General features: G+C 68.7%; 53 protein-coding genes, 2 tRNA genes and 1 other RNA gene (2 of these 56 running past the window's edge). 22 read left to right on the plus strand and 34 right to left on the minus strand.

Annotation, left to right across the window (positions count from 1 at the left end; genetic code table 11):
- Nucleotides 1–1,098, minus strand: the 5' portion of a protein-coding gene (locus FHR90_RS06510) for an NAD(P)H-hydrate dehydratase (RefSeq protein WP_183274943.1). The gene continues 381 nt to the left of window position 1, outside the view; the window shows 1,098 of its 1,479 coding nt (coding positions 1–1,098); its start codon is at nt 1,096–1,098; its stop codon lies off the left edge, out of view.
- A gap of 68 nt (nt 1,099–1,166) precedes the next feature.
- On the opposite strand from FHR90_RS06510, the gene FHR90_RS06515 reads away from it, so the two are divergent.
- Complete coding sequence (locus FHR90_RS06515) at nt 1,167–1,637, plus strand: CopD family protein (RefSeq protein WP_176626465.1); 471 nt, start codon at nt 1,167–1,169, stop codon at nt 1,635–1,637.
- 9 nt (nt 1,638–1,646) lie between these two features.
- On the opposite strand, the gene FHR90_RS06520 is transcribed toward FHR90_RS06515, so the two are convergent.
- The 5 genes from FHR90_RS06520 to FHR90_RS06540 all read right to left on the minus strand — a co-directional run bounded on the left by FHR90_RS06520 (nt 1,647) and on the right by FHR90_RS06540 (nt 7,834).
- Nucleotides 1,647–1,979, minus strand: coding sequence for a hypothetical protein (locus FHR90_RS06520; protein WP_246330076.1), 333 nt, complete (start codon nt 1,977–1,979; stop codon nt 1,647–1,649).
- A 93-nt stretch (nt 1,980–2,072) separates the two neighbouring features.
- Nucleotides 2,073–4,781 (minus strand): valine--tRNA ligase, encoded by a 2,709-nt coding sequence (locus FHR90_RS06525; protein WP_183274944.1) that lies wholly within the window; start codon nt 4,779–4,781, stop codon nt 2,073–2,075.
- Nucleotides 4,782–4,871: 90 nt separating this feature from the next.
- Entirely contained in the window at nt 4,872–5,411 is a 540-nt protein-coding gene (locus FHR90_RS06530; protein ID WP_183274945.1) for a DUF2497 domain-containing protein, read from the minus strand.
- Between the two features lie 49 nt (nt 5,412–5,460).
- Nucleotides 5,461–6,963, minus strand: coding sequence for a TolC family outer membrane protein (locus FHR90_RS06535; RefSeq protein WP_176626102.1), 1,503 nt, complete (start codon nt 6,961–6,963; stop codon nt 5,461–5,463).
- 106 nt (nt 6,964–7,069) lie between these two features.
- Nucleotides 7,070–7,834, minus strand: a complete 765-nt coding sequence (locus FHR90_RS06540) for a protein-L-isoaspartate O-methyltransferase family protein (RefSeq protein ID WP_246330077.1) — start codon at nt 7,832–7,834, stop codon at nt 7,070–7,072.
- A gap of 211 nt (nt 7,835–8,045) precedes the next feature.
- Here FHR90_RS06540 and FHR90_RS06545 point away from each other — a divergent pair.
- Nucleotides 8,046–8,119: transfer RNA gene (locus FHR90_RS06545), tRNA-Cys, on the plus strand.
- A 24-nt stretch (nt 8,120–8,143) separates the two neighbouring features.
- Here FHR90_RS06545 and FHR90_RS06550 read toward each other — a convergent pair.
- From FHR90_RS06550 to rplM, 5 genes are all read right to left on the minus strand, one after another.
- On the minus strand, nt 8,144–8,809 hold the full coding sequence (locus FHR90_RS06550) for a TetR/AcrR family transcriptional regulator (RefSeq protein WP_176626265.1): 666 nt from the start codon (nt 8,807–8,809) through the stop codon (nt 8,144–8,146).
- Nucleotides 8,810–8,895: 86 nt separating this feature from the next.
- Complete coding sequence (locus FHR90_RS06555) at nt 8,896–10,119, minus strand: hypothetical protein (protein ID WP_183274946.1); 1,224 nt, start codon at nt 10,117–10,119, stop codon at nt 8,896–8,898.
- Nucleotides 10,119–11,045 (minus strand): N-acetyl-gamma-glutamyl-phosphate reductase, encoded by a 927-nt coding sequence (argC, locus tag FHR90_RS06560; RefSeq protein WP_176624847.1) that lies wholly within the window; start codon nt 11,043–11,045, stop codon nt 10,119–10,121. Before argC ends, FHR90_RS06555 begins: the two co-directional genes overlap by 1 nt.
- 210 nt (nt 11,046–11,255) lie before the next feature.
- A complete protein-coding gene (gene rpsI / locus FHR90_RS06565; protein WP_176624845.1) occupies nt 11,256–11,753 on the minus strand; it encodes a 30S ribosomal protein S9 in 498 nt (165 codons plus the stop codon).
- 5 nt (nt 11,754–11,758) lie between these two features.
- Nucleotides 11,759–12,241 carry a 50S ribosomal protein L13 gene (gene rplM / locus FHR90_RS06570; protein WP_176624843.1) on the minus strand — a complete coding sequence of 161 codons (483 nt, stop codon included), beginning with the start codon at nt 12,239–12,241 and terminating at the stop codon, nt 11,759–11,761.
- A 164-nt stretch (nt 12,242–12,405) separates the two neighbouring features.
- Between rplM and FHR90_RS06575 the strand changes: the two genes are divergently transcribed.
- On the plus strand, nt 12,406–12,753 hold the full coding sequence (locus FHR90_RS06575) for a VOC family protein (protein ID WP_176624841.1): 348 nt from the start codon (nt 12,406–12,408) through the stop codon (nt 12,751–12,753).
- A 19-nt stretch (nt 12,754–12,772) separates the two neighbouring features.
- Here FHR90_RS06575 and FHR90_RS06580 read toward each other — a convergent pair whose 3' ends face one another.
- Complete coding sequence (locus FHR90_RS06580; RefSeq protein WP_176624839.1) at nt 12,773–13,708, minus strand: prohibitin family protein; 936 nt, start codon at nt 13,706–13,708, stop codon at nt 12,773–12,775.
- Nucleotides 13,709–13,743: 35 nt separating this feature from the next.
- Between FHR90_RS06580 and FHR90_RS06585 the strand changes: the two genes are divergently transcribed.
- A complete protein-coding gene (locus tag FHR90_RS06585) occupies nt 13,744–14,598 on the plus strand; it encodes an NAD(P)H-binding protein (protein WP_183274947.1) in 855 nt (284 codons plus the stop codon).
- On the opposite strand, the gene mobA is transcribed toward FHR90_RS06585, so the two are convergent.
- The 3 genes from mobA to FHR90_RS06600 all read right to left on the minus strand — a co-directional run bounded on the left by mobA (nt 14,549) and on the right by FHR90_RS06600 (nt 16,519).
- Entirely contained in the window at nt 14,549–15,142 is a 594-nt protein-coding gene (gene mobA, locus FHR90_RS06590; protein WP_176626379.1) for a molybdenum cofactor guanylyltransferase, read from the minus strand. The genes FHR90_RS06585 and mobA overlap by 50 nt on opposite strands.
- A 55-nt stretch (nt 15,143–15,197) precedes the next feature.
- Nucleotides 15,198–15,273 (minus strand) — tRNA-His (locus FHR90_RS06595).
- A gap of 16 nt (nt 15,274–15,289) precedes the next feature.
- Entirely contained in the window at nt 15,290–16,519 is a 1,230-nt protein-coding gene (locus FHR90_RS06600; RefSeq protein WP_183274948.1) for an aminotransferase, read from the minus strand.
- A 91-nt stretch (nt 16,520–16,610) separates the two neighbouring features.
- Between FHR90_RS06600 and FHR90_RS06605 the strand changes: the two genes are divergently transcribed.
- The 4 genes from FHR90_RS06605 to FHR90_RS06620 all read left to right on the plus strand — a co-directional run bounded on the left by FHR90_RS06605 (nt 16,611) and on the right by FHR90_RS06620 (nt 22,901).
- Nucleotides 16,611–16,949: a P-II family nitrogen regulator gene (locus FHR90_RS06605; protein ID WP_176622530.1), complete on the plus strand. Its 339-nt coding sequence runs from the start codon at nt 16,611–16,613 to the stop codon at nt 16,947–16,949.
- A gap of 200 nt (nt 16,950–17,149) precedes the next feature.
- The gene (gene glnA / locus FHR90_RS06610; RefSeq protein ID WP_176622532.1) at nt 17,150–18,622 is read left to right on the plus strand and encodes a type I glutamate--ammonia ligase; all 1,473 of its coding nucleotides are present in this window, start codon (nt 17,150–17,152) and stop codon (nt 18,620–18,622) included.
- 320 nt (nt 18,623–18,942) lie between these two features.
- Complete coding sequence (locus tag FHR90_RS06615; protein WP_176622534.1) at nt 18,943–21,441, plus strand: TonB-dependent receptor; 2,499 nt, start codon at nt 18,943–18,945, stop codon at nt 21,439–21,441.
- Nucleotides 21,442–21,668: 227 nt separating this feature from the next.
- The gene (locus tag FHR90_RS06620; protein WP_266152796.1) at nt 21,669–22,901 is read left to right on the plus strand and encodes an outer membrane beta-barrel protein; all 1,233 of its coding nucleotides are present in this window, start codon (nt 21,669–21,671) and stop codon (nt 22,899–22,901) included.
- Here FHR90_RS06620 and FHR90_RS06625 read toward each other — a convergent pair whose 3' ends face one another.
- Together FHR90_RS06625 and FHR90_RS06630 are read right to left on the minus strand one after the other, a co-directional pair.
- A complete protein-coding gene (locus tag FHR90_RS06625) occupies nt 22,902–24,857 on the minus strand; it encodes a chloride channel protein (RefSeq protein ID WP_246330079.1) in 1,956 nt (651 codons plus the stop codon). It lies immediately after the preceding gene.
- Nucleotides 24,858–24,995: 138 nt separating this feature from the next.
- Entirely contained in the window at nt 24,996–25,247 is a 252-nt protein-coding gene (locus FHR90_RS06630; RefSeq protein WP_176622538.1) for a hypothetical protein, read from the minus strand.
- 200 nt (nt 25,248–25,447) lie between these two features.
- On the opposite strand from FHR90_RS06630, the gene FHR90_RS06635 reads away from it, so the two are divergent.
- Complete coding sequence (locus FHR90_RS06635) at nt 25,448–26,233, plus strand: alpha/beta fold hydrolase (RefSeq protein WP_176622544.1); 786 nt, start codon at nt 25,448–25,450, stop codon at nt 26,231–26,233.
- On the opposite strand, the gene FHR90_RS06640 is transcribed toward FHR90_RS06635, so the two are convergent.
- On the minus strand, nt 26,230–26,826 hold the full coding sequence (locus tag FHR90_RS06640; protein ID WP_183275002.1) for a DNA-3-methyladenine glycosylase family protein: 597 nt from the start codon (nt 26,824–26,826) through the stop codon (nt 26,230–26,232). The genes FHR90_RS06635 and FHR90_RS06640 overlap by 4 nt on opposite strands.
- Nucleotides 26,827–27,048: 222 nt before the next feature.
- On the opposite strand from FHR90_RS06640, the gene FHR90_RS06645 reads away from it, so the two are divergent.
- From FHR90_RS06645 to FHR90_RS06670, 6 genes are all read left to right on the plus strand, one after another.
- Entirely contained in the window at nt 27,049–28,047 is a 999-nt protein-coding gene (locus FHR90_RS06645; protein WP_183274949.1) for a TonB family protein, read from the plus strand.
- Nucleotides 28,047–29,537 carry an AMP nucleosidase gene (locus FHR90_RS06650; protein ID WP_176622903.1) on the plus strand — a complete coding sequence of 497 codons (1,491 nt, stop codon included), beginning with the start codon at nt 28,047–28,049 and terminating at the stop codon, nt 29,535–29,537. Before FHR90_RS06645 ends, FHR90_RS06650 begins: the two co-directional genes overlap by 1 nt.
- Before the next feature lie 647 nt (nt 29,538–30,184).
- Nucleotides 30,185–31,459, plus strand: a complete 1,275-nt coding sequence (locus FHR90_RS06655; protein ID WP_183274950.1) for a glycosyltransferase — start codon at nt 30,185–30,187, stop codon at nt 31,457–31,459.
- A complete protein-coding gene (locus tag FHR90_RS17730; protein WP_176622899.1) occupies nt 31,456–32,595 on the plus strand; it encodes a glycosyltransferase in 1,140 nt (379 codons plus the stop codon). Before FHR90_RS06655 ends, FHR90_RS17730 begins: the two co-directional genes overlap by 4 nt.
- The gene (locus FHR90_RS06665; protein WP_176622897.1) at nt 32,588–33,499 is read left to right on the plus strand and encodes a glycosyltransferase family 2 protein; all 912 of its coding nucleotides are present in this window, start codon (nt 32,588–32,590) and stop codon (nt 33,497–33,499) included. Before FHR90_RS17730 ends, FHR90_RS06665 begins: the two co-directional genes overlap by 8 nt.
- Entirely contained in the window at nt 33,496–34,605 is a 1,110-nt protein-coding gene (locus FHR90_RS06670) for a glycosyltransferase (RefSeq protein ID WP_176622895.1), read from the plus strand. Before FHR90_RS06665 ends, FHR90_RS06670 begins: the two co-directional genes overlap by 4 nt.
- Here FHR90_RS06670 and FHR90_RS06675 read toward each other — a convergent pair.
- The 5 genes from FHR90_RS06675 to FHR90_RS06695 all read right to left on the minus strand — a co-directional run bounded on the left by FHR90_RS06675 (nt 34,562) and on the right by FHR90_RS06695 (nt 36,849).
- The gene (locus tag FHR90_RS06675; protein ID WP_176622893.1) at nt 34,562–35,377 is read right to left on the minus strand and encodes a TIGR00282 family metallophosphoesterase; all 816 of its coding nucleotides are present in this window, start codon (nt 35,375–35,377) and stop codon (nt 34,562–34,564) included. The genes FHR90_RS06670 and FHR90_RS06675 overlap by 44 nt on opposite strands.
- The gene (locus FHR90_RS06680; protein WP_176622891.1) at nt 35,374–35,958 is read right to left on the minus strand and encodes a 5-formyltetrahydrofolate cyclo-ligase; all 585 of its coding nucleotides are present in this window, start codon (nt 35,956–35,958) and stop codon (nt 35,374–35,376) included. Before FHR90_RS06680 ends, FHR90_RS06675 begins: the two co-directional genes overlap by 4 nt.
- Nucleotides 35,945–36,099: non-coding RNA, 6S RNA (ssrS, locus tag FHR90_RS06685), on the minus strand. The genes FHR90_RS06680 and ssrS overlap by 14 nt, the downstream gene beginning before the upstream one ends.
- A gap of 9 nt (nt 36,100–36,108) precedes the next feature.
- Entirely contained in the window at nt 36,109–36,480 is a 372-nt protein-coding gene (locus FHR90_RS06690) for a cell division protein ZapA (protein WP_176622889.1), read from the minus strand.
- A 21-nt stretch (nt 36,481–36,501) separates the two neighbouring features.
- On the minus strand, nt 36,502–36,849 hold the full coding sequence (locus FHR90_RS06695; protein WP_176622888.1) for a hypothetical protein: 348 nt from the start codon (nt 36,847–36,849) through the stop codon (nt 36,502–36,504).
- Nucleotides 36,850–36,903: 54 nt separating this feature from the next.
- Between FHR90_RS06695 and FHR90_RS06700 the strand changes: the two genes are divergently transcribed.
- Nucleotides 36,904–37,263 (plus strand): hypothetical protein, encoded by a 360-nt coding sequence (locus FHR90_RS06700; RefSeq protein WP_183275011.1) that lies wholly within the window; start codon nt 36,904–36,906, stop codon nt 37,261–37,263.
- Here FHR90_RS06700 and FHR90_RS06705 read toward each other — a convergent pair.
- The 3 genes from FHR90_RS06705 to FHR90_RS06715 form a co-directional block, all read right to left on the minus strand.
- Entirely contained in the window at nt 37,241–37,612 is a 372-nt protein-coding gene (locus FHR90_RS06705; RefSeq protein ID WP_183274952.1) for a DUF2335 domain-containing protein, read from the minus strand. The two genes, FHR90_RS06700 and FHR90_RS06705, sit on opposite strands and share 23 nt — an antisense overlap.
- Nucleotides 37,612–37,785, minus strand: coding sequence for a hypothetical protein (locus FHR90_RS06710; protein WP_183274953.1), 174 nt, complete (start codon nt 37,783–37,785; stop codon nt 37,612–37,614). The genes FHR90_RS06705 and FHR90_RS06710 overlap by 1 nt, the downstream gene beginning before the upstream one ends.
- 115 nt (nt 37,786–37,900) lie before the next feature.
- Nucleotides 37,901–39,124 (minus strand): pyridoxal-phosphate-dependent aminotransferase family protein, encoded by a 1,224-nt coding sequence (locus tag FHR90_RS06715; RefSeq protein WP_176623597.1) that lies wholly within the window; start codon nt 39,122–39,124, stop codon nt 37,901–37,903.
- 173 nt (nt 39,125–39,297) lie between these two features.
- Between FHR90_RS06715 and FHR90_RS06720 the strand changes: the two genes are divergently transcribed.
- From FHR90_RS06720 to FHR90_RS06730, 3 genes are read left to right on the plus strand one after another with little or no spacing between them, the layout of a single operon-like run.
- On the plus strand, nt 39,298–39,693 hold the full coding sequence (locus FHR90_RS06720) for a response regulator (protein WP_266152795.1): 396 nt from the start codon (nt 39,298–39,300) through the stop codon (nt 39,691–39,693).
- Between the two features lie 45 nt (nt 39,694–39,738).
- Nucleotides 39,739–40,479 carry a ribonuclease PH gene (gene rph / locus FHR90_RS06725; protein ID WP_176623595.1) on the plus strand — a complete coding sequence of 247 codons (741 nt, stop codon included), beginning with the start codon at nt 39,739–39,741 and terminating at the stop codon, nt 40,477–40,479.
- 2 nt (nt 40,480–40,481) lie between these two features.
- The gene (locus FHR90_RS06730; protein WP_176623593.1) at nt 40,482–41,102 is read left to right on the plus strand and encodes a non-canonical purine NTP pyrophosphatase; all 621 of its coding nucleotides are present in this window, start codon (nt 40,482–40,484) and stop codon (nt 41,100–41,102) included.
- An 18-nt stretch (nt 41,103–41,120) separates the two neighbouring features.
- On the opposite strand, the gene FHR90_RS06735 is transcribed toward FHR90_RS06730, so the two are convergent.
- The 3 genes from FHR90_RS06735 to FHR90_RS06745 form a co-directional block, all read right to left on the minus strand.
- The gene (locus FHR90_RS06735) at nt 41,121–42,575 is read right to left on the minus strand and encodes an NCS1 family nucleobase:cation symporter-1 (protein WP_176623591.1); all 1,455 of its coding nucleotides are present in this window, start codon (nt 42,573–42,575) and stop codon (nt 41,121–41,123) included.
- 67 nt (nt 42,576–42,642) lie between these two features.
- Entirely contained in the window at nt 42,643–43,347 is a 705-nt protein-coding gene (locus FHR90_RS06740; RefSeq protein ID WP_176623589.1) for a hypothetical protein, read from the minus strand.
- Between the two features lie 123 nt (nt 43,348–43,470).
- Nucleotides 43,471–44,439, minus strand: a complete 969-nt coding sequence (locus FHR90_RS06745; protein WP_176623587.1) for a LysR family transcriptional regulator — start codon at nt 44,437–44,439, stop codon at nt 43,471–43,473.
- A 116-nt stretch (nt 44,440–44,555) separates the two neighbouring features.
- Here FHR90_RS06745 and FHR90_RS06750 point away from each other — a divergent pair, with 116 nt between their 5' ends.
- The 3 genes from FHR90_RS06750 (at nt 44,556) to FHR90_RS06760 (ending at nt 49,697) form a co-directional block, all read left to right on the plus strand.
- The gene (locus FHR90_RS06750) at nt 44,556–46,913 is read left to right on the plus strand and encodes a TonB-dependent receptor (RefSeq protein ID WP_183274954.1); all 2,358 of its coding nucleotides are present in this window, start codon (nt 44,556–44,558) and stop codon (nt 46,911–46,913) included.
- Nucleotides 46,914–46,978: 65 nt separating this feature from the next.
- Nucleotides 46,979–48,250: an MFS transporter gene (locus FHR90_RS06755; RefSeq protein WP_176622863.1), complete on the plus strand. Its 1,272-nt coding sequence runs from the start codon at nt 46,979–46,981 to the stop codon at nt 48,248–48,250.
- 25 nt (nt 48,251–48,275) lie between these two features.
- Complete coding sequence (locus FHR90_RS06760) at nt 48,276–49,697, plus strand: amidohydrolase (RefSeq protein WP_176622865.1); 1,422 nt, start codon at nt 48,276–48,278, stop codon at nt 49,695–49,697.
- Here the strand turns inward: FHR90_RS06760 and FHR90_RS06765 are convergent.
- The 5 genes from FHR90_RS06765 to FHR90_RS06785 form a co-directional block, all read right to left on the minus strand.
- On the minus strand, nt 49,643–50,998 hold the full coding sequence (locus FHR90_RS06765) for a glycosyltransferase family protein (protein ID WP_176622867.1): 1,356 nt from the start codon (nt 50,996–50,998) through the stop codon (nt 49,643–49,645). The genes FHR90_RS06760 and FHR90_RS06765 overlap by 55 nt on opposite strands.
- Nucleotides 50,983–52,023, minus strand: coding sequence for a glycosyltransferase family 4 protein (locus tag FHR90_RS06770; RefSeq protein WP_176622869.1), 1,041 nt, complete (start codon nt 52,021–52,023; stop codon nt 50,983–50,985). Before FHR90_RS06770 ends, FHR90_RS06765 begins: the two co-directional genes overlap by 16 nt.
- A gap of 1 nt (nt 52,024) precedes the next feature.
- Nucleotides 52,025–53,323: a methyltransferase domain-containing protein gene (locus tag FHR90_RS06775; protein ID WP_176622871.1), complete on the minus strand. Its 1,299-nt coding sequence runs from the start codon at nt 53,321–53,323 to the stop codon at nt 52,025–52,027.
- Nucleotides 53,324–53,441: 118 nt separating this feature from the next.
- Complete coding sequence (locus FHR90_RS06780; protein ID WP_183274955.1) at nt 53,442–55,070, minus strand: hypothetical protein; 1,629 nt, start codon at nt 55,068–55,070, stop codon at nt 53,442–53,444.
- A gap of 106 nt (nt 55,071–55,176) precedes the next feature.
- On the minus strand, nt 55,177–55,979 hold the 3' portion of the coding sequence (locus FHR90_RS06785) for a short-chain fatty acyl-CoA regulator family protein (RefSeq protein WP_183274956.1). Its footprint extends 610 nt past the window's final position; the window shows 803 of its 1,413 coding nt (coding positions 611–1,413); its start codon lies beyond the right edge, outside the window; the stop codon is at nt 55,177–55,179.

A 55,979-nucleotide genomic window follows, 5' to 3' on the forward strand; every position in this document is an offset into this window, starting at 1 on the left:
CGAACGACCGAACACCTTCGCGAACTCGCCGACATGCGGGGTGACGATGCGCACGCCGCGCAGCCGCTTCGGCCGGCCGGCGCAGGCGGCGAGCGCGCCGGCATCGGCAATGACCTGGCGCCCGGCCTTGAGCAGCAGCTTCAGCGCCTCGCCCGCCTGTGCGGGCGGCAGGCCGGGGCCGCAGACCCAGGCGAGTCGGCGCGGATCGACGACCTGCGCCGAAAGCGGGGACGCATCGACGATCAGACCGGGATCGCCGGTCCGGTAGAGATCGGCGCCGCTCTCCGCGGCGATGGTGACCAACCCGGCGCCGGCACGGCGCGCGGCACCGGCGGCGAGACGCGCCGCACCGGTCATCTCGGCCGCACCGATCACGCCGACCGCGCCGCGGCTGTATTTGTGGCTGTCGCCGCCGCCGGCCGCGGTGTCGGGGGCGAGCGGCGGCAGCGTCCACAGTCCCGGGGCGTTGCGCCAGGCGTCGAGTTCCAAGCGCTCCAGAGCCGCAGGCGGGATGCCGATATCGACGATCTCCAACGTGCCGCACAGCGCCCGGCCGGGCAGCAGATAGTGGCCCGGACGCGCCCAGGACAGCGCGATGGTCAGGTCGGCGGCGCGCACCCTGCCCTTCGCCAGTCCGGTGGCGCCATCGAGGCCGCTCGGCACGTCGATCGCGGCCAGGGCAGGTGCTGCGGCGAGCAGATCGGCGACGCGGTCGTCGATGTCGCGGCTGAGCCCCGCGCCGAACACCGCGTCGACCACCAGCCCGGCACGGGCGGCCGCCTCGGGCAGGAACAGCGCGATGGGCCCGCGCCACCGCGCGGCCATCGCCGCCGCCGGACTGCCCTCGCGCGGCGGCGAGAGTGCTGCGACGCGCACCGGCCAGCCGGCACGTTCGAGATGACGCGCGACCACATAGCCGTCGCCGCCATTCGCACCCGGCCCGCAGGCGACCAGCACCGGGCGCGGCGTCCAGTGCCGCAGGATCGCACGCGCCGCCATCCGGCCGGCATTCTCCATCCAGGCCAGCACATCGCCAGCCGAATCGATGGCAGCGGTCTGCGCGGGGGTCAGCAGGGCGAGGCGGTTCGGTGCGGTCATCTCCCGTCCCAACGCGAAATCGCGTAGAGAGTGCCGCAACCGAACGCCGATCACGGAGCAATTCTCCCATGCCTGCCGCTTCAACCCTGTGGGGCCTCGTGCTCGCCATCCATCTGCTCGGCATGGCGGTCTGGGTCGGGGGCATGGCCTATGCGCTGTTCGTGCTGCGCCCCAGCCTCGGCCTGCTGGACGCCACCCCGCGCATCTCGGTGCATCTGCAGAGCCTGCACCGGTTCTTCCGCATCGTGTGGCATGCGATGCCGATGGTGCTGATTTCCGGCTGGGCAATGCTCTATGGCGTCTACGGCGCGGCGGCCAACGCGGAGTGGCACATCCAGGCGATGCAGGGGCTCGGGATCGTGATGGCGGCGGTATTCGCCTACATCTTCTTCGGCCCCTACCGCAGCCTGCGGCGGGCCATCCGCCCGGCACCGGCGACGCTGGAGAAGGTGCGCAGGCTGGTGTCGGTCAACCTGCTGCTGGGCGTGATCGTGGTGACGATCGCCGCCCTCGGTCACGCCTTCCCGGTCGCCGGCTGAGCCGCGTCATCAGCGCCAGTAGGGCGCAACCCAGACATTGCGCCAGCCGCGCCTGACCCAATGTCCCGGCACCCAGGCGTGGCGGTAGCGGACCGCCACATAGTGGCCCGGCACCCAGCCATAACCGCCGCCATTCCACTCCCATGCACCGCGCACCCAATACATTGCCGGACCGGGCGGCGGGGGTGGCGGGGGCGGTTCGAAACGGACCGGGGGTGGCGGTGGCGGCGGCCCCCAAGGCTGGGCGGCGGCGGGTCGGACCGCCACGCCGGACGCGAGTGCGGCGACCGCGAGCCCTCCCAGCACGACACTGCGCATCCGGGCCGGCAGGTGGGTGAACATCGGCAAACCTCCTTGTTGTCCTGCCGATGAAACGGGCGGATCGTGGCGTTTGCGCGGCGGCCGCGTCACATCATGTTGCCGCCGCGCGCGACGTCAGCCGAGCCGTGAGAGCGCGGCGTCGAGGCGCTCGATATCGGCGCTCCAGCCGGCGACGCGGTCGCGGTTCTCCTCCACCACCTCGGGCTTGGCGCGGGCGACGAAATCGGGATTGTCGAGCTTGCGCTGGCTCTTCTCGCGTTCCGCCACCAGACGTGCGCGCTCCTTGCCCAGACGCGCACGCTCGGCCTCGAGATCGACGATGCCCTCGAGCGGGATCACCAGCGTCGCCTCATCGAGCACGAGCTGTGCCGCACCCTTCGGCAACGAACCGCCGAGCACGGCGATCTCGCACACCCGTCCCATGCGACGCAGCGCCTCCGACCAGCGCTCCGCGCGCGCCAGGGTGCGCGGGGCCGCGTCGCGCAGCAGCAGCGGCGCCAGCACAGAGGGTGCCACGCCCATCTCCGTGCGCAGGGCGCGCAACTCGCCGATCAGCCGGGTCAGCCAGTCGATCTCCTCACGCGCCTCCGCAGCGCCCGCGGGCGCCAGGCCGGGCTGGGGCCAGTCCGCGGCGGCCAGCGTGCCCGATCCGCCGAAGCCGAACGACTCCCACAGCGTCTCGGTCACGAACGGCATCACCGGCTGCATCAGGCGCAGCAGCGTGCCGAGCACATGCGCGATCACCGCACGCAGCTCGTCCTGCGCCGCTCCCGCCTCGCCCGCCAGCAGGGGCTTGGCGAGTTCGAGCAGCCAGTCGCAGAACACGTTCCAGGTGAAACGGTAGAGGCTGGCGGCGTACTCGTCGAAGCGGAACGCCTCCAGCGCAGCCGTCGCCTCGGCGATCACCCGGTCGGTCTCGGAGAGAATCCAGTGCGAGATCGGCTGGGTGGCGGTGGCCGGGTCGAAGCCGGGCACCGGCGCGACGGCGTTCATCTCGCAGAAGCGTGCGGCATTCCACAGCTTGGTGACGAAGCTGCGATACTCCTTCACCCGCGACGGGCCGAGCTTGATGTCGCGGCCCGGACCGGTGAGCGCGCAGATGGTGAAGCGCAGCGCATCGGCGCCGAACTCGTCGATCAGCGTGATCGGATCGAGCCCGTTGCCGAGGCTCTTCGACATCTTGCGGCCCTGCTCGTCGCGCACCAGACCGTGCATGCACACGGTGCGGAACGGAACCTCGCCGGTGATGTGCAGGCCGAACATCATCATCCGGGCCACCCAGAAGAAGATGATGTCGAAGCCGGTGACCAGCACGTCGGTCGGATAGTAGCGCTCGAACTCGGGGGTCTTGCGGGGCCAGCCGAGGGTGGAGAACGGCCATAGCCCCGAGCTGAACCAGGTATCCAGCACGTCCGGATCCTGTTCGAGCGCGGTCTCGGTGCCGTAATGCACCCGCGCCTGCGCCTGCGCCTCCGCGGCATCGAGAGCGACGAAGACATGGCCGTCGGGGCCATACCAGGCCGGGATGCGATGCCCCCACCAGAGCTGGCGACTGATGCACCACGGCTTGATGTCGCGCATCCAGGCGAAGAAGGTGTTTTCCCAACTGCGCGGCACGAACACCGTGCGCCCCTGCTCGACCGCCTCGATCGCGGGCTTCGCCAGGGTGGCCGCGTCGCAGTACCACTGCGTGGTCAGGCGCGGCTCGACGATCGCGCCGCCGCGTTCGGCATGCGGCACCTGAAGCGTGTGCGGCTCGACGCGCTCGAGCCAGCCGAGGCGCTCGAGTTCGGCGACGATCGCGCGCCGCGCGGCCTCGCGGGGCTGGCCATCGATGCCGGTGACGAAATCGCGCGACGACAGGCCATCGATCTCGACCAGATCGCTCTCAATCTCGGCGATGGTCAGCTTCGCCTGCGCATCGAGAATGGTCGGCATCGGCAGGTCGTGGCGTCGGCCGACCTCGAAATCGTTGAAATCGTGCGCTGGCGTGATCTTGACCGCGCCGGTGCCCTTCTCGGGATCGGAATAGGCGTCGGCGACGATCGGGATCAGCCGGCCGGTCAGCGGCAGCACCACATGGCGGCCGACCAGGGCGGCATAGCGGTCATCCTCGGGATGCACCGCAACCGCCGAATCGCCGAGCATGGTCTCGGGGCGGGTGGTGGCCACCGTGATGGTCTCGTCCGTCGGCCGCCCGGCCGAATCGGCGAGCGGGTAGCGCAGATACCACATCGAGCCGCGCGTCTCGCGGTTCTCGACCTCGATGTCCGACAGCGCCGAGCCGAATTCCGGATCCCAGTTGACCAGCCGGCGGTCGCGATAGATCAGCCCCTCGCGAAACAGCCGCACGAACACCGTGCGCACCGCCTCCGACAGCCCCTCGTCCATGGTGAAGCGCTCGCGCGACCAGTCGGGCGAGGCGCCGAGGCGGCGGAGCTGGCGGGTGATGGTGTCGCCAGACTGCGCCTTCCACTGCCAGACGCGCTCGATGAAGGCGTCGCGGCCGATCTGCTTGCGGTCGATGCCGTCCTTCGCGAGCTGACGCTCGACCACCATCTGGGTGGCGATGCCGGCATGGTCGGTGCCGGGCTGCCACAGCGCATCGCGCCCTTCCATGCGGCGCCAGCGGACCAGCACGTCCTGGAGCGTGTTGTCGAGCGCGTGGCCGGCATGCAGCGTGCCGGTGACGTTCGGCGGCGGCATCATGATGGAGAAGGGTCGCTTGTTCGACTCCGGATGCGCCGCGAAACGGCCATCCGCCTCCCATTGCGCGTATTGGCGCTGCTCACTGGCGGCAGCATCGAACGACTTGTCGAGCATGGGGGTCAGGACGGGCTTTCGGCGTGGATCAGGAGAGCGCGGGTGTCCGCCCGCACGGGCGGCGGTGTCAACCCGCGCGCCCGCCGGACGTCAGGATGTGCCGGAGATGCGGGCGATCTCGGCGCGCACCATCCGCTCCACCATCGGCGGCAGGTGAACGTCGAGCCAGGTCCGCAGCAGCTCGCGGACCTCGTCACGCACCACATCCTCGATGGTCAGCCCACCGGACCGATAGACGGATGCGGACGGCTCGGCGGCCGGGGGGTGCTGGGCGGCAAGGGCCGCGCGCAGCGTGGCCAGCGACGCAGCGCTCTCGCTGGCCGGCCCCTCCCTGAGCAGCGGCTCCGCCGGGAGGTCCGACGGACCGGCGGCCTGCGGCAGGACTGTCTCGGCGATCTGCGGCTGGTGAAGATCGGCCACCGGCTCGGCCGCGGCCGGATGCACGGGCGCGGGCTCGGGGTCGACCCGCATCGAGCGATGCAGGTCGATCACCTCCTCCGCGGGAAGCTCGGCCGCGTCCGATGCGGACGCCTCTGCCTCGTCGGAATGCAGGATGCGCCGGATCGACGCGAGGATATCGTCCATATCGCCCTCGGTGCCATCGCCGGGGGCCTTCGATCCAGGTTCCATCGTCCGCACTCCCGTCATGGCCGTCACCGGCGCGCTGCCCGCTGCGTGGTCATCGTCCCGGCTGGGTCAGCGCGTAGTCGCCCGTGCCCCAGAGCCGGTTCTTGACCGCATTGTAATAGGCGGTGTCGTCATACAGCGGCACGTTGAGATGCAGGTCTCGCGCCGTCAGCCTGCCGGCGGCCTGCGCGGCCTGATAGGAGGCGTAGACCATGTTGCTGAGCGCCTGCACCAGCGAGACCTGGGCGGTCAGCAGGGTCTGCTGCTGCTGGAGCACCTCGAGCGTGGTCGAGGTGCCGACGATCGCCTGCCGCTCGACGCCGTCGAGCGCCACCACGCCGGCCCGGATGGCGGCGCGGCTGCTCTCGATCGAGGCGCGATAGGCGGTGAGGTTCTGCCAGGCCGCCACCGTCTGCTGCACCGCCTCGCGACGCTGCACATCGACCTGTCGGTGCGCCTGCTCGGCGGTCTGCCGCGCCTGACGCACGGCGGCATATTCGCTGCCGCCCTGATAGATCGGCACCTGGAGCTGCACGAGGGCGGCCAGGCCGCGCGAACTGTAGCCGGCCTGACCCTGGTTCTGGGTGTCATAGGCCTGACCTTGGAGACTGAGCTTGGGCATCAGCGCCGCGAAGGCGACATCCACCTGATCCTTGGCGGCGGATTCGGCGAACAGCGCCGCGACGACGTTGGGGTTGTTCTCGCCGGCGAGCGCGATGGCGTCTTTCTGGGTACGCACGGGCAGGGTCAGCGGCTGCGGTGGCTCCAGATTGGGCGCCGGGGGGGCGCCGACATACTGGGTGTAGGTGGCGATCGCGGTCTGGAGCGTGCCCTCGGATTGCTGACGCTGCGCCCGCGCGGTCGCGAGTGCGGATTCCGCCTGCGCGACATCGGTGCGGGTGATCTCGCCGACACGGAAACGGTCGGTGGTGGCGCGGACCTGTTCCTCGAGCACCTTCTCGTTGTTGGTGTTGAGCTGCACGAGCTGCTGGTCGAGCACCACCGAGATGTAGGAATTGACCACGTTGAGCATCACCTGCTGCTCGGTGGCGAGCAGGGTGGCGCGCTCCGACATCACGCGGTTGACGGCCTGATGCGTGGTCGCGGTGGTGCGACCGCCGGAATAGAGCGGCTGGTTGATGGTGCCCGACACGCTGTGACCGAAGGCATGCAGCGGCAGCAGGGTATTCTGACTGATGGGACGGCCGGCGGCGTCGACACCCCTCGACGTATAGTGCGAGTTACCGTCGTAGTAGCTCTCGGACGCGGTGATCGACACGGTCGGCCGCCACCCGGCGAGCGCGGTCGGCACGTCCTCGTCGACACTGCGCAGGTTTGCGCGCTCGGCCTTCAGCGTCGGATTGTTGAGATAGGCATAGGCCATCGCCTGCTGGAGCGTATGCGGCACCAGGGTGGGCGGGCCGCTGCCATCGTATTTCTGGGCACAGGCGGGACCGGCGCCGCCGAACGCGGTGCCTGCGCAGAGCAGGGCCGCAAGCCCGGCCCGGCGCAGCGGGAGGGGTGCGCCCGCGGCAGAAATGTCGTGAGATCCCATCCAGCTCCACTCCTGCGCCCGGCGGCCCTGTGCCGGCCCATCCGCCGCATCCATCGATGATACGGTGCGACCCGTTAAGAAAACCCCAAACATGCGGTCCCCGCCCTCAGAACACGAAGGCGGGCGCTGCGGCGAGTTCGGCGATCGGCCGCACCGCCGCGTCGAACAGTGGCACCGGTCGCAGACCGCCGCCCACCTCCTCGGCCAGCGACGCGCAGGCCACCCGCCCGGCCCGCTGCGGCGAGATCACCGTCACCACCCGGCCGCCGGCCCGAAGCTGGGCGGCGAGGGCGGACGGGATGCAGGCGACGGCGCCGTCGATGACGATCAGGTCGTAGGGCGCACCGGCGCCCACCCCGGCAGCGAGCGGGCCAACGCTCCAGATCACCGGCTCGACCGAGCGCCGGTCGGCGAAGGTATCGCGATCGGCGGTGAGCGACGCGCCGAGCGCGGCGAGCGCCGGATCGCTCTCCAGCGCCACCACCTCAGCCCCCAGGCAGGCCAGCAGGGCCGCGACATAGCCCGTCGCTGCACCGACCAGCAGAACCTTCTCGCCGGCGCGCACGCCCGCGGCCTGGACCAGCCGGGCAATCACCCGCGGCTCGGTGAGCGCGCGCCCGGAGGTGATCTCCACCTCGCCGTCGCGATAGGCCAGCAGCCGGGCCGCCTCGGGCACGAAACGCTCACGACGGATCTGCCGCATCGCCTCGATGATTCGCGGGTCGTTGACCTGGTTCGGCCGCACCTGCCCGTCGACCATCAACCCGCGTGCCTGGGCGAACGGATCGCTCCCGGACGGGTGATGACCGGCGATTCGGGAATCGCCGGCAACCAGACCCGATGGCGCAACCATGCTGAGACTCTGGCTCATCTGCCTATCCTGTCGAGACCGCATCCTGCCGGCGCACACGCGCCAGACCGGGCAAGTCTAGCCCGAAGCGCGCGCATCGCACAGCCCGCCTGACCGTATGGTCAATGGACGTGTCGCCGCAAGCACGTCGCCCGTCGCGCCCCTCGGGCCGTTCGACACTCCCTTGACCTCGACAGGCGCGCGCGACATACAGCGCGGACCCGCGCACCGAGGTCCGGTGGCAGAGTGGTGATGCAGCGGACTGCAAATCCGCGAATGTGGGTTCGATTCCCGCCCGGACCTCCATTGCCCGACAGACGGCCCCGCTCCTCAGACCCGCGCGTGAGCCAGATTCGCCTCGATCGCCAGCCGGGCAGTCTCCAGCATCGCGCGCAGATCCCCGCAGCTCGCGCCGTCGCGCGCCTGCACCGACATGCCCTGCAACAGCGCGCCGATGAACCGGGCGAGGCTGTCGGGGCGGGTTTGCGGGCGCATCTCGCCCTCCTCGACGGCGCGGCGGATGCGTGTCTCGATGGCGCCGAGCATGTCAGCGCGCAGCCGCGCCGCCATCGCCGCAAGGGTGGCGTGTTCCTCCGCGCAGGTCAGCAGCGCCGTGGCGATCATGCAGCCCTGTGGCTTGTCGGGACAGCAATAGGCGCGAGCCGAATTCTCCAGCAGACCAAGCAGGCTGGGCTGGATGCGGCTCTCGCGCTCGAGCGAATCGACGAAGGCGGACGCGACCTTCTGGCGGTACCAGCCAAGCGCCTCCTCGTAGAGCTCGGCCTTGGAGCCGAAGGCGGCGTAGAGGCTCTGCGCGGTGATGCCCATCGCGGCGGTGAGCACACTGATCGAGGCGCCCTCGTAACCCTGCGCCCAGAACGTCTCGACCGCCCGCGCCAAGGCCGCGGCCCGATCGAAGCCGCGCGGACGCCCGCGCGAACGGGTCGGCGCGGGAAGAGCGGGAGTCGACTGGGGGGAATTGGGCAGGTGGTCCATCACAGGTCTTGCCGCGTCGCGTCCTCTGCCGTCATCGAACCTCCATGTAGCGCGACTATCGCACGATTGAAGACAAACGGCGCCGCTCAGTGCATGGTCACCGCGCAAAGCAGCCAGCAGCAGCCGAGCCCGACCCCGCCCAGCGCCACGAGCCCGCGTGGCAGCGCGATACCGCCGATCAGCAGACTGCCCAGCAGCCACGACTCGGTGAAGGCGCGGAAATACGACAGCGGCTCGATCCACGGCCCCGTCATCACCAGCGTCATTGCCGCCAGCGGCGCCCAGGCGGCCGCCACCACGCGGCAGCCCGGATCGCGGACCGCGCGCGGCAGTGCCGCCAGCACGAACAGCGTCCACGCGCCGAGCCCGGCGATGGTGGCCGCGACGACCAGATGCAGGGTGGGGCCGAGGATGTGGCCCATGCCGTGATAGGCAGGGCGGCCGTGCAGCGCGTCCGACAGGGCGCCCAGCATCCCTTCCAGCGGCCAGCCGAGATTGGCCGCGCCCTCCGCCGCCGAGGCGGTCTGACCGAAGGCGTGATGGAGCACGAGCTGCCATGCCACCGCCGGCAGTAGCGCCGCGGCCGAGGCGGCGAGAAGCCGCAGCTCGGTCGGGTCGGTGCGCCGGCGCACGAGCCCTGCAAGGCAGCGGCACCCGTACAGCAGGCCGAGACCGGCCAGGGCGAGAATCCCCGTCTCCCGGGTCAGGCAGGCCGCCGCGCCGGCCGCGAACAGCGCCAGCGGAGAACGCGCGATCGCGGCCCGCACCGCGAGCAGCACCAGGGCGGCGGAGCAGATCTCGGTGGTGTCGCGCATGAGCGAGATCACGAAGCCCGGCCAGGCCAGCATCGCCAGGCAGCACCAGCGCGGCCGGCCGAGCGTGCGCGACAGATCCGCCGCCAGCCAGGCAATCAGGCCAAGCCCGGCCAGATTGAGGCCCAGCATCGCGTCGGCGACCAGCCCGGGCCGGCCCAGCGACACCCCCCAGGCAAGCAGCGGATAGAACACGCGCATCATGCGCAGCGACGGCGCGTCCAGCGTGATGCCATGCGCGGTGGGTACGAGAGCGAACGGGTCGAGGGCGATGCGGTAGTAGAACTGCCCGTCGAAACCCGGGCTGTGCGGCCGCACCACGATCGGCGCCGGCAATGCTGCGGGATCGACGAACAGGTCGCCGGCGATGACGAAGACGGAGGCATCGCCCTGGGCGCGGATGAGCGGCGGCAGCAGGATCAGCCCGTACACCAGCACCACGATCGCGGCGAACCACGCCGCGAAACGCCCGTCGGCGCGGCCTGCCACGATCGCCATCAGAGCGAGAGCATCAGCCGGATGTTCTGGATCGCCGCACCCGAGGCCCCCTTGCCCAGATTGTCGAGCCGCGCGGTCAGCACCGCCTGGCCGAGGCGGGCATTGCCGTGCACCCGCAGCTCGAGCCGGTCGCTGCCGGCCAGTTCCTCCCCCGTCAGGCGCTCTTCCGGGCGGCCCGGCAGCACGCTCACATGCGCGCTACCGGCATAATGCGCGGCCAGCGTCTCGTGCAGGAGCTGCGGCGTGGGTCTTCCCGGCAGGGCGGCGAGATGCAGCGGGATCGACACGATCATCCCCTGCGCGAAATGCCCGACGGAGGGGACGAAGATCGGTCGTGTGGTGAGCCCGCTGCGGGCGACGATCTCGGGGATATGCTTGTGCTCGAGGCCGAGCGCGTAGAGATGGAACGCTGGGCCACCATCGGCCTCGTGATCGGCGATCATCGACTTGCCACCCCCGCTGTAGCCGCTGATCGCATTGATGGTCAGCGGTGTCGCGGGCGGGATGATGCCACTCGCCACCAGCGGGGCGAGCAGGGCGATCGCGCCGGTCGCGTAGCAGCCGGGATTGGAGACGCGCGCGGCCTCGGCGATCAGCGCCGGCTGCGCGGCGGCGAGTTCGGGGAAGCCATAGACCCAGTCGGGCGAGACGCGATGCGCGGAGCTCGCGTCGAGGAGCCGGGGCTGCTCCGCGCCTTCAATGGACGCGGCCATCGCCGACGCTTCGACCGATGCCGCATCCGGCAGGCAGAGCACGACGAGATCGGCGGCGCGCATCAGTGCGAGGCGGGCCTCGCGGTCCTTGCGGCGGTCCGGATCGATGCTGAGCACGGTGACGGGAAGGTCGCGCAGGCGCTCGCGGATGCCGAGCCCCGTGGTGCCTGCCTCGCCATCGATGAAGATCGTCGGTGCCATCGTCCCTGTCATGCTCCGTGCAGGGTGTGGAGATAGTCCGAAAGACGGCAGATGCGAAGCGCCGCATGACGCTCCCGGCAGGGTCGCCACCTTCGTGGAGCAGCGCGGGACACAGAGCCAGGACGCAAAAAGGGGGTGGGCCATTGGCCCACCCCCTTTTTCGTGTACCGATCGCGGATCGGCGACCCCGACACTCTCGCTGGTCGAGACCCCCGCGCCGGATCAGCGCTTCGAGAACTGGAAGCTGCGACGGGCCTTCATCTTGCCGTATTTCTTGCGCTCGACGACACGCGGATCGCGGGTGAGGAAGCCGGCGGCCTTGAGGATGCCGCGCAGCCCCGGCTCGTAATAGGTGAGCGCACGGCTCAGGCCATGGCGCAGCGCACCGGCCTGACCCGAGAGCCCGCCACCCTTCACCGTGCAGAACACGTCGAACTGGTTGTAGCGATCGGCGACCAGGAACGGCTGGGTGAGCAGCATGCGCAGCACCGGACGGGCGAAATAGGTGCCGACCGGCTTGCCGTTGACGATGATGTCGCCCTTCCCCGGCTTGATCCAGACACGGGCGATGGCGTTCTTGCGGCGGCCCGTCGCGTAGGAACGACCCTGCGCGTCGCGCTTCGGCTCGCGGGGCGCGTTCTCCGAGGAGGTGGCGATGTTGAGGCTGCCGAGATCAGCGAGCGAGCCGGTGCCGACGGGGCGGACTTGGGTTTCGGACATGATGTTCAGGCCCCGATCGAGCTGCTGTTGACGCTGTTCTTGCGGTTCAGCGCGGCGACGTCGAGTGCGACCGGCTGCTGACCGTCATGCGGGTGGGTGGTGCCGCCATAGACGTGCAGGTTGCGCATCTGCTGGCGCTGGAGCGGGCCGCGGGTGATCATCCGCTCGACCGCCTTCTCGATGAGGTGGCCGGGGTTCTTGCCCGACAGGCGCTGGGCGACGGTGCGCTGCTTGATGCCACCCGGATAGCCGGTGTGGTAGTGGAACAGCTTCTGGCCAGCCTTGTTGCCGGTCAGCTTCACCTTCTCGGCGTTGATGACGACGACGTGGTCGCCGCAATCGATATGCGGGGTGAACTGGGCCTTGTGCTTGCCGCGCAGGCGGTTGGCGATGATGACGGCGAGACGGCCGAGCACCAGACCTTCCGCGTCGATCAGCACCCAGTTCTTGGAAACCTCCGCAGGCTTCAGCGAGAGGGTGGATTTCATGAGACGCTATTCCATCGACAGAATCAGAGTGGCGCGGGTTATGGAGAGACGGAGGCGGCGCGTCAACGCTTTTCTGCATGAAACATGCGGCGATATCGCTGAAAATACGATGGATTTCATGTCTGGTATGATGATACCGGACAAGCTCGAGGGAGACAGACCGGATGGCGCGGATCAATTTCGTCGAGTTGCCAGCGGCAGGGTTCGTCGCCTCACGACGCTTCTATACCGAGGCGTTCGGCTGGGAGATGACCGGTTTCGGGCCGAGCTATGCCTGCACGATGACCGGCGATGTCGATCTCGGGTTGCAGGGCGATGCCGTCGAGGCCACGGCCGCGCCATTGCCGGTGATCGAGGTCGGCGATCTCGAGGCGGCGTTGGCTTCAGTGCGGGAGGCGGGCGGGCAGATCAGCAAGCCGGTATTCGGCTTCCCGGGCGGGCGGCGATTCCATTTTCGCGACCCGAGCGGCTGCGAGCTGGCGGTGATGCAGGCGGACGCGACCCAGGGATAGGCGCCGTGCCAAGCCGGGGTCAGCGCGTCGGGCTGGCGCCGATGAACGGCAGCGGCGCGCCGGCACCGAGATATTGGGGCATGGTGCCGGTCCAGCGGTCGAGCGCCTTGGCCTGGAGCAGTGACGGCGTCAGCGAGGCAGAGATCAGCGCGTTGGCCTTGGACTGCGCCTCGGAGGTGACCAGCAGCGCCTGCGCCTCGCCCTGGGCGTTGGCGATCTGCGCCTCGGCGTGGGCTTTGGCCTCCACCACCTGCTTCTGGGCGACGATCTTCGTCTGGTCCAGCGTATACTGCGCCTGGAGTGCCTGCTGCTGGGCGATCTGCTTGGCCTCGATCGCTTGGTCATATGCCTGCGAGAAGGCGAAATTGGCGATGTTCACGGCCTCCACATTGAGGTGGTAGGGCACCAGCGAGCGCACCACCAGCTCCTTGATCTGGCCGTCGACGATGTCGCGCTTGGTGACCAGTTCCTCGGCATTGTAGGCGGCGGTGACGGCCTTGACGTCGTTGGACACGGTCGGCGCGATGATGCGGCGGCCGAACGTGTCGAAATCGCGGAAATCGCGCCAGAAGCCGGGCGCATCGGCCGGGTTGAGGTGAAAGGTGACGGAGACCGAAGTGTGCACCGTCTGGAGATCGTGCGTGGCACCCAGCTCGTCGGAGGTGACGGTCTGCGGCTGGGTCGAGACCAGCTCGATGCGCTGGTAGAACGGCACCGTCACATGCAGCCCGGGGCCGAGCGCGGTGGGCTGCACCGATCCGAAATCGAGCAGCACGCCGCAATAGCCCGACGAGATCTGCCGGAAGGTACCGGCGAAAAGGAACAGCACCGCGAACAGCAGCGCCAGCCCGCCGACGATGCGCATCGGCGACGGCCAGCGGAAGGAGGGCGCGCGCGGCAGCCGGCCGCCCTGTCCGGGAAGCAGCCAGGGCGAGGGAGGATCGGGGTCGGCCATCGCGAATCACTCTACGATCATGGCAGAACGGCGCAATGACCCAGAAAATCCATGTCATCGGCGCCTCGGGCCGCTCGGGCCTGGCCGTCAGCCGCGCCCTGGCCGCTCGCGGCGCGTCGGTGGTGCCGGTGGTGCGCAACCCGGCGCGCTGGCGGCCCATCGCCGGGTCGGAGGCGCCGCGGATCGCCGACCTGACCGACCCGCGCGCGCTGGCAGAGGCGATCGGCGATGCGCAGGCGGTGATCTCGTGCGCGCATGCGCGCCATATCGGCGCGATCCTGACCGCGACGCAGGCCCGGCGGCTGGCCTTCCTCGGCAGCACGCGGCGATTCACCCGATGGCCCGATTCACACGGCGACGGGGTGATCGCCGGCGAGGCGGCGCTGCGGAGCTCCGGACGTGCGGGGGTGCTGCTGCACCCGACGATGATCTATGGCGCGGCCGGCGAGGACAATGTCCGGCGGCTGGCGGCCCTGCTGCGTCGGCTGCCGGTGGTGCCGCTGCCGGGCGGCGGCCGCGCCCTGGTGCAGCCGGTTTATCAGGATGATGTCACACAGGCGCTGTGCGCGGTGATCGAGCGGGACTGGAGCGGACCGCAGAGCTTCGTCATCGCCGGACCGGAGGCAATGCCGTATCGCGATTTCGTCGCCGCGGTCGCACGGGCGGCGGGACTGAGGCGGCCACGGTTCGTGGGCGTGCCGGCGGCTGCACTGATCGCGGCAAGCCCGCTCACATTGCTGCCCGGCCTGCCGCGCATCCGCGGTGCCGAGATCCGCCGCTTGCTGGAGGACAAGGCGTTCGACATCGCGCCCGCACGCGCAGCGTTCGGCTTCGCACCCATCAGCCTCGCGCAGGGCCTGGCGTCGACGTTCCGTCCAGACGCGCCCTGAGCCGGGCGAGGTCGTCGGGCGTGTTGACGTTGTCGAGGCTTCCGGCGGGCAGTTCCTCCGCCCGCGCCCCGATCGCGCGGGCATAGTCCGACACGCGCGGGCCGCGCGAGGCCACCGCCAGCATGTCGCGCAGCACGCGACGCGACGCGACCGGCCACATCCCGACCAGCCAATGCATCCGCCCCCCGCTGGCGGCATGGGCGGGCGCAGACCCGAGGCGTTCGACCAGATCGTGCGGGATCAGCGGCGTGTCGCCCGGCACGGTGACGAGAATCTCAGCCCCCTGCCCCGCCGCCCAGTCCAGCCCGGCCAGCACGCCGGACAGCGGCCCCATATCGGCAAATTCATCGGCCAGCACTGGCATGCCGAAGACGGAGAAACGCGCCGGATCGCCATTCGCGCTGATCGCCAGACGATCGACCTGGGCCTCAAGCCGCGCCAGCACATGCTCGAGCAGGGTGTGCCCGCCCGCCATCAGCAACGGCTTGTCGCCGCCCCCCATTCGCGAGGCCAGACCGCCCGCCAGGATCAACCCGACCTTCAAGATGTGATGGGTCGAAAGCCGGGACAGATCGCCCCGGTCCTGTTCGACAGAATGCTGGGGCGAACGACGGGGCTCGAACCCGCGACATCCAAGACCACAACCTGGCGCTCTACCAACTGAGCTACGTCCGCCACAGCGGCGCTCGCTTTACGGAAACGAGGCAGGCGCGTCAAGCGATGGACGGGCGGTTTGGGGCATAAGCCAGGCGTGCAGGCGCGAGACCGCCTCGTCGAGCACGCGCTCGCGCTTGCAGAAGGCGAAACGCACGCAGCGGCCCTCGAGTCCGCTGGTGGCACCGTCATAGAAGGCGGAGAGCGGGATCGCGGTGACGCGGGCCTCCCGGGTCATGCGCTGGCAGAAGGCGAGGTCGTCCTCTCCGGGGCGCAGATGGGCGGAAATATCGGCAATCAGGAAATAGCTGCCGTCGCAACCGAGCACGTCGAGGCCGAGCGCGCGCAGGCCGGCCGCCAGCCGGTCGCGCCGCGCCGCGAGGGTGGCGGCGAGCTGCGCGAAATAGGCATCGTCGAGACCCAGGCCGAGGGCGGTGGCGCGCTGGAGATTCGGCGCGGTGGTGAAGGTGAGATTCTGGTGCGCCTTGGCAATGGTGGGCGCGAGCGAGGCGTCGGCGGTGACGTAGCCGACCTTCCAGCCGGTGAAGGAGAAGGTCTTGCCGGCGCTGCCGATGCGGATCGCACGATGGCGCATGCCGGGCAGCGTCATCAGCGGGATGTGGCGCGCCGCGCCGAAGACGAGATGCTCGTACACCTCGTCGCAGACCGCATAGGCGTCGTGGCGTTCGAGCAGGCCGGCGAGGACGGCCAGCTCCTCGCGGGTGAACACCTTGCCGGTCGGGTTCATCGGCGAGTTGAACAGCAGCGCCTTCGTCTTCGGCCCGAATGCCGCCTCGAGGGCGGCGACCGGCAGGCGCCAGTCGGGCGGCTCCAGCCGCACCAGGCGCGGGGTGGCACCAAGCAGGCGCAGGGTCGGCAGGTAGGTGTCGTAGAGCGGTTCGATCACCACCACCTCGTCGCCGGGCGCGACCAGTGCGGCGAGCGAGGCGGCGAGCGCCTCCGTCGCACCCGAGGTGACGATCACCTCGCGGGCGGGGTCGATCTCGAGGCCGTGGAAACGACGGTTGGCGGCCGCCACCGCCTCGCGCAGCACGGGCAGGCCGGTCAGCGGCGGATACTGGTTGCGCGCCTCGCCCAGATCTGGATCGGACAGGGTCCGGGCGGCCTCGGCGACCAGCTCGGCCGGGCCCTCGGTGTCGGGGAAGCCCTGGCCGAGATTGATCGCCCCATGCTCCGCGGCGAGGGCGGACATCACCGTGAAGATGGTGGTGGGCAGGGCCGACAGACCGGGGTTGAGCGGCTTCATCTGACTGTTTCACACCTTGGACAAGGCGGGCGACGCGGATTGCCCACGTGCGGTCCGCATGCGAATTTCGCCTCCAGCGACGGAGACGGACATGAAGAAGATCGAGGCGGTCATCAAGCCCTTCAAGCTCGACGAGGTCAAAGAGGCGCTGCAGGAGATCGGCCTGCAGGGCATCACGGTGATCGAGGCGAAGGGATTCGGGCGCCAGCGTGGCCATACCGAGCTCTATCGGGGCGCGGAATACGTGGTGGATTTCCTGCCCAAGGTGAAGATCGAGCTGGTCTGCGAGGACAGCCTGGTCGAGCGCGCGGTGGAGACGATCATCGCGGCCGCCCATACGGGGCGGATCGGCGATGGCAAGATCTTCATCTCGCCCGTCGAGGAGGTGATCCGGATCCGGACCGGGGAGCGTGGCGAGGACGCCATCTGAAAAGAGCCGGCGCGATTTGTGCGCAACGACCCACATGAAACGGTTGCGTGACGTTTTTCGTGCCTGTTCCCCCTTGCGAGAGGGCGCGGTTCCGGCCCAAAAATGTGCAGCCGTTTCGAGTTCGACGGACACCGCGCAACAATCGGCAAGACGCGGCCTTCCGAGTTTCCACTTGCTGCATCAAGGAGCAGAGACAGCCTATGGCCAAGAAACCCGCGGCTTCGGCAGCGCCAGCCCCGTCGGCCGGCATCCCCAAGGCCGACCCGGCAGCGGTCGCCAAGGTGATGGCCATGCTCAACGAGCATTCGGTCGAATATGTCGATCTCCGCTTCACTGACCCGAAAGGCAAGTGGCAGCACACCACCCAGCACGTCTCGACCATCGAGCCGGACGTGTTCACCGACGGCTTCATGTTCGACGGCTCGTCGATCGGCGGCTGGAAGGCGATCAACGAGAGCGACATGATCCTGCTGCCCGACGCGAGCACGGCGGTGATGGACCCGTTCGCCGCCAAGCCGCAGTTGATCCTGATCTGCGACATCGTCGAGCCCTCGACCGGCCAGTACTACAACCGCGATCCGCGCAGCACGGCCAAGCTGGCCGAGGCCTATCTGAAGTCCACCGGGCTCGGTGACACCGCCTTCTTCGGTCCCGAGGCCGAGTTCTTCGTCTTCGACAGCGTCAAGTTCGGCGTCGGCCCGAACTTCGCCCTCTACCAGCTCGACAGCGTCGAGGGCCCCGGCGCCTCGCTGAAGGACTACCCCGAAGGCAACATGGGCCACCGTCCGGTGGTCAAGGGCGGCTACTTCCCGGTCCCGCCCGTCGACAGCGAGAACGACCTGCGCGCCGAGATGCTCTCGACGATGGGCGAGATGGGCCTGGCGATCGAGAAGCACCATCACGAGGTCGCCCAGAGCCAGCACGAGCTCGGCACCAAGTTCGGGCCGATGGTGCGCATGGCCGACGAGATGCAGATCTACAAATACTGTATCCACAACGTCGCGCACAGCTACGGCAAGACCGCGACCTTCATGCCGAAGCCGATCTATGGCGACAACGGCTCGGGCATGCATGTGCACCAGTCGATCTGGAAGGACGGCAAGCCGACCTTCGCCGGCAATGCCTATGCCGACCTCTCCGACACCGCGCTCTACTATATCGGCGGCATCATCAAGCACGCCAAGGCGCTCAATGCTTTCACCAACCCGTCGACCAACTCCTACAAGCGGCTGATCCCGGGCTTCGAGGCGCCGGTGCTGCTGGCCTATTCGGCCCGCAACCGCTCCGCGTCCTGCCGCATCCCGTATGCGACCAACCCGAAGGCCAAGCGCGTCGAGGTCCGCTTCCCCGACCCGACCGCCAACCCCTACCTCGCCTTCGCGGCGATGCTGATGGCAGGCCTCGACGGCATTCTCAACAAGATCCATCCCGGCGAGGCGATGGACAAGGATCTCTACGACCTGCCCCCCGAGGAACTGGCCGAGATCCCGACCGTCTGCGGCTCGCTCCGCGAGGCGCTCGACTCGCTCGCCGCCGATCACGACTTCCTGCTCGCCGGCGGCGTGTTCACCAAGGACCAGATCGAGAGCTACCTCGAGCTGAAGTGGAAGGATGTGTATCGCTTCGAGCACACGCCGCACCCGGTCGAGTTCGAGATGTACTACTCGGTCTGACGCCGTAAGCCGGGGCCAAGTGCCCCGACTGCCCGATGATGTTCAGAAAATCCCGGCTTCGGCCGGGATTTTTTTTGCGGTGTCGCCACCACGTCGAGAGCGATCGGATACTTGAAGTATAGCGAAAAACGTTACTTTGATTATGAAGTATAGCCAGAATTTATTGTTCATAAACGCACTATAAAAATACCGTATATTTGCATAAAGTTTGCATAAAAATCACGATCCCGTCTATTTGCCTTGCTCCCACGACCCGTCACCTCCCTGCGCACACAGCACCCGTGCTGCGGAGAGGTCCGGTTCGACACCCTGGAGCGCAGATGTACGAGACCCTTTCCCAACCGGCGGCACGGCCGCGACACGCACGATGCGGACGCCCCTCGCGCGCGTTCCTGTGCTCCAGTGTCGCGCTCATCACGCTCCTGCATCACGCGCCGGCCCGCGCCGCCGGCGATCCGGCATCCTCGGCGGCGCCCCAGCCTCGCCATGCCCAGGCGCCTGCGACGAAGGCGCATCCTCGCCACGCTGTCGCTCAGACCATCTCCGATGTGGTGGTGACCGCGGTTTCGGCCGCCGGGCGCGCACAACGCAGGCCCGAGAGCCTCTCGGTCGTCGATGGTGCGCAACTGCGCGCGCGCGGCATCCAGTCCTTTGCGACCCTTGCCCAGTCCACCCCGGGGGTGTCGCTCAAGAGCGAGGGACCCAGCCAGACCGAAATCGAGATGCGCGGCATCACCGCCAATGGCGGCAATGCGCCCACGGTCGGGTTCTACCTGGGCAACCTCGCGCTCACCGGACCGGCCGGCGCGCAGAACGGCCACGTCGTGATCGACCCGTCGCTGTATGATCTCAACCGCATCGAGATCGCACGCGGTCCCCAAGGCACCGATGGTGGCGTGATGGCGCTGGCCGGCAGTGCGCGCCTCATCCCCAACGCCCCCGACACCAGCGCCTATCACGGCGCGATGAACAGCATCCTGTCCGGCACCGATGGCGGCGGCTTCAATCACGATGACAATCTGATGCTCAATCTGCCGCTGGTCCGCGACAAGCTCGCCCTGCGGCTGGTCGGCAGCGAGCAATACACCAACGGCTGGATCGACCGGATCGTCGCGGCCCCCTTTCCCCAGGCCGGGGGCGAGCCCGTCGGAACGGTGCGCGGCGACGTGCGCGATGCGCCGGTCGTGGCGCGCCATCCCGGCTCGAATGCCGCGCAGAACTACGCCACCCGCGCCAGCCTGCTGTGGCAACCGACGGAGCGTATCACCGTCTCGCCCTCCTTCTTCTACGAGACCAGCCATCAGGACGGCATCAGCGCCTTCGACAGCGATCCCGGCACGCAGGCACACTACCAGCCCTTCGACATCGCCGAGCCGCTGACGGACCGGATCGCGATCTACGGGCTCGATGCGAGCTACCGGTTCGATGCCTTCAAGGTGTCGTCGATCTTCGGCTACTGGACGCGCCATTCGACCCAGACCGAGGAAGCCTCGGAAAGCTTCAACAATCCCTTCCAGGCGCTGACCGTCGACGCCAATCCGCCGTTCCATGGCCCGTCGGGAACCGGGCCGGAATACGGCCATGAAATCGATCCCTCGCGGCAGTACAGCGAGGAACTGCGCTTCAGTTCCCTTGGTGGCAGCCGCCTGGGCTGGACCGGCGGCTTCTATTTCAGTCGATTCTCGTCGACGTGGAATTTCGACGGCACCACGCCGAACGCGGCGCCGTATGAGGACCTCGGCACACTCGGCCCGGCCACGACACCGGACTGGTTCGACGCCGATGCCCGCACGGCCGAATCACAATATGCTGTCTACGGCAACGTGCACTACAGCCTCACCCCCAAACTGACCGCACAGCTCGGCCTGCGGCTGACGCGCTACGATTACAGCTTCGCCTCCTGCATCAGTGGCTGGGGCTCGGGCCTGGGTGCCGCGACCCCGTCCTGCACCGGCGATGTCAGGCTGCACAACAACGACGCCAGCCCGAGCTTCAACCTGTCCTACAGGCTGGATCCACGCACCCTGTTCTATGTGAACATCGCGCGCGCGATGCGCCCGGCCGGCGGCAATTCGATCTACCCGACCACCGGCGGGGTGTGGGGGCCCGTCTTCCAGCAGTTCGGGTTCAACGGCAGTCGCTGGCCGCTCACCTACAAGCCCGATACGATGTGGAGCTACGAGGCAGGCACCAAGACCCGTTTCTGGCACGATCGCATCACCCTCGATGCCGACCTCTACGCAGAGGACTGGCAGCACATCCAGCTCGAGGCCCTTCCCGCCGACTGGGCGCTGAACATCAACGGCCGCCACGCGACGATCTTCGGCGGAGAGGTCCAGGCACAGGCCGTGCTCGGCGCAGGCTTCACGCTGCAGGCCACGGCAAGCTACCTGCACGAACATCTCGACGGCGGCGATCACTGGGTGATCACGCCGAGCGATGTCCTGCCGGAGGTCGCACGGGTCGTACAGAGCACGGTGCTGTCGTATTCCCACCCGCTCGACGCGACCTACAGCCTGATCGGCAACATCCAGAACTCGTTTACCGGCCCGAGATACTCGATCGCCTTCCCGGTGATCGGCGGCACGTTTGCCGGCAACGGTGCCTGGACCCGTCTGAAGGGCTACGATCTGACCGATTTGCGTCTCGGCCTGCGATCGGCGCGCGGCTGGAGCATCACCGCGTTCGTCGACAACGTCTTCAACACACGCGCCCGGCTCGAGAGCCTGTTCCAGGAGAACCTGCCGACGCCGACCTACAACCGCATCGTCACCAACCAGCCCCTCACGGGCGGCATCGATCTCAACGCCACGTTCTAAGCGTGTCACGGACCCGAACTCGCGGGGACGTACCGCTTCGAACGATAACTGCGCCTTTAGAGTGCTAAATATACCATACAGACCAAAAACAGAGCAATTTAAAATCAACTGAATTGCAATAATTTGCAATCCGTGACATGGCTGTTTCCTATAGGGAGGCAGCCATGTCACTTTCCGGATGCTCACATCCGGCCCGGTTCAAAGGGCCATTTTTCGCTTTTGCGTTCGTGGCAGCGTACTCGAGCGGGCCCGGAGAGGCCCGCGCGCAGAGTGCGCAGCCGATAGTCAACACGACCACCCCCGCAACCGCGCCGGCAGACGCATGGAGTGACTGGTTCTCCGGCATCACCGTGCAAGGCCTGGCCAATGCCGGCGCGACGTTCAATCCGGACGGGCCGAAATACAATTTCGGCAACTTCCTTTCCGACCACGCCAACCAGTTCAACCTCAACCAGCTCGCGCTCACGGTCGCCAAGGCCACCGACCCGACCAAGGCGGAGTTCCAGCTCGGTTTCACGCTGGAAGCGCTCTACGGCTCGGATGCGCGCTACTATCACCTGCTCGGCGTGTCGGATAAATGGATCTCGTCGCGCTACCAGCTCATCCCCGCACAGGCGCATATCGATGCGCATATCCCGCTGCTGACCAAGGGTGGCATGGAGCTGCAGGCCGGCATCCTGCAGGCGCCAATGGGCGTCGAGGTGCTCGATCCGTCGGTGCGCCCGTTCTACACGCTCGCCTATACATCGGAATATTCGGTGCCGTTCGAGCATGTCGGCGCGATGTTCCGACTGCACGTCTCCGATCACTGGGACGTGCTGTGGGGGGTCGATACCGGCAACCAGACCACCTTCGGCCGGCATGACAACAACGACGAGGCGGCGGGCTATTTCGGCGCCTCGTCGACCGGGCTGCTCGGCGGCAACCTCGCGGTCAACTGGCTCAGCCGGATCGGGCCCGAGAACGCCGTCGCGGTGCTGGGGCCGGTGGCCAACAGCCGCATGCGCTACTGGAACGACATCAACGCCGCCTACACGCTCAACCCCAAGACCACGCTGACCGCGGAAGTGAACTTCCTGCATGATGCGGGGCTGCGCGCCGAGACCTGGAGCTTCGTGACGTTCGCGTCCTATCAGCTCAACAAGACCTGGACGCTGAACTATCGCGGCGAGCTGTACCGCGACAACACCGGCTTCTTCGTCGTCAACTTCCTCAATAACCGCGCCTACATGGAGGCGGTGGCCGGGCAGAGTGTGCCCTACCAGTTCGCTGCCCCCACCACCTATGGCGCGCTCACGCTGGGTGCGTCGTATCACCCCGATCTCGGCCACGGCATCCGTGTGTTCCAGCTCCGCCCCGAGATCCGCTTCGACCGGGCGCTGAACGGCACCCATGCCTTCAACGACCAGACCGATGTCGGCGCCTTCACCCTCTCCACAGACGCTGTCATCGGGTTCTGATCACCCTTCGCCGGAGAGCTCGCGACGACGGTTCTCGAGTTCTTCGGTGTAGCGCCGCAGGGCGTACTGCTCGGAGAGGATGCCGATCACCTGTCGGCGCTCGGTGTCCTCGACCACCACCAGCGCGTCGCTCTCCGAACGCTCGAAGGCGGCGATCGCCTCCTTGACCGACATCTGCGGGCGCAGCATCGCGTTCGCGTCGTGCAGCAGGCCGCTCAGGCCCCGCGCCTCGGCGGCTGCATCGCGCGCGGCGTGCAGCTCCGCCACCGCCACTTGGCCGAGATAGCGCGACTGCGCATCCACCACCACCACACGCTCCGCCGCCCCGAGCGGGAAGGCACGGCGCACCGCGGCGATCGGCGTGTCGATCCGCGTCGTGCGCACGTCGCGACGCATCATCCGGCCCACGGTGAGCGAGCGCATCCAGCCGACATCCACCGCGCTGCGGATGCTCTCGCCGCGTAGATGGAAGCGCCAGGTGGCGAAGGAGTAGCCGAAGGTCCGCCGCACGGTGAGGGCCGAGACCACGGATGCGACCATCACCGCCATGGTCAGCGGCAGCGAGCCGGTCGATTCCAGCGCGAGGAAACCCATGGTGAACGGGCCGCCGACCACGGCGACGGCGAAGGCGCTCATGCCGATCACCGCATAGACGGTCAGCGGCAGGGTCTGGCTGGTGATGAAGGAAAGCGTCTCGCCGAACAGGTCGCCGGTCAGCGTGCCAAGCAGCAGGGAGGCGAAGAACAGGCCGCCGCGGAAGCCGGTGCCGATCGAGATCGATGAGGCCAGCGCCTTGAGCAGCAGGATCAGTGCCGCCTGCTGGAGGCCGAACTGCATGTTCAGCGCCAGGCGCAGGGCCGCATGGCCAGAGGACAGCACCGCCGGGGTGACCAGCGCGAGCCCGCCGACGCACAGCCCGCCGATGCCGGGACGCAGCCAGCCAGGCACGCGGCTGCCGCGGAAGATGCTTTCGGTGAGGGTGACGCCGCGCATCAGGGCGACCCCGGCGAGCGCGCTGACCACACCAAGCGCGACCACCGACAGATAGTCGAGCCCACCCATCGAGACGGTGACCGGCACGTCGAGGCTGATGCTGTTGCCGCCGATCAGATGGGTGACGAGGATCGCGCAGCAGGCGGCGGCCACGACCGGCGCGAGGGCGGCGAGCGTGTAGGTGCCGATGACCAGTTCGAAGGCATAGAACGCGCCGGCCAGCGGCGCGTCGAAAGCGGCGGCGATCGCACCGGCCGCACCACAGCCGACCAGCAGGCGCAGATCGCCGCGTCGGACGCGGAAGCTGCGCCCGATGCGCGAGCCGATCGCCGAACCGATCTGGGTATAGGCGGCCTCCAGCCCGACCGAGGCACCGACGCCGTTGGACATCACGGTCTGGATCACCACCACGATGCTGTCGCGCAACGACATCCGTCCGCCGTACAGCGCATTGGCCTCGATCGGGTCGATCGGTCGGCCGGGGGCGAGGCGGGCCAGAAGCAGACCGGTCCCGCCGAGCGCCAGCCCGCCCAGGGTCGGCACCAGCAAGGCGCGGGCCGGCTCGATCCAGTCCAGCCCTGACAGGCGCCCATCCGGATCGACGTCGAACAGCACCCGGTGCATCAGCGTGGTGGCATCGTTGATCGCCACCACCATCAGCCCGCACAGCGAGCCGAGGATGGCGGCCAGCGCGACGAACCACAGCTCGTCGGTGCGGACCAGCGCGCGCAACGTCTGCGGCGCGTGCACGATGCGATCGGCCACCGCCGACCCCACCGCGGCGGGCGTGCGAAGGGCATGTCGCAGGCGCGCCGTCTGGGCGTGACCAAGGCCGAGATCGTTGGCCTGCGCCGAACGCATCTGCGAATCAAGAGACGGGGCCGGACCGCCGAGGTCGACCACGCCACGCTCATCGTCGCCGGCGGCCTGCTCCGGCCTGATCTTCTCGTCGGCCTCCTGCATCGCAGCGGGATTCCCTGCTCTGTCAGGCAGTCTTAACAGCCCGGGTCGATTGCGACAGCGCAATCCGTCACAGGCGCCGCGCCGACGGGATCAATCCATGCCGGGCTGCGGCAGGATCGCCACACACATGTGTGTGTTTTAGCCCGCGACATGCAGCGGCGGCGGTGCCGAGGGTCCGGGGACGGGAATTGGGATCGGCGGATCGCCGAGCGGCTCCGGATCGGCCGGTCCAGGCGCGTCGGGATCCGCGTCGGGGTCGTCGCCGGGCGGCGGCGGCACCATCGGGGGGAGCGGCTGGTTGCCGGAGGCGACCGATCGCGGCGACATCGCGTCGCCGGCAAGCCAGTCGAGCGGTCGCCTGCGCGAGGTCTCGCCGAGCAGTCGTCTCATCGCATGCCCTCCATCGTCTGTCAGACCCAACACCGTCGGCCGACCCAAGGTTCAACGCCAGCCGATCCGAACAACGCTTCATGGCGCCCGAAGGGCGACATTCGGGCAGACACGGGGCGGGATCGGCCAGGTGCGGCGTTGTTTTGTCATGCATCATCGCCCATAAGGCTTTCCGGCATATGAACGATGGGTCGACCGATTTGCGCCTGAACGTGATCGAACGCGCGCCTGAGGGGGATGTGCCGGCCGGGCCACCGGTGGTGCTGATCCATGGCCTGTTCGGCCGGGCGCGCAATCTGGGCTTCATCCAGCGCCAGCTTTCTGCACGCTGGCGCACGCTGGCGATCGACCTGCGCAGTCATGGCGACAGCCCGCACGGCATGCTGGACTATCACGCGCTGGCCGGCGACATCGTCGAGACACTGGCCGTGCACGACGCACTTCCGGCGATGATCATGGGCCATTCGATGGGCGGCAAGGCGGCGATGATGACCGCGCTGCTGCACCCGGCGCAGGTGGAACGGCTGGTGGTGGCCGACATCCCGCCCGCCCGCACCGGACACGGTAATTCCGATGTCGCGCAGGCGATGCTCGATCTTGAATTTCCCCGCCCGCTGGACCGCAAAAGCGCGGAAGCCGCGCTCGCGGCGGTGATCGAGGACGGGGGCACCCGTGCGCTGATGGTGCAGAACATCCGCCTCGGCGACGATCCCGGCTGGACCATCGGCCTGCGCGAGATCGTCGCCTCGATGAGCAACATCGAGAGCTGGCCCTATATCCCCGACGGCTACGCCTATACCGGCCCGACCCTGTTCCTGCGCGGCGCGAACTCGCCCTATCTGCGCGCCGAGCATCTGCCGGAGATCCGCCGTCTGTTTCCCCGCTTCGAGCTCGAAACCATCCCCGATGCCGGGCACTGGCTGCATGTCGAGCAGCCGGAGCGCTTCGTCGCGTTGCTGAAGGCATTCCTGGAGCGGTCTTTCTAAAGCGCCGCTGGGGCTCTGAAGCCACCCGGCTTTTCTTCCGCCGCGCGCCATAGATACCACGCAGCAGCCGAGCGGAACGGAGCGAGGTGGGCGGTTGCCTGCGCCATCGCCTTCGGCGCGAGTTGCCTGTCCAGCTCCTTGAGGCGTCGCCAGCCCTCGCGGACGCCGAAATCGTCCACCGGCATGATGTCGCGGCGGCCGAGGCTGAACATCAGCAGCATCTCCACCGTCCAGCGGCCGATTCCGCGCAGCGAGGTCAGCCGCTCGATCAGCACGGCGTCGTCGAGCCGCGCCGCGAGGCGACGGCTGGGCACGATGCCGTCGAGTGTCGCCTGTGCGACGCCGCGCATCGCCGCCAGCTTCGCGCCCGATAGCCCCGCACCGCGCAGGGGTGCGTCCGGCAGGGCCAGCAGCACCGCCGGCGGCAGGAACCCCTCCCCCGCATGCAGCGCCAGCATCCGGCCGAGGATCGCCTCCGCCGCACGGCCATGAAGCTGCTGATGCGCGATGGCGCGGATCAGCGCCTCATAGGGTTCGCGGGCGCGATCGACCCTGAGCCCGCACCGTCCGACGCGGCCGATCAGCGCCGCCATCGCGGGATCGGCGGCGGCGAGATGGCGACGGATGGCCGGCTCGGCAGCGGAGGCAGGCAGGGCCAGCGCTTCGGCACCGATCGCGGCGACGGCATCATCGGCGAGAGTCATGCGTTGATCGCAGCACCGGACGGGATAGCCGTGCAAGGCCCCGGGTGGCAGAATACGGCGCGATGATCGGGCGCGGTCCGTGACGGGAGAGCGGGTATTTCGGACAGCGTGATGCAGCGCCTCGGCGCGCCGGTGCCGAGCATCGAGGGGTTCGGGCTGTTCGCCCCGCCCCAGGGGCGCGCGCGCGCGCCGGTGCCGCGGGGCGACGCGAGACCCCTCTCGCCGCCCGAGCGTCGCGTTCTGGAGCCCCGCGTCGCGCATGCCGCACTCGGACGTGCCGCCGGCTGGCCGATCGGCGCGCTGCGCGGTGGCACGCTGCGCTGGTGGATGGTCGCCGTCTCGCTGGCCGTGCATCTGCTGATCCTGGCGTTCCTGCTGCACCAGGTGCCCGACGCGCATCCGCCGCAGACCATGCTGCCGCCGGTGGAGATGGTCTATGAGCCCGACTCGAAGGATCTCGGCCCGGGTCGCGGCGCACCGCCCACCGCCGATCAGGAGCCGATGGTCAACGTCCCGCTCGGCGTGGCCCCCAACCCGGACATGCCCGACGACCTGCCGCCGCCACCGCCGATCCCCGCCCCCGATGCCGCCCCGGTGCCGCAGCACCGCGCGGCCGGCAATCCGCACGGGCGCGGACGCCGCTCGGGCGGGACAAGCTCGCCGTTCTCGCATCCGATGGACCTCTCCTTCGGCCCCGGCAGCGCCGGCGCGCCGGTCAGCCGCCGTGGCCGCGTAGGCGGGCCGGTGGACCTCTCGCTCGGTCCGATCGCCCAGCAGAAAGCGTTCAGCACCCAGGACCGCTCGGCGATGATCGAAGGCGCGACCGGCAACTATGCCGCCCTGCTGGAGCCCTGGGTCTACCGGCGCTGGAAATATCCCATCACCGCCGCGATGCACGGCGAGCAGGGCCTGACCAAGCTGCACGTGCGCGCCGACAAGGACGGCAACATCCTCAGCCTGTCACTGGAGGGGCCGTCCGGGTCGGTTGCCCTCGACCAGGCGGCGGAGGACGTGTTCCGTCACACCCGGCTGCCGAAACCCACGCCCGACATGCTGACCAAGGGGCCGGTGTTCGATCTGTATCTGGACATGCAGTATATCCTGAACTGATGAGCCCCGACCTCACCCCCGCCCCGATCGCCGCCGCTCTGGATCTGTCGGCCTATGCGAGCGATCTGGAACCCTTCAGCGATGCGACGGCGGCGGTCGCCCGGATCACCGAGCTCTACGACCAGAGCGCGTCGATCCTGCGCTCGGCGTTCATCGCCTTCAGCCATGGCGAGGACGACGCGCCAGACACCGCCGGCGCGGTCTATCCCTATCTGGCGATGTCGGTGGACCGCGCCGGGCTGCATCACGATTCGCGCCTGCCCTACGGCGTGCTGCTGGAACCCGGCTTCTACGGCATCACGCTCACCCGGCCGGACCTGTTCCACAGCTACTGGCTCGAACAGATCGGCCTGTTGCTGGCCCATCACCCGGGCCCGGTCCTGGTCGGGCGCTCGCGCCGGCCAATCCCGCTACCCTATGTGATCGAGGATGCGGTCGCCGATCTCGGCGAGGACAAGCTGCGCCGGCTGCTCGATGTCTTCACCCTGCCGGACCTGCAGTTCACCGACGACGTGATCGCCAATGGCGAGAGCCTGCCGGAGCCTTCGGTGCCGCGCCCGCTGGCGCTGTTCACCGCCGAGCGCACCGACTACTCTCTCAACCGGCTGCATCACTACACCGGCACCGCGCCGACCCATTTCCAGCGTTTCGTGCTGTTCACCAATTACCAGCGCTATGTCGACGAGTTCGTCGCCATCGGCCGCGCCGCGGTCGCCCAGGGCGGCGAGTATGACGCCTTCGTCGAACCCGGCGACCTGGTCAGCCGCCACGGTGCACCGGCCCCCGAGCATCGCGGCGGTCTGCCGCAGATGCCGGCCTATCATCTGTGTCGCCCCGATGGCGACGGCATCACGCTGATCAACATCGGCGTCGGCCCGTCGAACGCCAAGACCATCACCGACCATGTCGCGGTGCTGCGCCCGCATTGCTGGCTGATGGTCGGCCACTGTGCAGGGCTGCGCCGCACGCAGCGGCTCGGCGACTATGTGCTCGCCCATGGCTATGTGCGCGCCGATCACGTGCTCGACGACGACCTGCCGGTGTGGATCCCGGTGCCACCCATCGCCGAGGTGCAGGTCGCGCTGCAGGAAGCCACCGTGAAGGTCACGGGGGTGGCGGATTCCGAACTCAAGACCCGGCTGCGCACCGGCACGGTGGCGACGGTGGACAATCGCAACTGGGAGTTGCGCTTCAACACGCTGTTCCGACAGCTCAACATGAGCCGCTCGATCGCGGTGGACATGGAAAGTGCCACCATCGCCGCCAACGGCTTCCGTTTCCGCGTGCCTTACGGAACACTGCTGTGCGTGTCGGACAAGCCGCTGCACGGCGAACTCAAGCTGCGCGGCATGGCACGGGCCTTCTACCGCGAGCGCGTCAGCCAGCACCTGCTGGTCGGCATCGAGACGATGAAGAAGCTCCGCCACGACGGTGTCGAGCGGCTGCATTCGCGCAAGCTGCGTGGCTTCGACGAGCCGCCGTTCCGTTGAGGCATCGCTACAGGCCCAAGGCGAGGCCGGAAATCCGGCAACTCTACGTGTCGCGCAGGACCTGAACCCTGACCCAGTCGTCTGCCGAAAGCCTGTCGCCATCGGTGGCAAGCCCGAGGCGACGATGCGGCCCGTGTCGGGATCGCTGTCGAAGGCAAGTCGCCGATACCGTAGCCGAGAAAACGTTCGAACGGGCGATAGGCCTGCGGTGACCCGCCAATGACGAACGTTGCGTCAACGGCGGACCGCTCGTGACAATCCGTGCTGCGGATCACCGCCGGAGGATTGTTGTCGATGGCCACGAGCCGGTCGGTCTCCAGCAGCAGCAGCACGAAGCGCACCTCCACATGTCGGGCTGGATGCCGATGAAGGTCGGAGACGGGACCGTCGAGACAACCAGATACCGCATGACGCCACCTCCCCGTTCTGCGTGAGACGAGGCCGGCCTGCCCCAGGCGCCTGTGCCGGTGTGTGACAAACCTCGCCGGTCCTGTGTCGGCGCCTCTCGCCCCTCTCCGGTGCCCGGGCGGTGGAACTGTCGTTACAAAAGCCGCGTTGCGGCGGCAATCGCGCTGGGGGCACGCCTGTTGCACATTCTTCACCTTTCGCTGACCGGATGCCTGCGCGCCCCTCCCGTGCGTTACGGTGTGACCGGTGATACCGGCGGCCATGTCGCCTATGTGCTCGATGCGGCGGCGGCGCAGGCCCGGCTGGCGGACGTGTCGAAGGTCACGATCGTCACCCGGCGTTTCGACGAACCGTCGCTGGACCGGATTCACCTCGTCGCGCACGAACCCGTCTCGCCGAAGCTCGATATCCGCAGGATCTCGGACAGCGACAGCCAATATCTCGACAAGTCGCAACTGCTCGACCGGCTCCCGGAACTCGCCGATTCGCTCGCCGCGCTCCTTGCCGGGATGTCGCCGCGCGTCGATGTCATTCATGCGCATTTCGCCGATGCGGCCTGGATCGCCGGGCAGATGGCGCGGCGACTGTCGATCCCCTTCGTCTATACGCCGCACTCGCTCGGGATCGACAAGGCACGCTGCCTGCCCGACACGGTCGCCGGATACGGACAGCGGGTCGCCCAGGAGAGACACGCGATCGCCTCCGCCGACGGCATCATCGTCTCCTCGCTCGACGAGGCGCAGCGCCAGGTGCCTAATTATGGCGTCTGCACCGAGGGCCGGCTGGAGGTGATCGAGCCCGGTGCGCCGGTCTGTGCGGCGGCCGATGCGTCCGCAGCACGGTATCTGCTCGCCACCCTGCTGAACGATCCGACGCGGCCGATCGTGCTCGCCGTCGCGCGCCCGGTGCGGCGCAAGAATCTCGTTGCCCTTGCCGAAGCCTTTGCCGACTGCCCTGCCCTGTCGGACCGCGCCAACCTCGTCATCATCGCCGGCGATCACCACTCGCCTCGCCTCGACGACGAGGAGCGCGACACGCTGCGCGCGCTGCGGCACGTGCGTGACCGCCTGCCGGGGCGCTTCGCGCTGCCGCCGCGTCACGATCGTGCACTGGTGCAGTCGCTTTATGCCGCCGCGGCAGAAAGCGGCGGCGTGTTCGTCAATCCGGCCCTGCACGAGCCGTTCGGACTGACGCTGCTGGAAGCGGCCCAGGCCGGACTGCCGGTCGTGGCCACCTGCCATGGCGGCCCGGTGGAGATCGTCGCAAGCATCGGTCATGGCTTGCTGGTCGATCCGAACGTGCCGGCAGACATCGCCACCGCCTGCCTGGGGATCATCGACGATCCTGACGCCTACGCGCGCTTCGCCGAAGCCGGCAGGCGACACTCCGGCCGGCTCGACTGGACACGTTACGCGCAGCGATCGCGCCACCTGTATCGTCGCCTGTGCCGCGACGCGACGGCGACCCACAGGCGGCCCGAGCAGGCATCGACGTTGCCTGCGGGGGCGGCGTGACGCAGCCGATCGGCTATTTCGTCCATCACCAGGGACGCGGGCATGCGCTGCGTTGTGCGGCCATCGCGCATGCGCTGTCGCCTGGGCGGCCGATCCGCATCTTCTGCGCGCGGGCCGACATCTTTCCGGAACTGCCACCACACGCGAGCGTGGAGGTGATCGAATCGCTGTTCGAGCTCCAGGGCGACGAACCGAGCGGGCCCGCGCATCTCGACACCCCGCAGACGTTGCACTGCGCACCGGTCGGCTGGGGTGGCATCCGACGCAGCATGGGCACGCTCGCAGGCTGGTTCGCGCAGCAGAACCCTGCCCTGATGATCTGCGACGTCTCGGCCGAGATCGCACAGCTCTGCCGGATCTGCTCGGTGCCGCATGTGTGCGTGATCCAGCATGGCGATCGTTCCGACCAGGGCCATGTCGCCGCTTATGATGGAGCAGCCGGGTTGCTGGCACCGTTCAGCCGCAGCCTCGCGCAGCCGGAATGGAGTGTGGCGCGCAATGCCCGCACCTGTTTCGCGGGCGGGATCGGCTGGCGCAACACGGCCATCGGGCGCGAGGCCGCACGCGCACGCATCGGCATCGCGCCCGACGAGGAGGTGATCGTGGTGATGTCGGGCGGTGGCGGCAGCGGCTTTGCCTCCGCCTCGCTCGGGGTCGGCGCGCGGACCGCGATCTCGGCGCGCTGGATCAGCATCGGCACCGTGCAGCGCGACTGGCATGCAACGGAACCGCCGAATCTCGAACATCGCGGCTGGGTCGACAATCCTCTCGACTATATCGAGGCGGCGGATCTGGTGGTCAGCTCGACCGGCAACACCACCTGCGAACAGGTGCTCGGCATCGGACGGCCCTGGATCGCGGTGCCGGAATGGCGTTATTTCGACGAGCAGCACTGCAAGGCGGCAGCACTCGAATGTGCCGGGCTCGCCGCCTGTGCACCCCACCTGCCGTCCTCGGCGCATCGCTGGCGCGCCCTCATCGAACAGGCCTACATGACCCATGATGCGGAGCGGCAGCGCGCGATGCTCGATCCCGATGCGGCGCGCACCGTGTCCTCGTGGATCGAGACACTGATCGCACGGCTGTGGTCGGGCGATCGCCACGACGCCATCGACAGGAAACGGCACGATGCATGATGTCTCGGTCCTCACACTCGCGCGCGGCCGGGCCGGGCATCTGCGCAACCTGATCCTCGGACTTTCACGACAGACCGTGCGCCCGCGCGAACTGGTGATCGCGGCGATGCAACCCGCGCCATTCGAGGATCTTCCCAACCCTGGCTTCCCGGTCCGCCAGGTGCTGGTTCCGGGCGAGAGCCTGCCGCTGTCGGCGGCACGCAACCGGATCGCCCGGCAGGCGGTCGGGCGCGATCTGGTGTTCCTCGATGTCGACTGCATCCCCGCGCCGACGCTGCTTGCCGATTATGCAGACGCGCTCGACGGCTTTGGCGGCGTGCTGATGGGCGAGGTGATGTATCTGCCCGCGGGTGCCGCCGATCCCGGCTGGAGCTACGCGGGCTTCGAGGCGGTCTGCGAGCGGCATTCCGACCGGCGCGGGCCGCCGGCGTATGGCATCGAGGCATGTGACGACTACCGCTGCTTCTGGTCGCTGAACTTCGCGATGCGGGCAGCGACGTTCGCCGCCAGCGGCGGGTTCGACGAGCGCTATGTCGGCTATGGCGGCGAGGATACCGATTTCGCCAAATCATTCACCACACAGGGCATCCTACTCGCCTGGCTGAACGGTGCGCGCGCCTATCACCAGCATCATCCGCATCACATGCCACCGGTGCACCATCTCGAAAGCGTCGTGCGCAACGCCGAGATCTTCGAGAGCAAATGGGGCTACCGCACCATGGGCCACTGGCTGCATGCGTTCGGCCTGCTCGGGCTGATCGACCATGCGCCCGGGCGGCCGATCCGCATCCTGCGCGACCCGGAGGCACGCGAACGCGACGTCACCGCGCAGGCCCGTCATCAGCCCTATGCCAACACGGCCAGCGTGATCCGCAAGCTCGAAGCCCAGCCCGGTACGGTGTGAGGATCGCGCTGGTCGCGCATCTGCGCCACCGCATCGCCGAGCCCTTCATGGGCGGCATGGAGGCGCACACCTTCCGTCTCGCCGAGGCGCTGATACGGCGCGGCCATCGGGTGACGCTGTTTGCCGCCGGCGACAGCGATCCGCGCTTCGAGATCGACGCCGTGATCGACGAGCATTACGAGGCGCGCTACCCGTGGCGCATCTACCGACAGGACCAGCGCCTCTACAGCTATCTCGACACGGCGATGGCGCAGGCCCGGGATCGGATCTTCTCCGGCGCCTACGACGTCGTTCACAACAACGGCCTGCACCGCTTCATCCTGCAGGCGGCCTGTGCGAGCGGCAGGCCGATGGTGACCTCGGTGCATATCCCGCCCTTCGACCCGCTGCATGGCGAGGTGCTGGCGGCCAATGCGCCCAACCATCGCTACGCCGTGGTCTCGCATGACCAGGTCGGGCGCTGGTGGCCGGGCGAGGTCCCCGACGAAGTCTGCGTGATCCATAACGGCATCGACCTCGACCGCTGGGCATTCGCCGGGCAGGCGCAGGACCATGCCCTATGGTGCGGACGCCTCACGCCGGACAAGGGGCCGCATCTGGCCATCGCCGCCGCCCGGCACGCGGGGATCGCGCTGCGGCTGTTCGGGCTGATCGAGGATCAGGCCTATTTCGACCGCGAGATCGCGCCATGGCTGGGCGACGACATCCGCTATGGCGGCAACCTGACCGGAGAGCGACTGGGCGCGGAGATGCGCCAGGCGGGCGTGCTGGTGTTCACACCGTGCTGGCACGAGCCGTTCGGGCTGGTGCTGGTCGAGGCGATGGCCTCGGGCACGCCGGTGGCCGCCTTCGACCGCGGCGCGGTGCGCGAGATCGTCGATGACACCTGCGGCGTGCTGGCGCCGCCGGGGGATGTCGCAGCCCTTGCCGACGCGATGCTCGCGGCCCGCCACCTGCCACGCACCGCGCCCCGGCAGCGCGTGGAGAGCGCGTTCGGGATCGACCGGATGGTCGACGGCTACGAGCGTCTCTACGGGCTGGCGATCGCCGCCGCCGCGCGGATCAGAAATCCGGCATCGCCTGCGACAGCCGCCCACCCAGCCTGACCGGGGCGACCCGCAGGGCGAGGCCATCGGTAGGCGATGTCTCGACGAAAATTCCGCACAAGGTCGCCTCGCCTGCGGCAGGTGCGAGGCGCTCGCCCGGCAGCTTCTTCCAGAACCGGGCGGCGGCGACCGCCTTGTCCATGCCGATGACGCTGTCGTAGTCGCCGCACATGCCGGCATCGGTCTGATAGGCGGTCCCTCCCGGCAGGATCTGGTGATCCGCACTCGGGGTATGGGTGTGGGTGCCGACGACGAGGCTGACGCGGCCGTCGAAACTGTGGCCGAACGCCATCTTCTCGCTGCTCGCCTCGGCATGCAGATCGACCACGATCGCGTCCACCGTGGCGCCGAGCCGGTGGCGGGTCAGCAATTCGGCCATGCCCGCGAACGGATCGTCGAGCGGGTCCATGAACAGCCGCCCCATCGCGTTGACCACCAGCACACGCCTCCCGTCGGCCAGTACCGCCACATACGACCCCGCCCCTGGCGTGCCGGCGGGGAAATTCAGCGGGCGGACGATGCGCGGCTCGGTGCCGATATGGGCGATCATCTCGCGACGGTCCCAGGCATGATTGCCGAGCGTGACGACGTCCGCACCGGCCGCGAACATCGCCCGCGCCATGTCGGGGGCGAGACCGAAACCGTGCGACGCGTTCTCACCGTTGACCACCACCAGATCGGCACGCAGACGCGCACGCAGTGCCGGCAGGCGGGCGTCGATCGCGTCGCGGCCGCTGCGGCCGATCACGTCGCCCAGAAAAAGGATCCTCACGCCGCGCCACCTTTCATCCGCAACCTCGTCTCGGTCGCCACCGCATCGAGGCCGATGTCATGCGGCCCGACCGGCACGCTGTCCAGCAGCAGGGCCTCTATGCCGACGCCCACACTGCGCGCGCCCGGCAGGGCGGCCAGCGTGCGGTCGTAGAAACCGCCGCCCTGGCCGAGCCGGTGCAGGTCCGCATCGAAGCCCAGCAGCGGCACGATCAGCAGTTCGGGCACGATTTCCATCGTCTGCGGGACCAGCGTGCCGAAACGGCCAGCACGCATCGCGCAGCCCGGCCACCAGCGCCGGAAGCGCAGCGGCGCGGGGCACTCCGGCGTGTCGGGCAGCGCAATGGCGAGGCCCTGCGCATGCAGGCGTGCAAGGAGCGCAGAAAGATCCGGCTCGCCGCCGATCGGCAGGAAGGCCGCGATGACCGGCGAATGATCCGGTCGCAGCACGTCGATCGCCTGTTCGAGATGGCGTTCGAGCGCCATCAGTGCCTCACCATGCGGGGGCCGCCGAACCGCACGCAATCGCGCCCTCAGGGCGCTCTTGTCGAGATCGAAGGGGGAAATGTGCGGAGCCGCCATGGCCGTCGGACTGTCAGCCTCCCAGAGCCTGCAAGTGCAGGTGGGCGCCGGATAACGTGACCAAGGCCACGTCAGAGCCAGCTCCCGAGGAAGTGCTTATCGGCCCAGGGGATGAATTGCCGTCGAACCGGGCAGCCCCGCCTGATGAACTTAGTGATGCTCCAGCGCCTCTGCAATCTCTTCCGCACGCTGCGCGAAGCGAACCAGATGCGCCTCCGCCGCCTCCGCCCGCGCCTCGGCGCGAGCGAGATCGGCGCGTAGGCGGTTGAGCTCGGGGGTGAGGTCGCGTGCGGCCGGGGCGGCGCCGTCGGCGGGCGCGATCTGCATGTCGTGGATCTCGTCGGCCATCAGCAGCGCGGCCAGCACCAGCATGCGCGATTCGCCGCTCTGGTTACCGAGCGCCTTGACCTGATCGACACGGCGATCGATCTCGCTCGCCATGGAGTTGAGATGGCCCTCCTGCCCGTCCGCACAGCCGACGGTGTAGGGGTAGCCGTTGATCCGGATCGTCACCTGCGCCATGGGCGGTCTCCTGTCCGGGGGTCAGCCGTCGTGATGCGGGGCGTCGTGATGGGCCGCTGCCTCCGCCTCGCCAGGCGGCTCTGCCGATGCGACCGGCGTGTTGAGCACCGAGCGCAGCATGGCGATGGCGGAGTCGAGCCGTTCCTCGACCAGGGCGATGGTATGGTGATCGGCGATCGCCACCCGCTCCGGCGGCGGCTGATCGGCGGCCGGCGGCGCCTGGTCGCGCTCGAGCGTGAGGCTCACCAGCGCATCGGCGATCCGGTCGAGCGCGGCAGAGAGCCGCTGCGGCGCACCTGCGACGGCCTGCGTCCTCAGCCCCGCATTGCGATCACGGTCCTCGCCGCGCTGCCAGTCGAAACCGCTCATCAAATCCCCCAGAGGAACTTGCAGTGATGTCGCGCAGCCGGTTGAACGTCAAGCATGAACCCGTCGCATGTCATGACCGCCGCCTGCCTTGCCGACGCCCTCGCAGCACTGGACGCGGCGCCCCCGGGCCCGCTGCTGCTGGTCTCGCCGCCGCAGGCCGGGGCGTCGCTGGGGCCGGGCTGGTGGCTCGCACTGGTGTCGGCGGCGCGCGCCGGATCGGGGCGGGATTTCACCGATCTGCTCGATTGCGGCGATGCCTCCGGCCGTGCGCTGGAGGCGCTGCGACTCGGTCTGCGCGGTCTGGTCCTCGCCCCCGACGCGCCCGGCCGGCAGACGGTGGCGGCACGCGCGGCACTGCTGGGCGCGATCGTGCTGGACGACGCACCCTCGCCTACCCCGGCGGCCGGCCCTTGAGGATGGCGACGACGATGCCGACCACGGTGGTGCCGCCGATGATGCCGGCGACCGCGTCATGGCCTGCGAGGGCGAGGCCGCAGGAGACCGCGATCGCCACCACCGAGAAGCCGAGCGCCATCCAGCGCCCCTCGCGCTCGGATGCGGCGGTGAAGCGCATCGCAAGGCCGCGCTGGTCGCGCTCCGCCTCGGCATTGCGCTCCGCCATGGTCATGATGCGGTCTGGAAAGGACGGATCGATCGCGCCATAGCCGGCCAGGGTCATCGGGTCCGGCAGCGGCCCGGAATGGATGGCGACGCCGACCGTGCGCGCCTGCGCGCCGTCGCCGACAGGCTCCCGCCCGGCCATCAGCGCGTGGTGGCGATGCCTCGCTGCGCCTGCTGCATCGCGCCGCGCAAGGCGGCGCCCGTCTGCGCCCAGGCAGCCGCCTCGATCTCGGCGGCGGTCGCAGGATGGTAGCCGCGTGTCGGGCCGGCAAAGGCGAACAGACCCCCCATCGCGTCGAATAGCCGTCCAGCCATGCCGCGAATGCCGCGATCCGGTCGGCCCGGCGCGGCTGTCAGCGCGTTGGGCATCAGACCGGATGACATCACTGTGCTTGACATGAACAAAGCATGGTCATGCCCCATGGGCACGTCAAGACAAACCGGCATAATGCGCGCGTGCGGCGTCCACCGCAGCGCCCGAGACCAGCGCGAAACCATGCCCGCGCAGCACCGCCTCGAGTGCTGCCAGCGTGGTCAGCACCGCGTCGCGCCGCGCATTGTAGCCCATCGTGCCGATGCGCCAGATGCGGCCGGCAAGCGGGCCGAACGAGGTGCCGATCTCGATGCCGAACTCGTCGAGCATCTCCGAGCGCACCGCCTCGCCCGGCACGCCGGCGGGAATCTCGATACCGACGACGTTGAACATCTTGTGGCCCTGGTCGCCGTACAGCGTCAGCCCCATCGCCCGCAGTCCGGCCGCCATCGCCTCGCCGGCGGCGCGGTGGCGCGCGACCCGGGCCTCGATCCCTTCCTCGAGGATCAGCCGCGCGCATTCACGGGCGGCATAAAGCATCGAACTCGCCTCGGTGTGATGGTTGAGCCGGCGCTCCGACCAGTAATCCATCACCATCGCCAGATCGAAATAGTTCGAGCCGATGCGCGCACCACGCGCCGGCGCGTCAGCTGCGGTCGCGATACCGCCCTCGACGTGACGGCGTGAGAAGATGTGCGCGGCTGCGCGGTCGGAGATGGTGATGGGCGCGATGCCCGGCGGCCCGGCGAGGCATTTCTGCAGGCCTGCGGTGACGATGTCGGCCCCCCAGGCGTCGACCGGCACCCGCATCCCGCCCAGGGTCGCGGTGGCGTCGACATAAAGCAGCGCGCTATGACGGGCGCAGATATCGCCCAGGGTCTCGATCGGCTGTGCCATGGTGGTGGAGGTGTCGCCATGCACGGTGGCGACCACACGCGGCTTGACCCGTGCGACCGCCGCCTCGATCTCGGCCGCCGGCACCACCTCGCCCCAGGGCGCCTCCACCAGGGTCACCACCGCGCCGCAGCGCTCGGCGATCTCGCGCAGCAGCAGGCCGAAGCGGCCCGAGCTGAGCACCACCACCGCCTCGCCGGGTGCCAGCAGCGAGACCAGCGACGCCTCGATCGCCGCGCGCGCGGTGCCGTCGATGAGGAAGGTCCAGCGGTTGTCGGTCTCGAACACGGCGCGATACAGCGCCATGGTCTCGTTCATGTAGGTGGTCATCTGCGGGTCGAACTGGCCCAGCAGCGGCACCGACATCGCGCGCAGCACACGCGGATGTGCATTCACCGGCCCCGGCCCCATCAGCAGGCGGAACGGGGGGTCGAGTTCGCTGAACATCGTCGGGCAGGCTCCAGGGGCAGGGCGATTTACGACAAATTGCGCTGTCACCGGGCCAGGCGCAATCTTCGACCACATATGCACGCGCCGCATCGCTTGCGCCCATGATTCCCACGACTGCAACTGCAACGCGTCGCCGACGCTGACACGTCTGCAGGACAAGGAGACTTGCGGTGACATCGCCCGACCCGCCGAACATGCCGCCGGCCGCAGCCATTGTCCTCGTGGTCGAGGACGAGACCCTGCTGCGCATGCATTCGGTCGATTTCATCGAGGCGGCCGGCTATCGCGTGCTCGAGGCCGCCGATACCGATACGGCGATCGCGGTCCTCGAGGCCAACCCCGCGATCCGCGTCGTGCTCACCGATGTCGACCTGCCCGGCTCGATGGACGGGCTCAAGCTCGCCGCCGCGATCCGACGCCGCTGGCCGCCGATCGAGCTGATCGTCACCTCGGGCGCGGTCACGCCACAGCCGGGCGACCTGCCCGAACGCAGCATCTTCGTGCCGAAACCGGTCGATCCACGCCGCGTGCTCTCCGCCATCGACGGATTCATCGGTCTGGACTAGACCGGGCGCGCGATCCCGCATGACGCGACTGGAGACACGACCAACGTGACCCGACCTTCCGGTCGCGCGGCCGACACGCTGCGCGACATCTCGATCACCACCGGTTTCGCCCGCCATGCCGAGGGCTCGGCACTGATCCGGGTCGGCCATACCGAGGTGCTGTGCACCGCCAGTGTCGAGGGGCGCGTGCCGGGCTTCCTGCGCGGCCAGGGCCAGGGCTGGGTGACGGCGGAATACGGCATGCTGCCGCGCGCCACCCACAAGCGTGGCGACCGCGAGGCCGCGCGCGGCAAGCAGGGCGGGCGCACGCTTGAAATCCAGCGCCTGATCGGTCGCAGCCTGCGCGCCGTGGTCGATCGCCGGGCGATGGGCGAGATGAGTGTCACCATCGACTGCGACGTGCTCAATGCCGATGGCGGGACGCGCTGCGCCGCCATCACCGGCGGCTGGGTGGCGCTGCATCTGGCCTTCGCGAAACTGGTGTCGCTGCGTGCGCTGCCGGCCAATCCGCTGACCGGGCAGGTGGCGGCGGTGTCGTGCGGGCTGGTGGCGCGCGACGACTCCGGGCCGGAAGCGGTGCTCGACCTGGATTATGCGGAGGATTCCGCCGCGATCGCGGATGCCAATTTCGTACTCACCGATGCCGGCGCGATCGTCGAGATCCAGGCCAGCGCGGAGGGCGCGCCGTTCGCGCCGGACGCGTTCGCGCGACTGCACGAGCTGGCACGAAGCGGCATGGAGGGGCTGTTCGCCGCCCAGCGCCGGGCGATCGGGGTGGAGGTCTGACGATGCCGATCGATCCGAACGCGCCGCGACGGCTGGCGGCAGGAGGCCGTGTGGTGCTGGCCAGCCACAATCGCGGCAAGCTCGCCGAGTTCGGTGCCGTGCTCGGCGCGTGGGACATCACCGTGCTGCTCGCCTCCGATCTCGGTCTGCCGGAGCCGGACGAGACCGAGGACAGCTTCGCCGGCAATGCCCGGCTGAAAGCGCTGGCGGCGGCGAAGGCCTCGATGCAGCCGTCGCTCGCCGACGATTCCGGCTTCGCGGTCGACGCGCTGGGCGGCGCGCCCGGCATCTTCTCGGCCCGATGGGCGGGTCCGGAGAAGGATTTCGCCGCCGCGATGCGCCGCATCCATCACGAGGCGGCCGCCAATCCCGACCATTCGGCCGCGTTCGTCTGCGCGCTCTGCCTCGCCTGGCCGGACGGGCATGTCGTGGAGGTGGAGCGCACGCTTCGCGGCGAATGGGTGTGGCCGCCGCGCGGTTCGGGCGGATTCGGCTACGATCCGATGTTCGCACCGCGTGGCAGCGCGCTCACCTTCGGCGAGATGAGCCGCGAGGCCAAGGCGGCGATCAGCCATCGCGCGCTGGCGATCGCCGATCTCGCCGCGATGGTCCGGCCGTTGTAGGAGGCTGGCCGCACAGGATCAGACCACGCGAAGCGGGCCGGTTGCGAGGGCGCTCCCGCGCCGGGCCAGCACGGCATAGGTTCCGGCCCCGATGGCGATGCCTATGAACCACGAGAAGCCGGTCAGCGACGCGAGCGCGGGGATCACATAGCCGGCGGACGCGATCGCGCCGCCGAGCACGAAAGCGATCAGCCCGGCCGGATTCCAGCCCGACCGGGCGCCATAGATCCCGTCATAGCGATACAGGTCGGCGACCGAGAGGTGCTGGCGGCGGATGAGGTAGAAATCCACCAGCATGATCCCCGTCACCGGACCGAGCAACCCGCCGAGCGCGCCGAGCACCGCGAAGATGCCCTGCGCATCACGAAACCACAGCCACGGCGCGAACAGCACGGCGATGGCCAGCACCAGCGTCGCCGCACTGCCGAAACGCAGCCGTCGCGGCATCAGGTTCACCAGATCATAGCTCGCCGGCATGATGTTGGCTGCCACGTTGACCGACAGGGTGGCGAGGATGATGGTCGCCCCTCCGAACATCAACAACCACTTGCTGTGGAAGGCGAGCAGCAGCTCGACGGGGTCCCAGATCGCATGGCCGAACACGATCACGGTGGCCGAGGTGGTGATGACGCTCATCGCCATGAACACCACCGCGGTGATCGGCAGGCCGATGAGCTGGCCGAGCGCCTGGTCGCGCTCGGAGCGGGCGAAGCGGGAGAGATCGGGGATGTTGACTGCGAAGGTCGACCACACGCCGATCATGCCGGTGACACCGACGAAGAAGGTGGTCCACGAGGCCGGATGATGCCCGGGCGGCACGGCGAACAGCGGTCCCAGCCCGTGCGCGACATGCAGGCCCCAGGCGGTGGCACAGGCGCCGACCGCGATCACCGCCGGCCCGGCGACGAGTTCGAAATTGCGGATACGGTGCACGCCATGGCTCACGATCCAGGCATGCAGTGCCCAAAACAGCGCCATCGCCAGCCACAGCCGCAGGCTCATCCCCAGCACCGCACCGCCGATCGCGGCCCAGCCCGGCGACAGCGCGGCGAGCATGGCGTCGAGCGCCTGCGCACCCGCATACCCCTGCACCGAGACCCAGAAGATGGCACAGAAGCCGCGCAGTACCACCGGTACCTGGCCGCCGTGCGGGCCGAAGGCACTGCGGATCAGCACGCAGAACGGCAGCCCGTAGCGCGTGCCGGCACGGGCGTTGAACCACATCGCAAGAAACAGGACGGCATAGCCGACCGCCACCGCGGCGAGCGATTCCCACGCCGTCAGCCCCAGCGCCATCAGCCCCGCCGCGGCCTCATAGACCACGACATTGTGCACCATGCCCATCCAGACGGTGGCCATGTTGACCCAGGACCAGTCGCGCTGGGCCTGCGGCACCGGCGCGAGATCGGGATTGTAGAGCCCCGCATCGGCCCATGACGGCCGCTCCGCCCCATCGACTGCCGCACGCTGCATCCGCTTTTCCGCTCCGCCTCAGTGACACGGGATCAGCAAGAATCGTGCCGGATTGCCCTGCATGACCCTAATCCGGGCGAGCGCCGGCGATGATCGAGTTCCAGGACGGGAAGAACGATCCCCTGTGCGCCAGCACCCGGCGCCGGGAATCCACGCAGCCCTCGAAGGCCTCGCGCGCCTGGGCGAACCCGTCGGCCCGGACGATCCAGGGCAGGTCGCGGCCCTGCGGGAAGCTGATGCGGACATAGCCCTTCATCAGGATCAACTGGCTGATGAATACGAAGTCGCGCGGCGCGAACAGCGTTCCGATGGTCCCGTCATGCAGGGTGCCGGAGAGCATCTTCTGCGGCAGACCGGGCATGTCGATCGCATAGGACGTCCTGCCATGCTTCGGTGACTTCCAGGAGGCCTGGCTGAGCAGCAGCAGGATGTCGGAGCTGTTGTCATGCCATGCGAAGGCCAGCTTCGGCATGCCGGACTCGCGATGCAGCCCGATATAGCAGCTCCCGATCCCGTCCGGGCCGACCCCGTGGCCGAAATCCCAGAAGGCGTTCACCGGCGCGAACGGGATGCCCGGCTGGCCGGCATGCTCGCCCTGGTTGGGAAAGGTCGGCGTGAGCATCGCCTGCTCGGCAAACGACCCCGGCGCCGGGACCAGCGCGGGCGTGGACTGTGCGGCGGCGCGAGCGAGAGGGCCCGGCGCCAGCAGGACGCAGGCCAGCAGAGACCTTGCCCGCCGCGATCGCGAGGCCGGGCCGAGGGTGATACGCATGACGCCAGTCACATCCCGTTGGTGATGCGCAACATTATACCGCACCGGCAGGATGCTGACGACCCGGGTGGCAGACGGAACGGATCGCGCGTCTGCGATGCCGCGGCCTTCCCCCGGAGCCCGTCACGCAGGAAACGGCGGCTCGGCCGCAAATCGCGCGGCGAGCGCATTGCCGAAGGCACGCGCACCGGAGGTCAGCCCGGCATTGCGCTGCCATACCAGACCGAGCACCGTCTGGGGCTCCGGCAGCAGCGTCTCCTCCGCAACCAACCGGTCGGTATCGAGGATCGACAACGGTGCCCAGGCGACGCTGCCGGGCATCTCCAGAAGTGCCACGGATTCGATCTGTGAATTGATCTCGATCCGGTTGGGCGGCATGCGCAGCCCGGCGGTGGCCAGCATGCGCTCGAACAACGGCCGCATCGCCAGACCGGCGGTGGGAATGATCCAGCAACGCTGGCTGAGGCGATCCCAGTCCATGGCGTCGTCGCGCGGCAACCGGCGGTCCCTCGGCGCCACCACCACGCAGCGATCGCGCGCCAGAGGCAGACTGGCCACCCACGGATGGTTCTCGATCTCGAACAGATCGAAAACCACCAGGTCGAGCCGGTTCATCTGCAGATCGCCCAGCAGGCGCTCGCGCATGCCGTAGTCGAACTGCACCATCAGATAGGGATGGCGGGTCTTGATGTCGCAGATCGTGCGCGCCACCGCGGCCTGCAGTGCCGGCGCCTGCAGGCCGATGCGTACCGTGCCGTGCACCGACCCGTCGAGCGCGGGCAGTTCCTCGTTGAGCACCCGCAACTCGGCCTCGATGCGCCGGCCGCTCTCGAGCAGCCGGATGCACACCGCCGAGGGCATCAGCCCGTCCTTGGTCCGGTCGAACAGGCGCATGCCGATCAGGCTCTCGATCTCGATGCAGCTCTTCGAGACCGCCGCGGCACTCAGGCCCAGCCGCTCGCCGGCAAGACGCATGTTGCGGGTGCCGACCAGGGTCTCGACGAGCCGGAAGTGTCGCAGCTTCAGCACGCGGCGCAGATCGACCAGCGTCGGGAGGGGCGGGGCGGGAGTCAGCAGGTTCGACAGGCTCACGTCAACTTTCCGTTGATGACCACAAACTTCATTTCCCTACCACTTCTGAGCACGGATTAGCCATTTTCTTCGCAACGCCAGCAATTTTTCTATGTCGTGGGCCAGGAAAGACACAGATGCCCGTTTCATGTTCATATGATCCGATCCAAGGCAGCGAGATAGGCCAGTTCGCCGGCCCCGCGACGACCAAATTTCCTCGCCGGTCGCACCGGCAGCACCTGCGGGCGGGGTTTGCCGCCGTCGTCCTGGCCGGGACGACGCTGGGAGCGACCCTGGCAGCCGCACAGGCCGCAGATCCGCCGCGCCGGAAGCATCCGGCCGCGCGCCATGCCCCGGCCGAGACCGCCGAGGAGGTCGACGTGGTCGCCCGCCGACCGGCCTTCCGCTTCTCGGCCGCCCAGCATGCGGCGGATTCAACCATCCGGCTGACCGGTCAGGATCTGATCCGGCGTGGCGTGGTCAGCAAGACCGACCTGCAGAACCTCGCCCCGAACCTGTCGGTGCAGAGCGTCAACGGCACCTCGTCGACCAATTTCCAGCTTCGCGGCATCGGCACCTCCGACTACACGCAGAACAGCACGCCCTCGGTGCTGACCTATATCGACGATGTCGCCTTCCCGGTCAGCACGATGAGCAACGGCATGCTGTTCGACATCGATTCGGTGGACATCCAGCCGGGGCCTGCGGGTTTCACGCATGGCTTCGCCAGTTCCGGCGGCGAGGTCGCGCTGCATACAGCCGATCCGACCCCGCAATGGCATGGCGGCGTCACAGAGGATATCGCCAGCTACGCCCGCAGCCGCACCACGGGCTACATCTCCGGCCCGATCAGCCCGACGCTGTCGTTCCGCATCGCCGCCGAGACCATCCATGGCGGCGGCTGGCAGTATGATCCCGCCAATCGCACCCATCTCGGCGATTCCGACGAGACCGCGCTGCGCGCCAAGCTGAAATGGACGCCCGACAGCCGCACCACGGTGAAACTGACCGGGCATTTCGTGCGCGACAGAAGCGGCGTGGTGGTCGGCCAGCCGATGATCAACCTGCTCGGCACCAGGCTACCGCCCAACGAGCCGCAGCAGGCCTACTGGGACCTTTCGCCGCGCTTCGCCCGGCTGATCGGCCGCAGCCCGGACACCAAGCCGAGCGAGGACAACACCTTCTGGGGCGCGAACATCACCGCGACCCATCGTTTCGATCTCGCGATGCTGACCTCGATCAGCGATTACGAGAGCGAGCGCGTCGGCGAATACACCGACCAAGACGCCACCACCGCGCGCACCGGCGATACCTACCGCAACATCGTCGCCGACAGCTTCATCCAGGAACTGCGCCTCGGCGCGGTCGATCCGGATGCGAAGCTGCAATGGGATCTCGGCGCGAGCTACAATCGCGTGCGGATGTACCAGCAGTTCTTCTTCGACTTCTCCGACTATCCGCTGCGCGGCTATCTGTCCGAGACCTCGTTCGAACAGCATCAGCAGACCTTCGCGCAGTACGCGCATGTCTCCTACGCGCTGCCCTGGCATCTGAAGATCTTCGGCGGCCTCAACCACGAGGCCGACGACCGTCAGCTCATCGGCCTGCGCACGGTGCACTACAACGTCAACGCGCTCGACTTCGCCGACACCGCGACCAACGCCAACCAGTTCAGCGGCGAGGTCGGGCTGCAATGGCAGCCGAGCCGCGGGTTCATGAGCTACGTGAAGGTCTCGCGGGGTTTCCGTCCCGGCGGCTTCACCGCGAACAACACCGTCGTGCAGGACCAGCTCGCGCCCTACAAGCCCGAATGGCTGCTGGCCTACGAGGCCGGCTTCAAGAGCGAGCCGATCCCCAACGTGCTGCGGCTCAACGGGGCGGCGTTCTACGACGACTATCACGACCAGCAATATCTGGGCTCGTTCGTGGTGCCGAGCTACGGCCCGCTCGGGCGCTTCACCAACATCCCCAAATCCGAGATCTGGGGCCTCGAGGGCAGCATCGACCTGCACCCGCTGCCGCACCTGTATCTGGTGCAGAACATCGGTTACGAGCGCGGCAAGTATCAGGATTTCTCCGCGGTCAATTCGGCCGCGACCAACCAGTACTATCTCGCCCACCATGTCTGGACGCCGATCTACACCAGTTACAACGGCGTCGATTCCGGCATTCCCAAGCTCACGCTCAACGGCACCGCCACGCTGCGCTTCGATCCGCTGCCGGCGCACCAGATCGAGGGCGGTCTGGACTGGTCGTATCGCGGTGCGCAGGCGCTGGTGCCGGGCGGACAGGGCTATTATCGGCTGCCGGACTACTTCCTGCTGGGCGCGCATCTGACCTGGCGGGCGACGAAGCAGCACTGGTTCGCGACCGTCTACGCCACCAATCTGCTCGACCGGCAGTACTACGTGACCGGCGGCCAGGCGACGACGACCTATTTCTACATCCCCGGCGCGCCACGCATCATCGGCGGCCGCTTCGGCGTCGATTTCTGATGCGCGCCGGCGCGTCTGCCCTCACCATCGGGGCGGTGCCCCCCACAGCCAGCGGAGCCTTGCCCATGGCCGTCGCCAGCCCGTCACCGCGCAAGCGGATGCTGATCGGCATCTGTGCAGGCAATTTCCTCGAATTCTACAATTTCGGCGTCTACGCCTTCTTCGCGCCGATGCTCGCGGCGGCCTATTTCCCCAAGGGCGACCATCTCGTCGCCCTCACCCTCGCACTGCTGACCTTCGCGATCGGCTTCCTCGCCCGGCCGGTGGGTGCGGCGGTGGTCGCCGCCTATGCCGCGCGCGCCGGACGACGCGCCGCCCTGATGCTCACCTTCTCGCTGATGGGCCTGGGCTCGGCGCTGATCGCGCTGACCCCTGGCTACAACCGCATCGGCATCGCCGCCCCGGTGATCGTGCTGCTCGGCCGCCTGATCCAGGGCTTCTCCGATGGTGGCGAGGTCGGACCGGCGACGACGCTGCTGTTCGATCTTGAGGCCGCGCATGGGCGCGGCGGCATCGTCTCGCTGCAATACATCACCCAGCTCTGCGCGATGCTGGTCTCGGTGATGGTCGGCGCCGTGCTGGCGGCAGTGCTGCCGCACGACGCGCTCTATGGCTGGGGCTGGCGAGTGCCGTTCCTGCTCGGTCTGATGGTGGTGCCGGTGGGGCTGTTCATCCGCGGCAGCGAAACCATGGACCATGCACCGCCGCCGCAGCCGGCCCCCGTCACCACCACCGCCCCCGTCGCCGCCATCGCGCTCGTGCTGACAGTGATCGCCTGCGGCACCATCGGCACCTACATGCGCGCCTATGGCGTCAGCTACGCCGTCTCCGTGCTGCATCTGTCGCCCGGCATCGGCATGCTGGCAATGTCGGCCGGGCTTGCGACCGGCATCCTCGCCACCATCGCAGGCATCCCGCTCGCCGCCAGGATCGGTACCATCCCGCTGGTGCTGGCGAGCACGCTCGCCGCCATGGTGCTGACCTGGCCGCTGTATCACCACGCCATCACCACGCCGGGCCTGTCATCGCAACTGCTGCTCAACATCGCACTGTTCGCCATCACCAACCTGCCGGCGGGGGTGCTGTGGAAGACGATGCTGGGCGCGCTGCCCGAGCGCAACCGCTCGCTCGCCTTCGGCCTGATCTATGCGCTGGCGGTGTCGATCTTCGGCGGCTTCACCCAGCCCGTGGTGACCTGGCTGATCACTGTCACCGGCAGCGCGATGGTGCCGGCCTGGGTGTCGATCGCGCTGGCGCCGGTCGGCACTGCGGCCCTGCTGCTTCTGCTTCGCAAACAGCGCGGGACACAGACCCGCGCCGCCCCCGCCCTCGCCTGACGATCTCAAGACAAGGACCGATGTCATGGACAACGCCGAACGGATCTGGACGCATGTGGATGCGCTGCGCGACGATTTCGTCGCCCTCGCCGACGCCGTGTGGGCCACGCCCGAGCTCAATTTCCACGAGGAGCGCTCCTGCGCCGAGCATCGCCACATGCTCGAGGACAAGGGCTTCACCGTCACCCCCCACGCCGGCGGCCTGCCGACCGCACTGATCGGGGAGGCCGGCGAAGGCGGCCCGGTGATCGCCTTCCTCGGCGAGTACGACGCCCTGCCCGCGCTCAGCCAGGAAGCCAACATCGCCGAGGAGCGCCCGATCGAGGCGGGCGGCAACGGCCATGGCTGCGGCCACAACCTGCTTGGCTCGGCCGCCCTGCTCGCCGCCACCGCACTGAAGGACTACCTCGCCGCCAACAACATCCCCGGCCGTGTGCGCTATTACGGCTGCCCGGCCGAAGAGGGCGGCGCGGGCAAGGTGTTCATGGTGCGCGCCGGCCTGTTCGACGATGTCGACGTCGCCATCACCTGGCATCCGATGTCGATCGCCGCCGTGTTCCCGGCCCGCTCGCTCGCCAACACCGCGATCGACTTCACCTTCTCCGGCCGCTCCGCACATGCCGCCGCCGCCCCGCATCTCGGCCGCTCGGCGCAGGATGCGGCGGAGCTGATGAATGTCGGCGTCAACTACATGCGCGAACACATGCCGAGCTCGGCGCGCATCCACTCCGCCTATCAGGACACCGGCGGCAAGGCGCCGAACGTGATCCCCAACCATTGCGTGATCCGCTTCATCATCCGCGCCGAGACCTCCTCGGAGGTGAAGCCGCTGGTCGAGCGGGTGCGCAAGATCGCCGACGGCGCGGCGCTGATGACCGAGACCACGGTGAAGACGCGGGTGATCAGCGCGATGGCCGACCTGCTCGGCAACGCGGCCCTGGAGGAGACCATGCAGGCCAATCTGGACCGGCTCGGCCCGCCGCCCTTCGACGCCGAGGACCGCGCCTTCGCCGGTGCGATCCAGAAGACCCTCTCGCCGCAGGATCTCGAGACCATGCGCCGGATGCTGCGCCTGCCGCCCGGCGTGACCAAGGAGCTGTGCGACTTCATCGTCCCGCTCGGCGCCTGGCCGCGCGACGGCATGGCCGGCTCGACCGATGTCGGCGATGTGAGCTGGGCGGTGCCCACGGTGCAGGCGCTGGGCGCCACCTGCGCGCTCGGCACCGCGCTGCATTCATGGCAGATGGTGGCGCAAGGCAAGTCCGGCATCGCCCACAAGGGCATGGTGCATGTCGCCAAGGCGATGGCCGGCACCGCGGTGGACCTGTTCGCCGACCCCGCCCTGCTGGCGCGGGCCAAGCAGGAGCATGCCGACCGGCTGAAGGCGACGCCCTATGTCGCGCTGCTGCCCGAGGATGCGGAGCCGGCCTTCGAGATGTCGCTCTGAGCGGGCAGAGCGAGATCGGCGGCCGCCTCGCCGAACAGCGCGCCGGTCGCGCGCCGGGCGAGATGCCGCTCGGCCGGTGAGGCCAGCCGGAACTGCTGAGCCAGACGACGCGCCATCGCATTCGATCGCCGGGCGGGCTCGTCGCGCAGCAGGTCGAGCAGGCGGGCGACATAGGCCCGTGGGTCATGCGTCTGCACGACATGGCGACGACCGCGCTCGCCCATCCGCCGATAATGGTGCGGGCGGCAGCACAGATCGATCAGCAGATGCCCCACATCATCGACCTCGCTGTCGGGGTCGATCGCGGCCACGCAGTCGGGCGGCAGCTCCGCATACCAGCCATGGTCGCTGACCGCGGACGCGGCTCCGTTGGCCCAGATGCGCAACTGGCTGCCCGACGCCTCGCCCACCGTCGGGTTGCGCAGGTTGAGCACCAGGTCGGCATCCGCGATCGCCGCATTCAGCTCGGCGAAGCTGACGAAGCCATGCAGCGTGACGCAGGCCCCGAGCGACAGTTCCTCGACCAGCGCCACCAGCGCCTCGGGATCGTGGTACAGCCCGTAGATGTCGAGGCTGAGCGAGCCACGCATCGGACTTTCGGCCAGGATGCGCAGGATCTGCTCGACGCGACGGTTCTTCGCAAGGTAGCCGAAGACCACCAGCCGGTGCGGCGGCCGCGGCGCGCGGCGAGGGGCAAGCTCCGGCCAGACCGTATCGGCATAGGGCAGCGGCAGGGCGAAAACCTCGATGCCGGTCTGTTCACGCAGGATATCCGCCTCCGCCTCGTTGTGCATCAGGATCGAGGTCGCGCGTGCGCAGGCGGCCAGCGCGCAGGAATAACGCCGCAGCACCGCATCCATCCCGCCATGCGCGAGTGCGTGCTTCGCCTCGTTGAGTGCTCCAGGTCCGTGGCAGCGCAGCAGGATCTCGTAATAGGTCGCATGCCGCCCGGCATGGTACATCTCCAGCGCGAATTCATGCAGGTTCGCATCATGCAGCACCACCATGCCGGGCACCCTGCGCGCGATGTCGAAGATGTCCTCGTGCATCTCGCGATTGTTGCCGATATGGAAGATATTGGCGTCGGCCTCGTTGAGATCCCAGAACGCCAGCGCATCGGCGCGGAACGGGCTGACGTGGATGCCGGGGTGCTCGATCGGTTCCCAGTATTCCTGCGGCGTCCAGACATGGACGTCCGCGCTCTCGGCCATGATCTTCAGGATCGCCAGATTGACATTGGCGATATCGGTCTGCGCGGGCGGCAGCGGCGTGAAGACGTTGATCCTCAGCCGAGCAGGCATGACACCGCATTGTCCCAGGAGATGCCGAGCGAACGCCAGCGCTCGAACCCGGCCCGCCCGGCCTGGCGCGCGAAGCCGGGCCGCGACCACAACGAGACCATCGCATCCGCGAGGGCCGCGGGTTCGGGCGGAACGATCAGGCCGGTGACATCGTGCTCGACGAATTCGAGCGAGCCGCCGGAATCGGTGCAGGTGATGACCGGCTTCGCCGACACCATCGCCTCGAGCGTGACGTAGCCGTAATCCTCGTCCACCGGTGGGAAGACCACCGCGCGCGCATTGGCATAGAGGCGGATGCGCTCCTCGTCGGACACGAATCCGGTCCAGACGACGCGATCGCCCAAGGGCGCCGCCAGCCTGCGCAGCGCCTCGCCGTAATCCAGCCGGTCGGGATGTCCCATGAAAACCACGCGCATGTCGCCGCCCCGCAGCAGCATCGCCTCGATGACCAGCTTCTGTCGCTTGATCTCGTTGATGCGCGCCGGCACCAGCAGATAGTCGCCATACTCGCCCTGCTGGAGACGTTCGACACCCGGCGGCGGGTGGTAGAGAACGCGCGAGCCGAGGCCGCAATACTGCTCAAGGCGGCGCGCGACATTGCGCGAATTGGCGAATACGTGCCGGGCGCGCGGGATGTATTCGCGATCCATCTGCCGCATCAACTCGCGCACCGCACCGCCCTCGGGGTCGACGGCGAGGGCGTTGTGCGTCTCGCCCCACAGGTCATAGGCCTCGCGATGCTGGTGCAGCATCCAGATCACCTGGTCGCGGTGGCTGGCCAGCCAGGCCGGGAATTTCAGCGAGATCACCTTGTCGATGGCGACACCGTTGCTGGTCGACAGGTCGATCAGGCGCCAGATCGCCATCTGATCGACGAGGCGCGCGGCCGGATACCATTTGAACGGCACCGACACGATATCGACCTCGTGACCGGCGGCGATCAGCGCGCGCCTGAGTTCCTCGGCATGGAATTCCGCACCGCCGCGAACGAACGGCACCTGCACCGTGGTGATGGCAATGCGCATCTCAGATCTTGCGCCCGATCACCGCGTAATCCTGAGGACCATAGAAAAGCTCGTCGAGCTGGGCTGCAAGTTCGCGATCCTGCCCGGCGAAGCGCGTCGGGGACGGGTTGAGCCGGCGGATCTCCACATCAGCGAAACCCCTCGCCTCGGCGATGATGCGCACCATCGCGCTCGGCAGCGGGTTGCGGTGCGTCGGGTCCATGTAGAAACCATGGCTGCCCACCAGCACGTTCTGCGGATCGGGTGTCTCCAGCAGCAGCACGCCGCCGGGCTTGAGCACGCGCAGCGCCTCGTCGAGCAGGCTGACGAACACCTCGTGCGGCAGGTGCTCGATGACGTGAAAGCCGCTGATCATGCCGAGCGACTCGTCGGGCAGCGCGACCAGCGCGCCCAGCGCGTCGGCATCCGCGCAGTCGATGTCGAGCGACGCGCATAGGGCCACCATCGCCTCGTTGGTGTCGACGCCGCGCGCGACCAGACCGCGTTCGCGCAGCAGTTCGAGCCACTCTCCACGCCCCGCGCCGAGATCGAGCACCGGTCGGTCGGCCGTGCCGGCGCCGCATTGCTCGACCAGCGGCAGGAACACCGCCTGACGCGCCTTGATCTCGTCGCGGCTGCCGCGGGCGCGGTCCTCGAACGCGAGATAGAGCAGATCGAGCGCGTGGCCGTGCAGGCCGCCGGCCACGGGACCGGGAGCGGCAGCGGAATGATCCGCCTCGCCGCCGAGCAGGCCGATCGTGCGATCGATGCGCCGGATCTGCTGCGAACGACCCGACATCACCCGCTGGAGCATGTCCTGACGCTCGGCGAACGCAGTCAGGCGGTCGTCCATGCGGTCGAGCTCCGCCTGCTGGCCTGTCTCGATCGCCGCGATCCTGGCCTGCATCGCCTCGATCTCGAGCCCGAAGGCATCGATCCGCTCGGCCAGACCGGCCAGCGAGGCGATGAATTTCTCGGTCATGCGCTGCTGGCCGGCGATCTGTCGCGCACGCGCCATGCGAAAGCCGTCCACATCGGCCACCATGCTCTCGACGAACGACGTGCGCTCCGCGGAATTGCGTGCCCAGCCCTCGATCTGGTCGAGACGCTTCTCGACCGCGTCCGAGCGCAGCCGCAACCGGTCGAGCTCGGCGCCCGTCTGGCCGAAGCCGACGGCGTCCCAGACCGAGCCCGCGCGGGCGCTCGCCGGTGCCGGCTGGACCTGTGGGGTGACCGGCACCGGCGCCTCGCCCTCGACCGGCTCGGTCAGAGGTGTGGCAGGGACCGCTGGTGCCTGCGGAGGCGAGGATGGCTGGGCCATGCGGCGCAATCTGGCGGCGATCCGGCGGCTCAAGGTGCGACCCGCCGGGCTGGCTGATGATGACAAGGCCGATTGAACTCCATCGGTCTGCATGAAGATTTGGCAAGCTAGGCCAGCGTCAACGAGGTGTAAACGCATCCCGAGGCAGCGCCGGCCGACAGGAGGCGCGCTTCGGCAGGACCGCGCACGGCAGGCCAAAAGACAGCCGCATCCTGGCCAGGTAGGGGGGCGAATCCGGCGCGACCTCGATGCCCGGCGCGAGGCGGATCACGGCATCCCCCGCCGGCAGCCGGCGCAGCACGCTCAGCACCATGCCCCCCGGCAGGGGCCAGGCCTTCACGTCGCCATTATAGGCCCAGACCCGGCCATGCTGTTCCAGCAGTTCGGGGCCGACATACATGGTCATCGCATCGCCGCGCGCCGGGACCACGAGAACCTGCGTCGGGTCGGTCATTCCGCCCGGTATGGCGAGCTCGCCCGGCCCGAGCACCCGCACCGTCGCCGCGTGCGGATCGCGCTCCAGGCGCGACTGCCAGCAGCAGGCCAGCAGCACCAGCGCGATCGACCCCGCCCCAGCCAGCCGCTCGCCGCGTCGGGCCAGACGCAGCACCAGCAGCAGCGCATAGAAACACAGCAGCGGCTGGGTCCATTTGAAATAGTGGTAGTTGCCGAAGCGCCACAGACCTTCGGCATGCAGGTCGCGGTAGCAGAGATAGACCGCCCAGTGCACCATCACCGCGGCCGCCACCAGCACATGCGCCGGCCGGTTGCCGCGCGGGGCGAGCAGGCCGGCGATCATCCCGGCGAATCCGGGCAGCACCCAGGGAAACACCACCGCCAGCCCGTGATAGCGCTCGTGAATCGGCCGGGCATCGAGCACCAGCCAGTTCCAGCGCAGCGCCAGCAGCCGCGGCTCGAAGCCGGTGCCGAGCGATTCGAGGAAATACTGCCCCCAGCTCCAGCCCCAGACCATCAGGTGCAGGCCCAGCCCGATCGCCGCCAGCACGGCCGCCGGCGCGATGCCCGCCGCCGCGAAGCCGAGGCGCGTCCGCACCGGCCGCCGCGCCCACAGCACGGCGATGGCGCAGAACACGATCGCCGGCAGCGACGACCAGACGGCCTCGGTCGGCCGGGTGATCAGGATCAGCCCCCACAGCAGCCCGCACACCGCCGCCCTGCCCGCACCCGGACGCTCGCGCAGCCGCAGGGCGGCGAGCAGCAGCCCGAGCAGCAGCGGCGCGGTCGGCGTCGTGGTCCAGGGCTCGATCCAGCTCTTGAGCGCGAACTGCCCGTCGATGTGGCGCAGATGGGTGGTGCCGTCGGCGACGCAGAAGGCAATCGCGCCCCACAGTGCGGCGAATTTCAACTCGGGTGCGAGGCGTCGGGCCAGCGCCATCACCAGCAGCCCGCTGGCGACGTAGCAGACCAGATCGGGCAGCCGGAACGGATCGACCCGGTCGAACGGCACCATCGCCGCGCCGATCAGCGAATACAGCGGCAGGTACCAGTGTTCGGAAGGACGCAGGTCGCCGGCCGCCCAGGCCAGCGCCTCGCGCCAGTAGCGGCCCTGATCGGTCCAGCGCCACCAGCCGTCATCGAACGAGGCACGGGTCGGGACCGGAAAGTAGTGACTGTAGGCAATCAGGTAGCATTGCGCGGCGAGCGCGATCAGCAGCACGCCCAGCGCGATGGCGAGCCGGTCGCGACCATCATGGTCGGGCCGTGCCTCGATCGGCGACAAGGTCATGGCGATGCTCCCGAAAACGCCGGGAAGCACCCCCAGCCGCTGATCCGATGGGCGGCGTGATGGCACATCCGCGGTCCTGCCGCCAAGACGAGCCGTGCGGGCCGCCCTATTTGCGCCCGGACCTGAACGGGTAACGGGTGAGCGTGCGGTGGTGCATGTCGAGCGAGAGGCGGTGCTCCAGCGGCGGGAAGGCGCGCGAGCGGCAGTTCTGCCAGTCGCACAGCCGGCAGGACGGGCCGATCCGCACCGCCGCCGCCTCCGGGTCGATGCCGTCGCCATAGACGATGTGGGGCGCGTGCTCGATCTCGCAGCCCATCACGATCGAGTGGATCGGCGGGATGTCGCCCCAGCCCAGCGAGGGGGCGGAGACGGTGCGCGCGAAGCACAGATAGGTGCCGCCATCGGAGAACTTGCCAACCTGGGTACGCATCTGCCCCGGCGTGGTCATCGCCAGATTGCCGATCCAGCGCGGACACGACCCGCCCTGCTGCGGCAGCGGGAAACCGCCGGCCGAGAAGCTCTTGGTCACGTTCGACGCCGCATCGAGCCGCACGAAGAACAGCGGCACGCCCCGCCTTCCGGGTCGCTGGAGGGTGGAGAGCCGCTGCGCCGCCTGCTCGAACGAGACCGAGAAACGGGCCGCGAGCAGGGCGATATCGTAGCGCAGATCCTCGGCCGCGGCGATGAACGGCTCATACGGCATCAGCAGGGCGGCCGCGGCATAGTTCAGCAGGCCGATGCGGATCAGCGTGTCGGCTTCCGGCGAGGTCGGCTCGATGCGCTCGACCATGTCGTCGAGCACGCGATGCGCCTCGATCAGCATGAGCTGGAAGGCGAGCTGGAAGCCACGGCTCTCGCGCGGCAGCAGCTCGGACAGGGTCAGCATCCGGCTGGCCGCATCATAGGCGC

Origin of the sequence: Endobacter medicaginis (genome assembly GCF_014192375.1) — a bacterium.
Classification (GTDB): Bacteria; Pseudomonadota; Alphaproteobacteria; order Acetobacterales; family Acetobacteraceae; genus Endobacter; species Endobacter medicaginis.

Excerpts from the sequence above, each read along its gene's own strand:
- FHR90_RS06520 (WP_246330076.1), bottom strand. The coding sequence starts at position 1,979 with ATGTTCACCCACCTGCCGGCCCGGATGCGCAGTGTCGTGCTGGGAGGG.
- FHR90_RS06715 (WP_176623597.1), bottom strand. The coding sequence starts at position 39,124 with ATGTTCAGCGAACTCGACCCCCCGTTCCGCCTGCTGATGGGGCCGGGG.
- rpsI (WP_176624845.1), bottom strand. The coding sequence starts at position 11,753 with ATGTCCGAAACCCAAGTCCGCCCCGTCGGCACCGGCTCGCTCGCTGAT.
- argC (WP_176624847.1), bottom strand. The coding sequence starts at position 11,045 with ATGACAGGGACGATGGCACCGACGATCTTCATCGATGGCGAGGCAGGC.
- FHR90_RS06530 (WP_183274945.1), bottom strand. The coding sequence starts at position 5,411 with ATGGAACCTGGATCGAAGGCCCCCGGCGATGGCACCGAGGGCGATATG.
- FHR90_RS06740 (WP_176623589.1), bottom strand. The coding sequence starts at position 43,347 with ATGCGTATCACCCTCGGCCCGGCCTCGCGATCGCGGCGGGCAAGGTCT.
- FHR90_RS06585 (WP_183274947.1), top strand. The coding sequence starts at position 13,744 with ATGACCCAGAAAATCCATGTCATCGGCGCCTCGGGCCGCTCGGGCCTG.
- FHR90_RS06645 (WP_183274949.1), top strand. The coding sequence starts at position 27,049 with ATGCAGCGCCTCGGCGCGCCGGTGCCGAGCATCGAGGGGTTCGGGCTG.
- FHR90_RS06615 (WP_176622534.1), top strand. The coding sequence starts at position 18,943 with ATGTACGAGACCCTTTCCCAACCGGCGGCACGGCCGCGACACGCACGA.
- FHR90_RS06640 (WP_183275002.1), bottom strand. The coding sequence starts at position 26,826 with ATGGCGGCGCTGATCGGCCGCGTCGGACGGTGCGGGCTCAGGGTCGAT.
- FHR90_RS06550 (WP_176626265.1), bottom strand. The coding sequence starts at position 8,809 with ATGGACCACCTGCCCAATTCCCCCCAGTCGACTCCCGCTCTTCCCGCG.
- FHR90_RS06650 (WP_176622903.1), top strand. The coding sequence starts at position 28,047 with ATGAGCCCCGACCTCACCCCCGCCCCGATCGCCGCCGCTCTGGATCTG.
- FHR90_RS06780 (WP_183274955.1), bottom strand. The coding sequence starts at position 55,070 with ATGACCTTGTCGCCGATCGAGGCACGGCCCGACCATGATGGTCGCGAC.
- FHR90_RS06765 (WP_176622867.1), bottom strand. The coding sequence starts at position 50,998 with ATGCCTGCTCGGCTGAGGATCAACGTCTTCACGCCGCTGCCGCCCGCG.
- FHR90_RS06525 (WP_183274944.1), bottom strand. The coding sequence starts at position 4,781 with ATGCTCGACAAGTCGTTCGATGCTGCCGCCAGTGAGCAGCGCCAATAC.
- FHR90_RS06515 (WP_176626465.1), top strand. The coding sequence starts at position 1,167 with ATGCCTGCCGCTTCAACCCTGTGGGGCCTCGTGCTCGCCATCCATCTG.
- FHR90_RS06760 (WP_176622865.1), top strand. The coding sequence starts at position 48,276 with ATGGACAACGCCGAACGGATCTGGACGCATGTGGATGCGCTGCGCGAC.
- FHR90_RS06680 (WP_176622891.1), bottom strand. The coding sequence starts at position 35,958 with ATGGCGGCTCCGCACATTTCCCCCTTCGATCTCGACAAGAGCGCCCTG.
- FHR90_RS06630 (WP_176622538.1), bottom strand. The coding sequence starts at position 25,247 with ATGAGACGACTGCTCGGCGAGACCTCGCGCAGGCGACCGCTCGACTGG.
- FHR90_RS06535 (WP_176626102.1), bottom strand. The coding sequence starts at position 6,963 with ATGGGATCTCACGACATTTCTGCCGCGGGCGCACCCCTCCCGCTGCGC.
- FHR90_RS06750 (WP_183274954.1), top strand. The coding sequence starts at position 44,556 with ATGCCCGTTTCATGTTCATATGATCCGATCCAAGGCAGCGAGATAGGC.
- FHR90_RS06555 (WP_183274946.1), bottom strand. The coding sequence starts at position 10,119 with ATGGCGATCGTGGCAGGCCGCGCCGACGGGCGTTTCGCGGCGTGGTTC.
- FHR90_RS06705 (WP_183274952.1), bottom strand. The coding sequence starts at position 37,612 with ATGGCCGGGCGGGAGCCTGTCGGCGACGGCGCGCAGGCGCGCACGGTC.
- FHR90_RS06665 (WP_176622897.1), top strand. The coding sequence starts at position 32,588 with ATGCATGATGTCTCGGTCCTCACACTCGCGCGCGGCCGGGCCGGGCAT.
- FHR90_RS06575 (WP_176624841.1), top strand. The coding sequence starts at position 12,406 with ATGGCGCGGATCAATTTCGTCGAGTTGCCAGCGGCAGGGTTCGTCGCC.
- FHR90_RS06625 (WP_246330079.1), bottom strand. The coding sequence starts at position 24,857 with ATGCAGGAGGCCGACGAGAAGATCAGGCCGGAGCAGGCCGCCGGCGAC.
- FHR90_RS06695 (WP_176622888.1), bottom strand. The coding sequence starts at position 36,849 with ATGAGCGGTTTCGACTGGCAGCGCGGCGAGGACCGTGATCGCAATGCG.
- glnA (WP_176622532.1), top strand. The coding sequence starts at position 17,150 with ATGGCCAAGAAACCCGCGGCTTCGGCAGCGCCAGCCCCGTCGGCCGGC.
- FHR90_RS06710 (WP_183274953.1), bottom strand. The coding sequence starts at position 37,785 with ATGGCTGGACGGCTATTCGACGCGATGGGGGGTCTGTTCGCCTTTGCC.
- FHR90_RS06730 (WP_176623593.1), top strand. The coding sequence starts at position 40,482 with ATGCCGATCGATCCGAACGCGCCGCGACGGCTGGCGGCAGGAGGCCGT.
- FHR90_RS06690 (WP_176622889.1), bottom strand. The coding sequence starts at position 36,480 with ATGGCGCAGGTGACGATCCGGATCAACGGCTACCCCTACACCGTCGGC.
- rplM (WP_176624843.1), bottom strand. The coding sequence starts at position 12,241 with ATGAAATCCACCCTCTCGCTGAAGCCTGCGGAGGTTTCCAAGAACTGG.
- FHR90_RS06755 (WP_176622863.1), top strand. The coding sequence starts at position 46,979 with ATGGCCGTCGCCAGCCCGTCACCGCGCAAGCGGATGCTGATCGGCATC.
- FHR90_RS06600 (WP_183274948.1), bottom strand. The coding sequence starts at position 16,519 with ATGAAGCCGCTCAACCCCGGTCTGTCGGCCCTGCCCACCACCATCTTC.
- FHR90_RS06770 (WP_176622869.1), bottom strand. The coding sequence starts at position 52,023 with ATGCGCATTGCCATCACCACGGTGCAGGTGCCGTTCGTTCGCGGCGGT.
- FHR90_RS06605 (WP_176622530.1), top strand. The coding sequence starts at position 16,611 with ATGAAGAAGATCGAGGCGGTCATCAAGCCCTTCAAGCTCGACGAGGTC.
- FHR90_RS06775 (WP_176622871.1), bottom strand. The coding sequence starts at position 53,323 with ATGGCCCAGCCATCCTCGCCTCCGCAGGCACCAGCGGTCCCTGCCACA.
- FHR90_RS06700 (WP_183275011.1), top strand. The coding sequence starts at position 36,904 with ATGAACCCGTCGCATGTCATGACCGCCGCCTGCCTTGCCGACGCCCTC.
- FHR90_RS06540 (WP_246330077.1), bottom strand. The coding sequence starts at position 7,834 with ATGAGCCAGAGTCTCAGCATGGTTGCGCCATCGGGTCTGGTTGCCGGC.
- FHR90_RS06735 (WP_176623591.1), bottom strand. The coding sequence starts at position 42,575 with ATGCAGCGTGCGGCAGTCGATGGGGCGGAGCGGCCGTCATGGGCCGAT.
- FHR90_RS06580 (WP_176624839.1), bottom strand. The coding sequence starts at position 13,708 with ATGGCCGACCCCGATCCTCCCTCGCCCTGGCTGCTTCCCGGACAGGGC.